This is a genomic window from Lysinibacter sp. HNR, assembly GCF_029760935.1.
GTDB lineage: Bacteria > Actinomycetota > Actinomycetes > Actinomycetales > Microbacteriaceae > HNR.
Map to the genome: position 1 here is coordinate 2,189,724 of NZ_CP121684.1, position 56,421 is coordinate 2,246,144.

Below are 56,421 nucleotides of genomic sequence, written 5' to 3' on the forward strand. Positions count from 1 at the left end.
CGCAAGGCTGTGGCCATCCCCGTCTCCGCAGTTGGTCTCATCACCGAGGCATCACAGGCAGAAAAGATACTTCAACAGCAGCAGGCGGACATCATCCTGATGGGCAGGGAATTGCTACGCAACCCCTATTTTCCGTTAAAGGCAGCGGCAAAACTTGGCGAAACTCTTCCCTACTATCCACCACAGTATCGACGTGCACCCTATCCAAAAGGCGCCATCTAAAAGACCCCAGCGCTTGCCAGAACCGCGCGAAGAAGCGCACCGCGGCCCCCCTCCATGTCTGCGATTGTGCTATCAAGAGTCGCCTCTTGCGGGCTGAGCCAGCTTACCTCGAGAGCATCCTGACGCGGGTCACACGTTCCCGTCACAGGAACAATAAACACTAGGGAAACAGCGTGCTGCCTCTCATCAACAAAAGGACTAATGCCCGGAAGGGGAAAATATTCTGCAACCTGTGCGGGCACCGGGTTCGCTGGAAGCAGAGGAAAAGCCATCGGGCCAAGATCTTTTTCGATATGTCGAAAGAGAGCCTCACGAATTGTCTCGCCATACATCACGCGTCCGGTCACAAGCATCCTTGCCATCGCGCCCCCGGGAGTCGCACGAAGCAAAAGCCCAACCTCGGTGATTCGCCCTAGGCCGTCTACCCTCACCGGGATCGCCTCAACGCACACTATCGGTAGTCTCCGTCTAGCCTGCGCCAGCTCCTCCTCGCTCAGCCATCCGAGATTGGGGTCGGGAGTGTTCATGTCCATAACCTATATTCTGCACTACCCGGTGCTGTCCGTGTTGCAAGTCAGACACCCGGCACGTACCGGTCGTTAGCAAGAAAGAACAATACTTAATAAAAACTTTGAGAATAGATAGAGAAACACAGCATAGAGTAGAACTATGACCGATTTAATCATTGATGATGCTCTCGTGCGCTGGTCTGTCCCCCAAGACGAGCGTGCGGAGGCGCTGCGCACCCGACCACTACTGGTAATGATGCACGGCTACGGCTCTTTCGAGGGCGACCTCATTAATCTTCAGAATTTTCTGCCCAAACACTTTGTCTTGGCTTCACCGCGCGCACCCCTTATCGCCCCACCGCCCGTGGTTGATGGCTTTGCCTGGTTCCAGATGGAAGACCCGGGAAACCCCTCCCCCGAGGACGGCGAAAGGGCGGTAACAGCGCTTCTTGGATGGCTTGATCGTGTAGCTGGAACTGTTGAGGGCGGACTCAGCCGCGTCAGCCTCCTGGGATTTTCTCAGGGTGGCGCCATGGCCACGCACGCCCTGCGCACACAACCGGAACGCTTCATCTCAGTCGTCAACTGCTCCGGATTTATCATTGACTGCGATATGCCGGGAGATAAAACCCTCAAGACGACACGCCCGCCCGTGTTTTGGGGACGTGACGTTGATGACCCGATTATCACCCCCAACGCTATTTCCCGAACCGAGGATTGGATTCCCGGCCACTCAACCCCAACAATCCAGCTCTATCCCGGCGTTGGCCACTCAATCTCTGAGCAAGAGTTGCGAGACATCAATCACTTTCTCAACCGGCTGTGCCCCGACTAATAGACAGAAAGCGCTCAAACTCATTCAAATGATACTCAAGAACGATGCTTTTCACAGAACAGGCGAGTACAGTCACAACTATGGATACCGAAGACCCCTTTGATATGCAGAACTTAGACACCAGCCCAGAAAAAGACTCCCAGCTCTCTCTCAAGGGTCCGTTTATGGGAACCCGCACCCCGGGCGATCTTACTCTTTCCGAAGAGGAGTTCGACAGCGTGAAAATGTTACGCACAGAGTTCACTCGGTTTATGATGCCCTATAAGTTTGCGATTGACGAAGTCACCACAAAGATATCTATCCTGCAAGAAGAGTTCAGTCTGGTGCACGACTACAATCCCATTGAGCATCTGTCTTCCCGCCTCAAATCACCGGAAAGCATTGTCGAAAAAATCACCCGCACGGGGTGTGAGCCCTCGTTCGAGAGTATCCGTCACACGCTTCACGATATTGCCGGGGTGAGGATAACATGCAGTTTTGTCTCCGACACTTACAAGGTCTTTGACATGCTCACCCGGCAGAAAGACATCGTGGTGCTTGAAGTCAAAGACTACATTAAGCACCCCAAACCAAACGGATACAAAAGCCTGCACGCCATACTGGAAATTCCAGTTTTTATGTCAACCGGCCCAGAAACGGTTAAGGTTGAAGCTCAGTTCCGAACCATTGCCATGGACTTCTGGGCCAGCCTCGAACATAAGATCTACTACAAATACAATAGGGATGTGCCTTCTCGCCTACTTGACGAGCTCAGGGTCGCCGCCACAACCGCAAGCCAGTTGGACAGCACCATGGAGCGACTACACGATGAGGTCAAGATGCTCGACTCCGCAAGCATCACCGTGTCTTCCCCTCACACCCGAGAGCAGCCTCGCCTAAGCGATGCCCTGCTCAAAAACCTGAACGATGCTCGAGTCAGATTTTTTAGTCAGGCTGCGGAACACAACACTAACTGAGCGACAACACAGTAACACGGGTTCCGTCTCACGGCTCTGAACGCCCTGACTCATTCCTGGTGGCTAGCGGAGAGCTCCGTTTTTTCCCCCCAGCACACGACCCGTGTAGGAGAATAATGAGATGGTAACGCTAAAAGAGGTCGCGGCCGCGGCCGGGGTAGCCGTCTCAACAGCTTCACGAGCGTTACACCAACAGGATCGCGTCAACGCTTCCACCGAGGCCAGAATTCGCAAAATCGCCCAGGAGCTCGGTTATTCGGTCAACCACGTTGGTCGCGCGTTAGCCACCGGACGGGTCGGATTGATTGGAGTGGTCGTCCCTAAACTCACCAACCCCTTTTTTGCAGCGGTTGTGGAAGGAATACAGCTCGAGCTAGAGCAGCAGGGAAGCAACGTTGTCTTGGTTGAGGGCCGGGCAGATCCCGAGCGTGAGCGGGCAGTGATGGGGAGCCTCGCACAACACGTTGATGCTCTCATCGTTGTCACCCCGTCAAGTTCTGAAGCTGACCTCCAGGGCTATCTGCCGGATGTTCGGGTGGTCACCGTTGATCGCCTCGTTTCGGACAGATCCGGGGTCATCATTGATACCGCCATTGGAATCGTTGGGCTCGTCACGTATCTCAAGGATCGGGGTGCCACAAAAATCGCGTACGTGGGGGGCCCTCCCGGTTCGCACCGTGATGAACATCGACGTGTCACCTTTGAACAGGCGGCACACGAAACCTCAATAGCCGCCCTGACCCTAGGGCCGGTAGAGCCATCCGTCGAAAACGGTGTGGAGATCGCCACGCAAATCCTTGAGGCGGGGGTTGACGGGGTCGTGGTGTTCAGCAGCCACGTTGCTCTGGGGCTGTACTTTACGCTTGGAGAGTCGGCGGGCGTTGAGGTCACCGCCGTGGACGATCTCTCTCTCGCGCACGCGGGTGCACCGCTGCTCACCGCCCTAAATTTGCCACTGGTACAGGTTGGCCAGATGGCCGCTTCTCTGCTTACGAGTGAAGAGATTCGTCACGAGCGCTTCACACCCACGCTCATGCTGCGTTCCTAAAACGGGAGACCCACCTGTGCGATAAGCACACGGTTGCGCTCAACTACCGCCGGAAGCTGCGTTCATATTATTTCCAACCCTTATCACCACAGGCTTCATCAATTAGCCAGACAGCAGGCAAAGAGAATACGCAATAAGCAACAGTTTTCAAACTATAGAAAGTTTCTACATTAACCTAGTGAATTTTAAAATTTATCGATATATTGACGTTTATAACGACGCAAAAGGGCGTCACATCGTAAAAGAGGAGAACACCGTGTGCACGAGAGTTGTTTATCTGGGAGATGGAAGCCGAATACTCACCGCAAGATCAATGGACTGGTTTGAGGATATCGGCTCAAACCTTTGGGCTTTTCCACGCGGCATGCACCGCGATGGGGCAGCCGGCCCAAACTCTATTACCTGGACTTCTCGCTACGGCAGCATCGTCACCAGCGCATACGATATAGCCACGGCAGACGGCATCAACGAGGCCGGCCTGGTTGTCAACGCACTGTGGCTCGCAGAGTCAGAATACCCGGAGCCGAGTGACCCTCGCCCGGGGCTCTCTGTGGGAGCCTGGGCACAGTATGTGATAGACAATTTTGCAACCGTGGAGGAGGCTGTGAACGAGATTTCCAAACAAGAATTTGCGGTACTCACACTTGACATCCCAGGTAAATCCATGCGGGCAACGGTTCACCTAGCCATCTCCGATGCAAGTGGCGACAGCGCCATCTTCGAGTATATTAATGGTGAGCTCACTATTCATCATGGTCGCGCCTACCAGGTTATGACAAACTCTCCCCCTTACGATCAACAGCTTGCCATCAACGCGTATTGGAGCACCGTGGGCGGAACCGTCATGCTTCCCGGTACCAACCGAGCATCTGACCGGTACGCGCGTGCCAGCTTCTACATAAACACGATTCCCCAGGTGGGCGACCTCACCGTCGCAACCGCCGCGGTTTTTGGTGTCATCAGAAACGCCTCCGTCCCCTACGGGGTAACCACCCCGGATCAACCCAATATCGCCACGACCCTCTGGCGCACCCTGGCCGATCACAAGGAGGGGAGATATTACTTTGACTCTGCTCTGTCCCCCAGCCTGAGCTGGGTAAACGTTAACGAGGTGGACCTCAGCGAGTCCGGGCGCCCTCAGCAACTGCAACTCACACAGCACCGAGCCGAGACGCTGGCAGGAAACGTCAGCGACCTCTTCGAGCCTACTGAACCATTCCCTTTTGGTCCGGTAAATCGCCTGGCTGAGGCATAAGCTCTGGGGCAGTTCGCTTTCAAGACCCGGAACGGGTGAGGGCCTGCATTGCACCGTCTGCTTCTTCGACGATGGCTCGCATCGCTGCCTCGGCGCGCTGCCCCTCCCCGGAGCGCACGGAGACGGCCACCTCTTCGTGCAGACGGATAGCCTCAGGATTAGCCGTTCCGGGCATTAAAGCGTTCACGGTTCGTCCGGCTAGGGCCTCCGCAACCGCATCACTCAGGGCGGCAAAGGCCGGATTGCCGGACGCCTCGAGTAGGATACGATGAAAATCTTTGTCGTGAGTAAGGTATTCTTCGTGATCGGCGGAGCGCTGAGTAGCGGCCATGCCGACGATTGCAGCCGTGAGGGCCCCGCACTGTTCCGGAGTGGCACGCTCACTGGCTAGCCTGGCCGCAACGGGCTCAATACCTAAGCGCAATTCGCTGAGCGAGCGCAGTTGCCTCAGCCGGTCGGGGCCGGCTAAGCGCCAAGCAATGATCTTGGGATTAAGAACGTCCCACACAGCTTCCGGTTGCACAACGGTTCCGCGCTTGCGGCGGGCATGAACCAGCCCCAAAGTTTCGAGGACTCGCACACACTCCCGAAGCGCGGAGCGGGATAGGCCAAGTTCTTCGGCGATAAGAACCGTTCCCTCGGGTATCTCTCCCGAAACAATACGACTACCGAGCCTCTCAATCACCTGTTCGTGGAGGGAAGCAAAAGGAGCCGAGACCATTCCCCCATGTTAACCCCTGCACGCAAAAACAGCGGAAGTAATACGAGCCTTTTGTTTATAAGTAGTATTTATTACAGTAAATTTCTAATTTATCCTACTTAATCATAGGATGTGGGGTGGACAATTTCTCTCACGCAAGGAGGCACCGATGCCCTTCCCCCCACTCCGGCCACTGACGGAATCCGCGGACCCCGTGATCACCGCACCGGAACCACAGCTCATTGTTGCGGCACTCGTGGGAATAGCGGTGATCGTGCTGCTCATCACCTGGCTCAAGCTGCACCCCTTCCTCTCGCTACTCCTCGGCTCTCTCACCGCCGGCCTTCTTGCCGCGATGACACCGACGGAAGCGATAGCAAGTTTCACCAGCGGTTTTGGAGCAACCATGGGCGGGGTGGGCGTTCTTATCGGTCTCGGTGCCATGTACGGCAAAATGCTCGCCGATTCCGGAGGCGCCGACCGCATCGTCGACACTCTCATCGCTCGCACCAGCCACAAGATGCTACCGTGGACAATGGGATTGGTGGGAGCCCTTATCGGGCTACCCATGTTTTTCGAGGTTGGCCTTGTGCTGCTTATGCCGGTGATCGTCCTCGTTACCCGGCGTTCGGGGCTCCCCCTGATGCGCATCGCCCTCCCCGCCATCGCGGGTCTCTCGGCCATGCACGGTCTAGTTCCCCCGCACCCCGGCCCCCTGGTGGCAATCGACACCCTCGGCGCAAACCTGGGTCTTACCCTCGCTTTTGGTGTGCTCGTGGCAATCCCCACCATTGTTGTGGCCGGGCCGCTCTTCAGCCGCTTTGCAGCACAGTGGGCTCCCGTTCCAACCCCGGAGCTCTTTCAGGCGGACGAGAAGGAAGGAAAGCCCAAACGACCCTCCTTTCCCGCAGCCCTGATGAGCATCCTATTCCCCGTGATCCTCATGCTTGGAAAATCGCTTGCAGCAATCTTTGCACAGGACTCCTCCGCAGCGTGGAAGATAACACTTGATTTTCTCGGCACGCCTGTTATAGCGCTCACGATGGCGGTCCTCGCCGGGTTTTTCCTCCTCGGTGTTGGCGGTGGGATGGATCGTCGTGCGCTCCAGTCGAGCCTCACCTCTTCGCTACCACCGATCGCCGGAATCCTCCTGATTGTCGGTGCCGGTGGCGGGTTCAAGCAGGTGCTCGTTGACACGGGCATCGGCGAGGTTATCGCGGCTTTTGCAACGGGAAGTGGGGCTTCCGTCTTGTTGGTCGCCTGGGTTGTTGCAGCCCTCATCCGAATTGCTACCGGATCAGCCACCGTTGCCACCGTGACAGCTTCTGGGCTGCTCATGCCCCTTGCCGAACAACTTTCCAGCCCGATGGTTGCGCTGATGGTACTTGCAATCGGAGCGGGCTCCGTATTCCTCTCGCACGTCAACGACGCGGGGTTCTGGATGGTCAAAGAATATCTTGGACTCAGCGTTACACAAACGTTCAAAACCTGGACCGTGCTTGAGTGTCTCGTATCGGTCACCGGCTTGGCTGGTGTGCTTATACTCAGCGTCTTTGTGGGAGGCTAGAATGTTCAAGAATCCGCGCGCTCTAATTGTCATGGGAGTATCCGGAAGCGGAAAAACAACGGTTGGAGCCCTTCTCGCCAGACAGCTCGGGTGGGAGTTTCTTGAGGGTGACAGCCTACACTCCACAGAAAACGTTGAGCGGATGCGTTCGGGAACTCCCCTGGGCGATGCACAGCGTGCACCGTGGCTCTCCTCCATCGCGGAGTGGATGACCGCACGTTTTACCGACAAAAAGAACGTGGTTGTTACCTGTTCCGCGCTCGCAAAACGCTACCGGGACGTGCTGCGTGGGGAGGGCGTTGTATTTGTTCACCTGAACGGTACACGCGAGGTCATCGAAGAGCGGCTCACCGCACGACAGGGGCACTTTATGGGTCCGGGACTTCTCGACTCTCAGCTCGCCACGCTTGAGCCGCTCGAGGCGGACGAGTCTCAACTCATTGTCGATATGACATTAAATCCTGAAGCAGCCGCGGAACGAGTGATCACCGCACTGCGTCTCTGAATCGGACCGCTACATGTCGAAGAGCTCCCCTAACCAACTCTCGCGCTTCTTCTTGCGATAACCGCCCTGCTGACCGTTTTGCTCGGGGCTTCCATATCCTCCATCACCCCGCCGGTAGTCACTCTTTCTATGACTATCGTATTGATCCTCGAAGCGCTGCTGGGGTGATTTTTGATATACCGGCTCAGCGGTCTGCGCGGTGGGAGCCGAACGCTCAATGATCTTGTCGATCTCTCCCCGGTCAAGCCAAACACCCCGGCATTGGGGGCAGTAGTCAATTTCAATTCCGTTGCGCTCGCTCATCAGGAGCATGCTTTTATCTACTGGGCATTCCATGCTCCGACAGTAGGGGGTGATGCTATGGAAAAGCTGAGACCATATATTGTGAAAAACACCTACACATAAGGCGTTACCCGTCATCCGGATTTCAGCGGATTTTAAAAAAAGCATATTCCCCACAATCAATTGAGGAATATAAATCGATTCCCTCCTGTTGTCAGTGGTTGTACACCAACTCACCTGAGTGGCCTAAAAGCCACGGGGGGGTTATATTAACAATCACTTAGGGAGATTCGTTATGAGTCTTAAGAAAACAAAACTTATGCTGATAGCGGCCGGAGCGGCCACTGTCTTAGCGGTTCTAGCAGGTTGCGCACCCGCAACCACCACATCCACACCCTCTCCAACATCATCCTCGGCTCAGCAGGTAGCAAGCCCTGACATTGAGTTTATGGAGCAGGTCCCAGGCGGACCCGCAGGGTTTGGTTATAGCCAGGTTGTTAGCGGAGAAGGACGTTACGTCTTTACCGCGGGACAGACCGCGCTGAACGAGAATGGCGAGATTGTTGGAGTGGGAGATTTTGCTGCTCAGACCCGCCAGGCTTTTGAGAATATCCGCGTATCCTTGGCCGCAGAAGGAGCTTCTCTCGACGATCTGGTGCGCCTCAACTACTTTGTGACCGACATCAATGACCTTCAAGTCATGCGTGATGTCCGTGACGAGATTCTAGGCGTAGGAGACCAGCCCGCCTCGAGCGCGGTTCAGGTTGTAGCCCTGGCAAGCCCCGATTTCCTCATCGAGATTGAGGCCGTAGCCCTGGTGCCGTTCGAAAGCGGAAACGCCCCCATCAGCTTTACCGAACGCGCAGCCGGCGGACCGGAAGGTTTCGGCTACAGCCAGGTAGTGAGCGGCCAGGGTCGGGTCATTCGTACGGCCGGTCAGACAGCGTTTAACGCCAACGGTGACTTCATCGGCGAGGGCGACTTTGCCGCTCAGACCCGCCAGGTGTTTGAGAACATCCGCGTGAGCCTGGAGGCTCAGGGAGCATCGCTAGACGACCTCGTCAAGCTGAACTACTTTGTGACCGACATCAATGACCTTCAACTAATGCGTGATGTCCGTGACGAGATCCTGGGCGTGGGCAACCAGCCCGCCTCAAGCGCTGTTCAGGTTGCAGCGCTGGCACTTCCCGAGTTCAAAATCGAGATCGAAGCAACGGCGATTATTCCTTCTGACAGTGATGCCGAGACAATTACCTTTATTGAGCAGGTACCCGGCGGACCGGCAGGTTTCGGCTACAGCCAGGTAGTGGGCAGTGAGGGACGTATTGTTATCACGGCCGGTCAGACAGCGTTTAACGCCAACGGTGACTTCATCGGCGAGGGCGACTTTGCCGCTCAGACCCGCCAGGTGTTTGAGAACATCCGCGTGAGCCTGGAGGCTCAGGGAGCATCGCTAGACGACCTCGTCAAGCTGAACTACTTTGTGACCGACATCAATGACCTTCAACTAATGCGTGATGTCCGTGACGAGATCCTGGGCGTGGGCAACCAGCCCGCCTCAAGCGCGGTTCAGGTTGCAGCGCTGGCACTTCCCGAGTTCAAAATCGAGATCGAAGCAACAGCCGTAATTCCCTCACGAAACAAATAAGGTTTTTTCTCCGCGAAGAAAAACCCAAGAGCGAGTGAATCACACCCTGCGGGCGCACCACACAAACGGTGCGCCCGCAGCCGTTTAAGCCGGTTAATTCTCCAATGTATTAAGCCCTGAATGAGGTCGTGCGGAGGGTCGACGCGTCGCAGCCTGAGACGCAAGTTCCTCCGAGAGCATCGACACTCTCGAAAATAGCAACAAGCTGGCACGATCAGACTTGACCCTGACCTCGGGGACAGGGTTTATGGTGAGGTCATGAGACCACACGATGCTGATCCAATACCTTGCGTCAACCACAAAGTTCTCGGTCTGAGCCATATCACCTTCATCGTGCAGAACCTCGACCGTATGGAAGAAATACTCACAACAGTGTTGGGGGCTCGGCGTTTCTACGACAGCGACACGCAGACTTTTTCCCTGTCGCCCGAACGGTTTTTCATGATCGGTGGAAGCGACGGTCAGGCGCCAATCTGGGTCGCAACCATGCGGGGAGACACGATCTTACCCAGAAGTTACAACCACACTGCATTCCGCATTAGAGATGTTCACTATCAACACTACAAAGACAGAGTAGAACATCTTGGGCTTGTCGTACGAGAAGGGCGTCAACGGAATGCGGCCGAGGGTAGATCACTCTATTTCTATGATGACGATAACCATCTGTTCGAGCTGCATACCGGGTCACTCAGCGAACGAATGCGGTTGTATCTTGGAGACTATGATCCCACCATCATATCCAGCGCCGATCATAGCCGGGGGAGTACTACGCCCTGATGGCGGATTTCTGAGACGGTCCGTTGCACTTGACTCGCGTGGTCTCATTGGCTGCGTCTAGCTCGTCGATGCTTTGTTGCGTATTGACGAGCTTCTCTGCTTGTCAGAGCAAGCATCAACAAGATATCCAGAGAGAAGCCTACGAGGTTTGTTTCTAGATGGATCTCCATGCCGCCGCTGAGGGTCGCGGAGATCTGCACAATAATCGCTAGAGTGCTGAGTATCATTGCGATAAGACGCGATTTATTACCCCCGCGAAAGATAAAAAACGCTAACAGCAGCTCTACTGTGGCAAAGAGAAAAACAATAATCGCTATTACGGTAAGAACAACACCCGGCAGGTCTGCCACAGTGGGCTCATCGATAAGGTCTGCAAAAATTGCCCCCTGGGGGTTTGAAATAACCAGGCTGAGTGCGAGAAAAAGAGCCGCAATACCACGCAACGCCACAACGGTGGCACCAAAAGTCGTACTGGCCGGACGTCGGTTTTTGCGCTGATCAAGGCTGGGTAGGGTGCTTTCCTGAGGAACGACCTCACGCAGATCCACGATAGGGAGATCCCCGTCTGTCACAACGTTGTCTCCCCCACCGTTTCTTGAGTGGTATCCGGTTGAGAAATCTCTAATGGTATCCACCGTTATCGCAGGCAACGCCCGAGTGAGTCCTTCCAGCATAAAATCCCGCTCAGCATCAATATCGGGGGAGATTTTGTGGGTTATTTGTAACGTAAAGAGAGAGAGTCCCACGGCGCGGTCGTAGGACCCGGCAGCCAGCCAATCGACGCCCGTGCCACCGGGTAGTAACCATCCCGGGGGGCACTGCCAAAAACGGATGTGGTGGCGTTTACCGGGGCTACCGTTAACCTCTTGCTCAAAAGAAAAGTCCTGTTTTCGACCGAAAAGAAAGAGCGGACTCACGGGAGCCTGATCATAGCTTCTGCGGAAAAGGGTTGCGGCTGCGATACGAATACTTGATCTCCAGGTGAGATCGTCGGCGAGTGTCCACCCGGCGCTCTGCATCGCCGAAAGAACCTGTTTTTCTGAACCACGGAGAGCCACATTAACCGGATCACCAACAAGTCCATCACTGGTACGAGCCCGGCCAAAAAAATAATTTGGGAGATAGATTTTTGTGAGAATTTTGTGGATTCTCGGCAGCACAAAATAGGCCAAGATAACCCAAAAAATAATAAGAAACCAGATGCGACTCCAGTTGAGGCTTTCTTGAAAAAGCACAACGGCTAACCAGATGGACGCGGCCCCGCTAAAGATAAAGAATCCGCTATCGATCGCGGTCTCCTGATCGACGCCCGGCAAAAAGGAATCACGCGACAGCGGTTTCTTGGCCATGATGAAACCCTATAGCACTCGAACTCTCCCGTGTGCTAGCCGAGCAAAACTCTATGGGAGCAGGGGAAAGTTCGATGGGAGCAGCGCAACCCAACAACTGCCCCGCGCTGAAGAGTTAGGTTCCAGTGGTCATTGCAACACCTGACGCATATCTGGAGAGGCAATGGGCCAACGGGCAGGCCCCGATACACTGCGGACCAGAAGGCTGAGTTCTTCGCACTGTTTGAAGAACGTCAAGACAACTCTGAAACGGCTAGACGGCTAGAACTTAACAAGAACGCAACATACCGGTGGTTACGGCAAGACTCGCCACTTCCAGAACCGCCGCTACTTCGCGGACTACTGCAGGATCGTACACTGCACCGCTGGTATAACTACCTACGCACTGACCAGACGGTCACGGTTGGTTGCCCCAAATATGAAAAGCTCCAACAAACCCTTCACCCGTAGCGGCGCGTCGGAAAACAACGAGGCTCAGGCCACGCCCAAATCCCACAAGAAAATCGAAATTTGCGGCCCCTTTGCCCTCTTATGTACAAGAGAAATTTTCTGGCCCTGGTCGCCGGAGCAGATCAGCCTTACGCTACGGGTGGACTATCGTACAGGTCCAGGGATGCGCAACGATCTACCAGACACTCTATGTTCAAGGGCGAGGCCAGTCACACCGTGAGGCAGTATTTCCCGAAACGCACGGACTTCTCTACTCACAGCCCTGAAGAACTTGCCCGAGTTGCCCAGTAACTCGGGCACCGGGCCTCGTAAAACACTGGGTTGGGACGCCTCGCTCCAAAAGGCTCGACGCACTCACCCATGTAGCATCCAAGAACTTTGTCGTGAGCATTCTGTGCCAGAATGTCGTCATGCGTTACCTACTCATAGAGGATCACGAAATCCCCACCAGAGCACCGTTGAAGATTCAGCCCGGTGAAGAAGTCTCGATTGGTAAACGCGACACCGAATGGCCAGCTTTCGTATTCGTCACTACCCCTACTGGAACTGGTTGGGTGCCTGCACGGCATATCGACACGCATGGGTCTCTGGGAACCGTGCTAGTTGCATACGACACCACTGAGCTTCCTGCTTCCGCTGGAGAAACGGTCGAGGTGCTTTCAGACGATCCCGAGAGTGGGTGGGCCTGGTGTCGGAATCGATCAGGTCTTGAAGGATGGGTGCCTCACCGTGTCCTGCGAGCCATCTAGTCAAAAAGAAGCGGCCCCGTTCACCGCATTGGTGAGCGGGGCCGCTTCTGTCATGCTCGGAGTTCTACGGCTTTGCGACAATCACTGGAACCTACCAGGAGCTATCTTTTGTGCGGGGCTAATTGTTATGGATACGGGTGGGCGTTAAATAACCGCGCCCTAGTCTAGGCGACGGGAACCACCGTTGACTCCGGTACTTTGCGAGCGCTACGGGTGAGCACCAGGTAGAGAGCAGCGGTGAAAAGGAACCCGACCAGCCAGGCGATATCAATGTTTTGAAGCGGTGCGGCAAGCGGGCCCGTGTAAAGTGGGGTGACCATAAAGGGTGCCTGAGCAACAAGCCCAATACCGTAGCTGGTGAGACCAACCTTGTTCCACCTGCCGTAGCGTCCACCGTCACGTGCAAAAAGATCGGCAATCACATACTCCCCCTTCTGCACGATAAAGTAGTCGACCAGGTTGATCGCGGACCATGGGATAAGAACGTACAGCAGCAGGGTGAGAAAACTCTCGAACACCGTCATGAAATCGCCCTGACCCATGATCGCGATAAACGTGGCAAGGGCACCGGCCAGGATGGTGGTCCACACACGGGTGGCAGAGGTGATCACCATTCGAAAGTTTGACTGCATAACCGTGAGCGCGTTCATCACGGCCGAGTAGAGTTCAACGCCATTGATGAGCGCGGAGCTGACCGCAAAGATAATGAGCACGAGTAGACCGAGCGGCCCGAGGAAATCTCCGAGCGCGGCCAGCGGGTTATCGGGATTTGCTGCGCCGAGGAGGACCCCGAGCGTCATCACAAAGACGGAACTCCCCACAAGACCGAGATAGGTTCCCCAGAATGCTGCTTTGGGGCCTGTGTCTTTGGGGAGGTAGCGAGTGTAGTCGGAGACGTAGGGAGCGTAGGCAAGCTGCCACACAATACCGATGGCAAGCATGGCAAAGAACCCCTCAAACGTAAACATGGCGTCGGCTCGCTGCGAGGTAACTTCGGGTTTAGTCCAGAAGATTATCATCGACACGGTTACCGCCAGAGCGATGATGATTGATAACCACGCCATTGTTCTACTGAGCAACTCATAACCAAAAACACACAGCGCCACTCCGACGAGCGAGAAGAGAAGGATGGCCAGGGTGCCGTTAAATTCGGGAAACACCGCGAGCAGCGCCTCTTTGGCGACAATAAGAATGCTGGCAAAAAATCCCATGAACATAATGAAGGCGATGAGCGCAAAAAGGCTAGCACCGAGATAACCAAATTGTGCACGAGCCTGTAGCATCTGTGGGATACCCAGGTGCGGTCCCTGCGAAGCGTGGAGCGCCGAACCAAACGCGCCGATGAGGTTTCCCGTGAGGATCGCGATAATACTCCAGGTGATGGGGAGACCGTAAGATCCGCTTGCCACGGCCCCCGTTACCACGGTGAGGGGCATCATATTGAGACTGACCCAGATGGCGGCAAGTGACCAGTTTGTGCCCGTCCGCTCGCTCTCCGGGATGGGCAGAATGTGTTGCTGCTCAAACTTTTTAAACGTCTGAGTAACGACGGGGGGTTCGTGTGTCATGTGTCTCTCCTTTGAGTGGTACCGCTGAAGAAAGCGGTTTCAGGACCGTGATCAGCGGTCTGCGGCAATATTAACCAAATTATGAGTAAAACTCGCGGAATAGCGAACAGTCTTTTTCTATTCTCTGGATCGTTTTAACCGAATGGAAGCTAACCCGAGTGAGAATTTTTATGGGAAGGTACTGAAATGGCCTTTATGCTACTTCAAGAGCCGCAAATCGCAACGGGAGCCCGCCAAAGGCCCTCCACCCGCGCACACGCTCGTAGGGGTCATCCTTGGGTGTGTCCTTTGTAACGAATTATTGTCGGTGTTACTCCCCCTGGAAGGAGCGCAGGAGCCGCCAGCTAGAAGGGCGTCCCACCCCACAAAATCACCTTCTACGAACCTATTCGCAAATAACGAGCCCGAAAAAATCTAGTGAATTTTTATTATTCTCCCTGCTAACCTTCAGCATAAATTGCAATACTTTATATCCTGTGGCATGGGGAGCCACAGTCGAAATCGGGTGTTATCACAGCGCCTCCGCTCGGGCCTGCTAAGAGACTGTGCTAGCACTTCTCAGCGCCCTGAGCACCGAGGTGCTTCATCGGGGTCGCTTCGTACATGCGATTTATACGCCTTCGAATAGTACGTACTGTGCTGCTTGAACGTAACGACCCGCGCCCGAGTCGAGCACAGAAATATTAGGGGATATACAATGCAAACAACAGTACAGGTTCGGGATAACGTGGATCAGATCACCCGGGCAAAAATGAGGGCGCTGGCACTTCAGAACTTTCCAAAGGGCGACACGCCGATTCCGGCTCGCTCAGCGGTGGGAATGGAGAGCATTCTTCCCAGCAAGGCCCCCCAACAGAGTCGATGGAAAAAGTTTCTTCGGTTTTAGGGAGAGTGGCAGGCAGAGCCTGGGCGGATACGTTTACGTGTCAATTTCTAGGACGTATCTCCTGTGTCTGTATATAGCAGAGATACACCCTAGCTCCAGCAGTCGAGAAGGTGACACACTACGGAACGCTGACGCTCAAACGTGCATAACCAATTCAGAAAGCCATGCAGCTTATCCCCTAAGCCAAAACCGAGGGTTCAGAAGAGTTAAGAACAGATTCAAGCAGAACCTGGGACAAAAGCCATCGTGTCTACGACGTGCCTGGTTCTCTGGAACTAAGAGTTATAAACACCAAAGCCACCCGAATCCCCTTTATCTATAAGGACTCGAGCGGCTTAGAGTCGGGGTGACAGGATTTGAACCTGCGACCTCGTCGTCCCGAACGACGCGCGCTACCAAGCTGCGCCACACCCCGCATAACCTTGCGGCCTTCACCAGCTTAGTGCATTCTTGAGCGGGCCAAGAAATTATCCCGAGCTTGAAGCAAAATAATAAGAGAGAGTCGAAGCGGCTCCGTGCTTCTCCAAAGAGTAATTACGTGCAATCATCGGAGTATGTCCCACACACAGTCGAAAAATCAGCACTACGCTCGGCTTCGTTTTGTTGCCATGCTGGTGGTGGGTATTACCGCGGGAGGAGTGCTCACTCTCTGTGGCCTCGGGCAGTATGCGGCCCTCGGCGGGTGGTGCGCGGCCTGTGGAGTATATCTGCTCTGGGTCTGGGTCGTCATTGGGGCAATTCCTCCCGAAAGAACCGCTGCTCACGCCACCAGGGAAGACCCGTCTCGTACAATGAGCGATTTTCTTCTCGTATGTGCGAGCCTGGCGAGCCTGGTGGTTGTGGGGGTTGTGCTCTCTCAGGCATCCTCACGAAGCGATTCAGAGGGAATCGTTTTGACGGTTCTCAGTGTCGCTAGCGTAATCTTTTCCTGGCTGCTTGTACACACCCTCTTCACACTGCGCTATGCAGTGCTGTACTTCTCTATTCCCAGAAACGCGATACCGTCCCCCGGGGCTATCGATTTTAATCAGGAGGAGCCTCCACGCTATACAGACTTTGCCTATCTGGCGTTCACTATCGGTATGACCTTTCAGGTCTCCGACACCAGTCTGCGCTCTCCTCGGATACGGGCCACCGCTCTTAAACACGCTCTCCTGTCGTATCTTTTTGGCGCGGTTATTCTTGCTACCATGGTCAATCTCATTGCCGGGCTCGTCTCCTAACAATCTCATTGAGCTAGAACCACGCCACTCGCGACAACAGCGATTGCCCAAGAAACGTAATTTTTCTATGGAATAATGGTTGAGATGTCCACCAAGCCTCGACTCATAGCCTTTGATCTCGACGATACCCTTGCTCAGTCCAAGTCGCCCGTCAGTCCCATTATTGCTGACCTCCTCAGGCAGCTCCTGCGCAATCACGAGGTGTGTGTTATCTCCGGGGGCAACTATCCCCAATTTGAGTCGCAACTGCTCGGAAGCCTCGATAATCTGGATGATGAACTTCTGAGCAAGCTTCATCTGATGCCCACCTGTGGCACACAGTATTACCGTTACACCGGTGGTGAGTGGTCACAAATATATGAGGAAAGACTCAGCCCGGAAGAGGCCTCAGCCGCAACCAGAGCTTTGGAGGTCTCTGCTCGTGAACTAGGCTTTTGGGAAGCGCGCACCTGGGGAACCGTGATTGAGGACCGGGGATCGCAGATCACGTTCTCCGCTCTCGGTCAGCAGGCGCCGATTGAGGCTAAAAAGCTGTGGGACGCTGACGGACGCAAAAAGGCACGGCTCCGTGATCGGGTGGCCGAGGCTCTTCCCGAGCTTGAGGTACGCTCCGGCGGATCAACCTCCATTGATATCACCCGCAAGGGGATTGACAAGGCCTACGGTATCCGTCGCCTTGTTGAGCACAGCGGAATCGGCCTGGAGGATATTCTTTTTGTAGGGGATCGTCTCGATGAAGGTGGCAATGACTATCCCGTTCTTGCCCTGGGCGTGTTGTGCCACGCTGTCGAGGGTTGGGAAGACACCGCTCAGTTTTTGAGTGACTACCTTGCCAACGATCTCGTGCCCGAACGCGTGGGTCCAAGCGCACCTGACCTCGTATAGCACGGTCAGTCTAAACCGAAAGCTTCCCTCCGCTCTCCTGTAAGTAACACGCCGCACAGAGAGACTCGTAGCTCACTTGCACCCCGTCGATAGCCACCTGGTCACCGTCGAAAACAAAGCGATCCCCGATTCGCCGACCGTTAAACACAGCTTTGCGTCCGCAGCGACAAATCGTTTTTAGCTCTTCCAGGGAGTGCGCGATCTCAAGTAGGCGCCGACTGCCCGGGAAAGCGACCGTTTGAAAGTCGGTTCGGATTCCGTAGGTCATCACGGGAACGTCATCAAGTATCGCGATTCGTAAAAGGTCGTCAACCTGCTCGTTTGTGAGAAACTGTGCCTCGTCAATCAACAGGCAACTCACGTCTCTGCCGAATGCCCGCCGGGATACCTCTCTGTGCTCCTGAAATACCTCACGCACGCCGAAGTCTGCGTCCAGAAGAAAGTCGACCCGTCTCTCAACTCCCAGACGTGAAACAATATTTTCTTCGGCTTTGGTGTCGATCAAGGGTTTTGCGAGCAGAACACGATGTCCCCGCTCCTCGTAGTTAAAGGCCGCCTGCAGAAGCGCGGTGCTCTTACCGGAATTCATCGCTCCATAACGAAAATAAAGTTTAGCCACGGGTTTTCCTTACTACTCGTTGATCCCGAGCACCGCGGCGGTTCGGGCAAGAGACTCAGCGGTTTTATCGGGGCTATCAGAAAGCTTGGTACCAAAACTCGGAATCATTCGTGTGAGCTGCGGACGCCACCCCTCAAATTGCTGGGGGAAGCAGCGCTCTAATACCTCAAGCATGATTGGTGCAGCGGTAGAGGCTCCGGGTGATGCCCCGAGCAGTCCGGCAATGCTACCGTCGGCAGAAGTGACCACCTCGGTGCCCATCTGGAGGACCCCTCCATGTTTGGGGTCTTTCTTCATGACCTGGACACGCTGGCCCGCCGTAATGAGATACCAATCCCTGTCACGGGCGGTGGGCATAAATTCGCGCAGAGCCCGCATTTTTTTGCGGCGTCCCGCGAGAACCTCACTTATCAGGTAGCGGACAAGACTGAAGTTGTCTCGCGCAACCGCCAGCATGGGCCACAGGTTGTGTATACGAACGGAGCGGGGAAGGTCAAACCACGATCCCTTTTTGAGAAATTTAGGGCTGAACCCCGCGTAGGGACCAAAAAGCAGGCTAGTGTTACCATCAACGACCCTGGTATCCAGGTGGGGAACCGACATGGGCGGGGCACCAACCGCCGCCTTACCATATACCTTAGCCTGGTGTTGGGCAACAATCTCGGGATTATCGCAGCGCATGAACTGACCGCTGATGGGAAATCCGCCAAAACCCCTGATCTCGGGAATACCCGACGATTGCAGAAGAGGCAGGGCCCCTCCCCCTGCACCGACAAAAACAAACTTGGCGTTGACGATGCTCTTGGTGCGCCCCACCTCGCTCAACAGGTGCACATCCCAGGTTCCATCGCTTCTGCGCCTGAGCTTTCGCACGGTGTGCTCGGTTTCCACCGAGGCACCGGTCCGGGTCATTGACTCAAACATCTGGTGAGTGAGCGCACCAAAGTCCACATCCGTTCCAGCCGGTATGCGGGTGGCTGCAATCGGGGTTCCTTTTTTACGCTGATCAATGAGCAACGGTGCCCATTCCGCAATAACCCAGGGGTCCTCTGAGTATTCAATTCCAGCAAAAAGCGGTAGGTTTTTGAGGGCTTCAAAGCGTGTCTTGAGATAGGACACGTTGGCTTCTCCCTGCACAAAAGTCATGTGGGGAACGGGGTTAATAAAAGTATCGGGCTCGCTCACGATGCCCTCTTCGACGAGTGATGCCCACAGCTGACGGCTGACCTGAAACTGCTCGTTAATACTCACCGCTTTAGCCGGATCGACACTACCATCTGCCCCTTCGGGCATGTAGTTCAACTCACACAAAGCGGCATGACCGGTTCCCGCGTTGTTCCAAGCGTTGGAGCTTTCCCGCGCCACATCAGCAAGTTTTTCATAGACACGGATCGTCCACTCCGGCTGAAGTCGCTGTAGCAGTGTACCGAGGGTGGCGCTCATGATTCCGGCACCGATGAGGACAACGTCAACCGTCTTTGTATTACTCACCCGTCCAGCTTAGTAGGGTGTTGCAGCACTCAGCATAACCGAGCGCGACAAAGCACCCACTATGCAGGGGTGCCCGCTCGGAACGCCTCTCGTTGAGCATCAGCAAGGCTGCCCAGTTGTGCATCAATCACGGTGCTGAAACCGAGGCGCTGAGCCTCATTTTTTCGCTGTTGCGCGGCGGTAACCTCTCGAACCTCCCCGGCAAGGCTAATCTCGCCAAAAGCCGCCAGACTGTGATCAATTGGAGTGTCCCGTGCCGCCGAAGCAATTGCGAGCGCTATAGCCAGGTCGGCGGAGGGTTCAGTGAGCCTCACCCCGCCCACGGTGGAGACATAAACGTCTTTAGAGCCGAGCGACACTCCGGCGCGGCGCTCGAGAACCGCGAGGATCATGGCTACCCGCGCCGAGTCGACCCCGCTTGTAACCCGGCGCGGATTGGGCGCGGATGCCTCTACCACCAGCGCTTGAACCTCGACAGGAAGGGCACGACGACCCTCCAGAGCCACCGTGACACAGGTGCCACTCACGGAGGTTTCGGAGCGACTCAGAAAAAGCCCGCTGGGATCCGACACCTCTGCGATACCCCCACCCGTCATCTCAAAACACCCCACCTCGTCTGTGGGGCCAAAACGATTTTTAATAGCACGAATAAAGCGCAGGGAGCTGCGACGATCACCCTCAAAATGGCACACCACGTCTACCAGGTGCTCAAGCAGGCGGGGGCCAGCTATGCTGCCGTCTTTGGTAACATGGCCCACAAGAATAACAGGGAGATCTTGCCTTTTGGCCAGGCGAATCAGGGTACCCGCCACCTCTCTGACCTGGCTGGGTCCTCCGGCAATGCCCTCGACCGAGTCGCTGGCTATTGTCTGCACGGAATCTACGATAAGAAGTTGCGGCTGAACCGCATCACACTGACCGAGAACCCTGGAGAGAGCAGTCTCAGCAGCTAAAAAGAGGTTGTCCGTCAGGGCCCGGGTGCGTTCGGCACGGACCCTCACCTGGGCCACGGACTCCTCTGCACTGACGTATAAAACCCGGTTACCACCCCGAGCAATTGTTGCGGCAACCTCAAGGAGCAGCGTGGATTTACCCACCCCGGGTTCGCCCGAAAGCAGCACTGCCGCACCCGGGACAAGACCACCCCCGAGCACACGGTCGAACTCCGCAATACCGCTTGTGGAGCGATCTGTAGCAACGGTGGATGTTTGGGTGATGGGCCGAGCGATCTCGTCTGCGCTAAGAGCAGCAACCGCACGAGGTCCGAGAGAACCCGGCTCTTCTAGGGAGTCGACAACCGTTCCCCACTGCTGACACTCTCCGCAGCGCCCCACCCATTTGGGAGCCTGCCAGCCACACTCGGTACAGCGAAATAATGAAGAAGCCTTTGCCATGTCAGTAAGACTACCGACCACGTCTGACACCCGCAGATCTGACGGGGTAATCCGTGACGAGGATGCCGGTTAGTAACCGGAGGCTACGAATCGCAGTATAACGGTCGATATGGCAAAAACTCTACCGAGGGTTCCACCCCAGTTCTGGGGCTATCTCCTCTGCGACAGTGCGCAAGACCCGTCGATGCGCTTCAATTCCACCCGGTGCGGGCAGGGTGATAATAAGGGTATCCGCCTCGGCGATTGTAGTATCCGCGGCAAGCGAATCGACGATAGCGTCAGATGACCCCGTATGAAGCCTACTAAAGCGCATGTTCAGGGAGGGGTCGTGTGGTCTCCCATCGGGGCGCATCCGCTCCTTATAGCTCTTGATGTATCCCGCGTGTGCATCGCTGTCTTCCTGATTCGCCGTGGGAAGCACTATTCGGCCGACAGCAACCCGCCCCCTGCGTCTGTTTCCCGCCTCCGAAGCTGCAAACGCCTCACGGTAGGCACGCACATGTTCAGTCTGACGAACCTCCAGAACATCCTCGCCACCCTCCGTTATTAGAGTGGAAACGTGCAGGTCAAATCCCTGCTCTCCGGAGCGTATTGAGCTGCCTAGAGAACCTGCACCGTACCAAAGGCGTTCGGCCAGGTCCGGGTTTTCCGGGGTCACATGAAGATCCGTCTCTGGTGGAACGCTCATAAACCCTTGACCGCTATGAGCCACGGGGTACCCTTCAAGGGCCCTACGCAGACGTTCGATGCGATACTGGGACTCTTCGCTCAAACTTCGATCGCTCTCCCCAAAAACCGGGTCAAGGATCGATGCGAGGCCACCGATACCCGTGCTCAGTCCAAGTTCTAGACGTCCTCCAATAAGCAGATCAACGGTTGCGGCGTCCTCAGCCAGCCGGATGGGATCCTCATAGCGCGCGGGAATCACCCCCGTCCCCAGGGCAATGCTGTGAGTACGCTGCCCGACGGCAGAAAGAAAAGTCATCGGACTTGATAGATAGGGTTCAAAATGACGAACACGCACCCATCCCGATTGATAGCCCAGCTCCTCGGCAAACTGAAAAAGCTCCACTCCCTCTCGGAGCGCCCGTCCGGCCCCAAGAGGCCCATAATCATTGGGGACAAAAGAAAGAAAACCTAATTTTAGGCGCTGCACGGTCATAACTATGACGCTAGCGAATTCACCAACAGAAGATGCCAATACGTCAGAATATTTCATGTAGCATTTTATGACGCGCGCCCCTCGATTGGCATTCATCGCTCATATCGCATAAAATCGTTCGCGGTGACGTGTCCGAGCGGCCGAAGGTGCAACACTCGAAATGTTGTGTAGGTTCAAAGCCTACCGTGGGTTCAAATCCCACCGTCACCGCCACATAGAGGGCCCCGAGATTTCTAAAAATCTGGGGATGCGGGGCCTTCTGCATAGTTCCGGCGTTACCCGGCCAACCCGTATCAATCGGGGTGATCCCACTCGGATTATCCCGCATAACAAGTTCACCGGGTGAGCGTTATCCCCACGGTATACGAAGCAAAGACCCCGTATACTGTGGGGCAGTATGAACAACAGCGCCCCTCCCCCTCCGAGCCTCACCAATCTGACGGGTGGCTCGGTTCAGTTTACGGCTTTCTATCGCTATGTGGAGCTCTTAGGCGAGGAGGCTCCCGAATATGAAGCACCACAGTTAGAGCCACAAAATAGCAATTACCAATCCGGTGTCGTTCGTCTCAACGGTGAATTGTGGCGGATACGTACAGCGCGTGTAACACCGACAAAACCTGGCGCGTTTGTAGCGGTATGGAAACGTAACGAACGAGGAAAAACCCAACCGTTCGATACTGACGACCCGGCCACGGGCCTGCTAGTCTTTGTTGAAGAGAGAGATAGGTTCGGGGTCTTCCGTTTCCAGGCTTGCCAGCTCGAAATAATGGGCATCACAGCTTCCGTATCGCAGCCGGGAAAACGAGGGTTTCGCCTATACCCAAGCTGGTGCCGGGCGCTAAATACGCAAGCCGCTCACACTCAGCATGAACAAGCTTTAGCTTTTAATACCCTGCGTTAGCTTTCTCTCCGTTGGGCAAGAGCTCCCGAGCTCTTATGTGCAAGACACTCTGACACTGAGAAATCGTAGCTCACACCTGCCTAAAGCCCCGGTCGATAAGGCAAAGTTTTTACCATTCAGTCCCTGGGCAACCCTCAAGATATCTTGTGAGCAGATCTTATGAAATATTTTTTAATTCTAAATTCTCTTTCTGTAAAGAAATACATTTATGTAATAGATTTTCAAAAAAGAAGTCAAGAGCCGTAACAGCCTTGAAATCTCGGGGAAATTTATATTCTTGCATTAAATTGTGATTCTTTATTTTAGTGAATTAATTTCAAGATAGATTAAAAAGAGATTATCTGTTATGTTTCTCTCAAATAACTTAGATAATTTAGTTTATTTAAAAAATATCTATAATTTTTTAATCCATAGATATTTGATAAGACGCATCCAGAAAGCACTGGATTAAAGTTGGTTCGAAATAAATTAACTGAGTCAACATATAATCTACAGGTGCTCCTTCCCCAGGTAAGACAACACAGATTGTAGCGAACACTCATGCATTCAGTAGACACCACTCCAGAACCCAATACCCCTCAGAGAAAAGGGCGCAAGAGAGCAGTCATCGCTCTCGGTAGCCTAGTCGGAGTCGCAATTCTTATTACCAGCGCCGTCTTTACAGACTTTGCTAATCTCAACCTAGGAACTAACGGTATCGGCTCCGACGCCTTTAACTTCCAAGTGGTTAACACAGATCCCGTTACGGGTCAAATGATCCCTGGCGAGTGGCAAGAGGCCAATACCCCCGAGGGTGCACCCATCGCTATTACCGGCGCAAACAGCATATTTCCAGGAGGCCCTTCAATCTCCGTGCAGATCCCCGTCCGTAATGCCTCAACCTCTCTGAACTCCGCAGTTACCCTGGGACTCACACAGATTCCAGACACTGGAACAAACGTTACCTCTCCCAGGTATCTATCAAGCCTCCGATTTTCAGTCACCCAACCAGCAACAAACCTTGACAGCACCTCCGTTACTTTCGGACCGGTAACCTATGACGACTTCAACACTCTCACCCTTAACAGGCTTGAAGGAGGAGAAGAATCATCCGTCACCATCACCATCGTTCTACTCACCCAGGCGGACTCGGAAGCTACTTTTCCAGACAATGACCTCAACGGACTCAAGGCTTTCATACAGGCCAACTTCAACGCCACCTCAATCGCCTAAATCCACCGATAAAAGCTCATCGAGGGGGAGAGGCAGAGGACAGTGAAAACACCAATACGTTTCTTATTGACCGGTGGGATCTTCCTCTGCCTCGCCACCCTCCTCACCTCCGCAATTATTACTCAGTGGCAAAGCAGCAGCATTCTTCTTCAGGGCGAACAAAACACCCTGAGAATCGCAGCCATCGGAAGCCCCCAACCAAGTTGGACACCCACATCAGAGGCCTGGAGCAGGCACACCGGTCGCTCCTACACAATAGAGCTTGTTGAGAGTTCCGTCGCCCCCGGACAGCCGCTCGATGTGAGGATGGCGGTCCGAAATGAAAGCCCCATCACCGCAACACACCTTACGCTTTCCCTCTACCCGGTTCCGGTTCCAGGCGAAGACCCAGCCGACTCAGACTACCTCTTTAGTCAGCTGGCCATTACCGTCCGACAGGGACAAACCCTTATCGTGCAGAATCGTCTCGCACCCGAGTTCGAAAACATTGCCCTGCCAAACGGACTTGCCGCAGACGAATACACAATATTTGACGTCCAAATCAGCCTCATTCCACAGACTGATCAGGACTGGATGGACAAGAAGACCGGACTGGAATTCCAATTCGTTGGAACGAGCGCATAATGAGGAAGTTCACCACTCGACGGCGCAGAAGCCAATCGCACAAATATCATTACCCACGCCGCGCACAACTCGCTCAACGCTCCACAAAAATCTGCGCGACGATACTCGCTATCGGCATATTCCTCCCAGCCACCGTCTCAACCACACTGGCTGCCTTCACCAATATCTCTTCCCTGAGTCTTGGCACAAACGGTACCGTGGGAGGGCTATACGATATCGCTCTCCTCGATAGAAACGGGAATATTCACCAGGGGAACCCCGTCTCCTACACAATAGATACATCCAGTGCGGGAATCATTAACATCATTGGCTCCCCACAAACCGCAACTTTCGATATCTCCGTCGTCACGCTTACGGAGGCCTCGGGACCGGTAACGCTGCAATTGTTCAATGCTTTCCAGGGAACTCGCCCACCGGACCCCGGATTTCCCACGGGCGCCGAACCCTACAACGTTGCGCTTTTCACCATCTCAGTTGACGGAATAACGCTCAGGACCGCCACCACTGCGGCAGCGATTAACAGCCAACCAATTATCCTCACTGATTGGGTGCAAAATGTTCCTCGAGTGGTCACCATATCAATTAACATGCCAGCCGCTCTCGGGAACCCCTATTTTTATAATCGAATCCTTGTATTGGGAGTTCAGTTCAACGGATCAACCTCATGAGAAAACACGCCCTTTCCCGTTTAGGACTCGCCCCTCTGCTCTGCGGAATAATTCTCGCGCTCGGATTCAACACAGCACCATCCTCAGCGATTGCAACAGATAACCCGATACTCGACGTTAGTCCAGAATCTATAACCGTTGCGATGCCGTTTCCGGGGCACTCTTCATCATGGATTTTAAACGCCACCAACCCCAGCAGTAACCCCACCAAGATTTTCCTCACCGTCACTCAAGATCCAGACCCGCTCTCCCTCGCGTGTGAACAGTTGGACTCCATTGACCGGCTTATCCTGCTCACAGTCACGATCAATAACGAGCAGAGCGTGAACACAACGCTGTGTGACATACACAACCAGAGCGTGCCGCTCGGTTCTCTCCCTCCCCAAGAAACAATCGTCTTGAACTCAACGGTCTCTCTTTCGAGCACAGCCGGAAACCAATTCCAAGGGATATCCCAAGCGCTAACGTTCACCATCACGGCCACAGTCGACGCTCTTCCCCCTCCACCTTTTGCTCCCGAGACGCCTCCGTTCACGCGCGATGCTCCACACGATGAGGGGCTTGCTCTCACCGGAAGCGACGATACATCGCTCATTCTCTGGATCTTACTGAGCACGGCAGGGGTCGGAACCTACCTCACAACCGCCTCATTCCTACAACAGAGAAGGAATACAAAACGTGACTCATCGTAAATCACTCCTCCGCTCTGGTTTTTACGCCCTCATTGTCATCGCGCTTATTGTGCCGTCTTACACACCGCTGTGGGTCCTCCAGACCTCTTCCGCCTATACTGATCAGGCCACCGCCGTGACCCCCAGCACGGGTCCCAACGTTCTACGCACAGCGGGAGCAGGCTTCGCTATCACCAGCACCTACATTGCTAATACCGGAACGATGGTTCAGGCAGACGGAAGCCTGTGGGTGTGGGGATTCCGCCAAAATGGACTCGCAGGTACAGGAGCGGCAACTGTCGCTGGTCCTCAGCCTCCCTCCCGCGTTGTTCTTCCCAACGACGGCTATACCGGGCCAGGTGGGCAGCGCAGGGCGATCAAGGCTGCCGGTACCAGCTACGATAACTTTCATATTACAAACTTTAACCGAACCGGCATCGCGGCTCTCTCCGACGACGGACTTGTCTACACCTGGGGTGGTAACCAGGTGCATAACATCATGGGACGCACCGGAAACTTCAGCGTTCCCGGACTGGTAAGCATTCCTGCTTTTGACGGACCCGTGGTTGATCTGATCTCTTCTGCCGGAGTCTTTATGGCCCTCACCAGAAACGGAGCTGTCTACACGTGGGGTTGGCCTCAAGGGAGGGGAATCACCGGTCAGGGAACACCGGTTGCCTCGAGTCCCACCCCCCAACGTATACTCCAGGGCGCACACTCTATCGGATCGGGAACCTGGAACGGATGGGCGGTTATGGGCAACAGCAATGTCGTGTGGTGGGGGTGGGCAAACGGCGGCTTAGGTTTTGCTGGTTCTCCCTCCGGCGATGACTTTATCGGCATTATGTCTTCTCCTCAGCGCTCCAACACTCTTTCAAATTTTGCGACGGGGGGATGTAATACTCCGGGAGTTATAGCAGGTTCCCCTCAGGATACGTGCGCCATTCAAACTCTTACCGGCCACTATTTTGGTAATCAGATGCTTCTCAACACTGGGCAACTCATCACCTGGGGAAATGGAGCCATCCAGGGAACAGGTCGCGCCAACAGCACCGCGATTATCAACAACACTCCCGCAGCTCTCTCACTCCCCGGCAATGTTTCTGTCCGAAAAGTTGCCGTTACTCAGGACTATGTCATGCTCCTCGGAACAAACAGTTCAGTCTTTATTTACGGACGCTACAGCTTTGGACGAGGCCCCGATCCCTGGACAGGAAGCATGTCGCTCACAAATCTCCAAACACCAGCACAGGTCTTCGCCCTCGGATCAAACGTGACGGATATAGGCGGCTTTGGTTACACTGGCATGTCCCTCGCTACGGACGGGAACATGCGCATCTGGGGTGGGACAACGGCAGGAAATAATGCCAACCTGCACTCTTCCGTTCGTGACAACTGGGGGGTCAGCACGACACCCACCACCCCCGCACAACCCATCACGCTGTTCAGACTACCCGGAGGGAACTGACCGATGAAACGCAACCCTCTGCGGCAACACTCCCGCCACAGGCACAAGCGACAGACACCTCACTACACCCTCAAACACAAACGGACTCCACCCAGAACCCACAAATGGGCCTGGCTCCTCACCGGATTCCTCTTCCTATTTGGCGTCGGAAGCACGAGTGCCGACTTAGTCGACTTTGCAATCCTTCGACTCGGAGGAGAGGCCGGGATCGGATCGCCGCCCTTCAGTATCGCCGTTGTTCTCCCCGGCGGCATTGTAGCCTACGCCCACCCCGACGAGGGCATCACCCTCCCTATCCCCGGTGAAAACGCCCTCGTCCCCGGGCGCACCCTCACCTTCGAAACCACGGTCTTCAATAACTCAGAGACACTCCCCGCAGACACCGAGGTCGCCGTTGTCCCCGTGGGAACAGGACTCGTCGGAAACGCCCCAAACATCATGCCCTTCCTCCGCATCACAATCTTTGACTCACTCACAAACGAACTTCTTGTGGGCGGCTCTATTTCTAACCCACAGCTAGGAGTTACCCTCGGAGACGCGTCAGGACACTTAGGAGTCCTCAGCCCCCTCGGCTCACCCCCCTTCCCCGATAGGGAGCCCCTCCTCATCCCCCTACCTCCAGAGTGCACCACCACTGTAACAGTCATGATCCACTACCTCAACGACCCAGCAACCTCAGCGCTCAACGGCGGCCTCGCCGCCCTCGCTGTGCAGTTTACGGGAACCTCCACCACACTGTAAAAAAGAAGCCTTTAAGGAAACCATGCGCGCACTCAGTTTTTTTCGCTCTTTTTTCCTCACCCTGATGGCAATCATCGGCGGTTTCTGCCTCCTCTTCTTCCTCGTAGCCCTCATCCTCAACATCAGACCGGCAATCGTAGCAACCGGATCCATGGCGCCCGCAATCCCTACAGGTTCCCTTATCCTCACCCAAAAGACCGCCGCAAACGACATCAATGTGGGTGACATAGTTACCACCCCAAGGCTCGACCACAGCGGCCTTGTCACACACCGCGTAGTTGAAACCAGCACAGCCGCCGGCGAAACAACACTTATCCTCAGGGGAGACGCAAACGACATAAACGACCCACGCCCCTACACCGTCACAGAGGTGTGGAGAACTATACTCGTGATTCCCTATCTCGGCAGCCTCACCGCACTACTCCAAACCCCCCTCGGACTGATTACCAGTGCCCTACTCATAGGCTTAGTACTTCTCCTCTTCTTTCTCCCCCAGCACAATCGAACGAGAGCTCAGCACACAGAAGAAACACCGCGGGTCAGTGTCCTCACCAACAAGGACTTTTCCCCCCAATAGATCTGGCAGAAATTCCGGATTACCATTCAGCGCTATACCGGCTCACGAAATCACAGACATACATAAAGTATGCAATTTATTGGGCTGTCGAAACGAGCAGACCCTAATTCTGTATTTTCTATCAACTTGAATAGTGTAATATTAAAGTGCCTGGTCATATCAAAATTATCTCTGAACAGCAGTTGTCGTTGCGCCGCGTCCCGATAACTGCCATCCGGCAACACGTATTTCTCGCGCAAAAGGAATTCCATGGCACTGGCAAAACTCAATATAATCATCCTCAGCCTGCTCTCAGCGGGCAATCGCACCGGCTACGATGTGCACAAGTGGCTTGAACGATATGGTTCCCTGGTGGGATACACCACACAGCCCTCGCAGATCTATCGCCAGCTATCGCAGATAGAGGATACCGGCTGGGCCCTCTCTGCCGTCGAAAAACGAGACTCTGGGCCGGACGCAAAAGTTTTTAGCATTACCGATGAGGGCATCCGAGTCCTGGAGGAATGGGTTGACACCCCCTACACCCCGTCAGACCATCCCCTCGACACAGACTTTCAAATCCGGCTAATATTCAGCGCACGCCGAGGCCCCGCAAAAACACTCGAACTCGTCCGCACCGAGCTCTCCTATCAACGAGAAAAAGAAAAGTACCGCAAAGAGCTCGATATCGATCTGGTTCCCGCGGATGCCACGCCCAAACTACGCGATTGGCTACGAGAGTCCGCTCTGCTACAGAACGAACGTGGGCACTATATAGATCACACCCTGATTGCCTGGCTCGAATCCACCGAAATGCGCCTCAGCCTACTCGTCGATGACACAGACTAGAGGCGTCTCCTCAAGCATAATTTTTGGACAAATCCTTGTCACCCCCAGCCAGCTAGAGACGCTAGCTCAGTATAAATTGCGCGGTCTCGGTGGATTCAATTCCTCCGAGAGACACCGAGAGATGGTAAGAAGCCCCACCCGCCGGAACGGCAGGCCGATCGCCCTCACAGGTATCAGAGGCGCTGCGCACCCTCTCCCAGGCAAAAGGCTCTGAGGGTGCGGATACCCCCGGCTCAAGGATCACAAAATTATCGACGGCCCCCACCTGACAATCCGTGGATGTCCAGTAGGTTTCATCTCCGCTTTTGATGGTAAACACCATTGCCGCGGTACCCGCATTAATTGTGCAGGGCGTTGAGCCGTTGTTTATAACGTTGAGGGAAATTTGTGGCAGGGCGCCGACCCCATAGGTTGTACTGTCGGTTTGCGGAGTGACAACAACGTTTCCTGCTGCACAGTCCACGGGTTCTGACGCAGCGGGAGTTTCTGGTGCGGCACTCCCCTGAACCGCAGGCTTTTCCTCACTACCGGAGCCCGGGCGAACAACAATCAAAATAATAACGACGATGAGCGCAATCAAACCCAAAAGCGCCACTAATCTGCGGCGCGCATATACCCGCCGCGAGTGGGGTCCGACCGGATTTTTGATCGCCGACATGCACACACAGTACCGGAATAAGCTTCTAAAATGCTGGTGCCACGTCGAGAACCATCACCTTACTTCCTCAATGTATATTCACGCCCTCAAAAAAGACGCTTCAGCATTCGTGTGTTCCCCAGCGTGTTGGGTTTCACTCGCGCAAGCTCAAGAAACTCGGCGATACCCTCGTCCGGCGAGCGCACCAGTTCCGAGTAAAGGTCACTATCTACTACCGGATCACCATCCGAATCACGCAGCGCCAAAAAACCGTTCCGTTCAAAAAACGACACCTCAAAGGTCAGGCAAAATAGGCGACTCAGCCCAAGCTCTATCGCGTCACGCTCCAGCGTTTGCAAGATCTGTCCCCCAACACCGCGCCCAAGTATCTCTCTATCAACCGCAAGAGTACGAACCTCCCCCAGATCTTCCCACATGACGTGCAGCGCTCCACAGCCGATAATCGTGCCGTCAGCGTCCTCCGCTATACGGAACTCCTGAACAGACTCGTAGAGAATAACCTTCTCTTTACCCAGCAGAATACGTTCCTCTACCAGGGGGGATATCAGTCGTTCAATATGGGGGATATCGGAGGTTCGAGCCCGGCGAACCTCCACCGGTGTCTTTTCGGTCATCCTGCCACCCTATACCCTGTGAAGCATACGTGATCTTCTGGCCCGCTCATAAACCCCAAGCGCTCCCGAGAAAAGCCACGATCGGTGACGATTCCCGGGAGCGCTTGTCATTCAGACGTCCACAGGGTGTGAACCTCTACGCTGGCAACTCTCCCGTGGTGGGCGCGGTTGAGGCGGCTGCCGCGGCCGACGAAGCGATCGTTGACCCGGCGGTGGAGGCCTCTCGGGATATCGTCTCAAAGGTGAATTCCTTCTCAACGTAGTCCACCTTGATGTGGTCGCCGGCGTTCAACTGGCCGTTAAGAATCCTCTCGCTCAGGCGATCTTCGATCTCACTCTGCACCGCACGGCGTAGCGGACGAGCGCCCAGGGTGGGATCAAACCCGATCTCAATCAGGCGCTTCTTGGCGGTATCCGACACCTCAATTGACATGTCTCGATCAAGCAGGCGGTCACGCAGGCGCGCCACAAAGAGATCCACGATCTGTAGCAGTTCTGCGGGACTGAGCTGCGGGAAGACAATGACATCGTCAACCCGGTTGAGGAACTCAGGCTTGAAGTGCTTCTTCAGCTCCTCGTTCACCTTGCCCTTCATCTGTGCGTAGCCGACCTCGGTGTTGCCCTCGATCTGGAAACCAACCGGCCCGCCGGCAATATCGCGGGCACCCAGGTTGGTGGTCATGATGATCACGGTGTTCTTGAAGTCGACCACACGACCCTGACCGTCGGTGAGGCGTCCCTCCTCCAAGATCTGAAGGAGCGAGTTGAAGATATCGGGGTGCGCCTTCTCAATCTCGTCAAAGAGCACCACACTAAACGGCTTGCGGCGCACCTTCTCGGTGAGCTGTCCGCCATCTTCAAAGCCGACAAATCCCGGAGGGGCACCGAAGAGACGCGATACCGTGTGCTTCTCGCCGTACTCCGACATGTCGAGCGAAATCATGGCATCTTCATCGTCAAAGAGGAACTCCGCCAGGGCCTTGGCCAGCTCGGTTTTACCCACACCGGTTGGTCCGGCAAAGATGAAGGAGCCGCTGGGGCGCTTGGGATCTTTAAGCCCGGCGCGCTGACGGCGGATGGTGCGGGCAAGAGCCGAAATAGCCTCGTCCTGCCCGATAACACGCTGGTGGAGAGCCTTCTCCATGAAGACGAGTCGCGACGACTCTTCTTCGGTGAGCTTGAACACGGGAATACCCGTGGCCTGAGCCAAAACCTCGGCGATCAAGCCCTCGTCAACCTGCGCGGTGGTCTGGACATCTCCGGCGCGCCACTTTTTCTCGAGGCGCAGTCGCTCCGCAAGAAGGTTTTTCTCCTCGTCACGAAGCGAGGCGGCCTTCTCAAAGTCTTGATCCTCAATAGCGGCTTCCTTAGCGGTGCGCACACCAGCGATCTTTTCATCAAACTCGCGCAGTTCGGGCGGAGACGAAAGAATCGACAACCGCAACCGGGCACCCGCCTCGTCAATCAGGTCGATTGCCTTGTCCGGCAGGAAACGATCGCTGATGTAACGGTCGGACAGGTTTGCCGCCGCAACAATGGCACCGTCTGTGATCGATACCTTGTGGAAGGCCTCATACTTATCGCGCAGACCTTTAAGAATATTGATGGTGTGCGGGAGGCTCGGTTCAGCAACCTGAATGGATTGGAATCGACGCTCCAGGGCTGCGTCCTTCTCGAAATGCTTGCGGTATTCGTCGAGCGTGGTCGCACCGATGGTCTGCAGTTCACCCCGGGCCAGCATGGGCTTCAGGATGCTTGCGGCATCGATGGCCCCCTCGGCGGCACCCGCACCAACCAGCGTGTGAATCTCATCGATAAAGACGATGATGTCACCGCGCGTACGAATCTCCTTAGTGACCTTTTTGAGACGCTCCTCAAAATCACCGCGATAGCGGCTACCCGCGATAAGCGACCCTAGATCGAGCGAGTAGAGCTGCTTGTCCTTGAGGGTCTCCGGGACGTCACCCTTCACGATTGCCTGGGCGAGTCCCTCAACAACGGCGGTTTTACCCACACCCGGTTCGCCGATAAGCACAGGGTTGTTCTTGGAGCGGCGCGAAAGAATCTGCATCACGCGCTCAACCTCTTTTTCACGACCGATCACGGGGTCGAGTTTTCCGTCACGCGCGGCGTGGGTGAGGTTCACGCCAAATTGATCAAGGATCTGCGATCCTTTATCGTTTGCGGCCGTCTCCTGGGCTCCCACGGCAACGGATTCCTTGCCGCTCTGGTAACCACTGAGAAGCTGAATAACGGTCTGCCGGACACGGTTGAGGTCGGCACCAAGCTTCACCAGAACCTGCGCTGCAACCCCCTCACCCTCACGAATAAGACCGAGCAGAATGTGCTCGGTACCAATGTAGTTGTGCCCCAATTGCAAAGCCTCGCGAAGACTCAGCTCGAGCACCTTTTTTGCGCGCGGAGTAAAGGGAATGTGCCCGGTGGGCTGCTGCTGCCCGGTACCGATAATGTCGGTTACCTGCTCGCGCACGGCGTCCAGGGAAATTCCTAGCGACTCTAGCGCTTTGGCGGCTACTCCCTCACCCTCGTGGATGAGACCGAGCAGAATGTGCTCGGTACCAATGTAGTTGTGGTTGAGCATCTTGGCTTCTTCCTGAGCCAAAACGACCACTCGACGCGCCCGGTCGGTAAATCTCTCGAACATTGGTCACTCCTCACAGTCAAGACGTTAGTTGCCTTGATATAGAGAGTAACGACCAAATCTCGAAAATATGCCGATGTTCGCCGTAGGCGTGACAAACGCCCATTTTGCAGCCCTATTGCAGGGCAGAGGTGAGCCTGGCCAGGTTATCCAAAATCGTAGAGCGGAGCGGCTGCTTGTTCCACTCTTCCAGGGTAAGCTCACGCGAATTCTCGCGGTAGCCATCCTCAATAAGCCGCAGGGCCTCCACAAAAGATCGGCCGTGCACCATCATCGATACCTCCATGTTGAGGCTGAAAGAGCGCATGTCCATATTGCTCGATCCCACAACGGCCACCTGATCGTCAATCGAGAAGTGCTTGGAGTGGAGGATATACGGCGGACGATACATAAAGATGCGCACCCCGGCGGTGAGAAGGTCCTCATAGTAGGACCGCTGAGCGTGATACACAATCGCCTGGTCGCCCACCTCCGATACAAAAAGTTCGACCTGAACGCCCCGGGCGGTGGCCGCTTTAATCGCGTACATAATCGACTCGTCCGGCACAAAATACGGGCTCGTAATGCTGATGCGCTCGGTCGCGTCGTAGAGCAGGGCGACAAACATCTGCAGGTTATTTTCCCCCTCAAACCCGGGTCCGCTCGGAACCGCCTGACAATCGAGGGAACCCGGATGATGGGCATGCTGCACATCGTGCACCCAGTTCACAAGAACCTCGTTGGTCTCGCTAAACCAGTCCCCCAGGAAAATCGCGTTGAGTCCCGATACGATGGGGCCTTCCAGGCGCACCATGAGATCTTTCCACGATAGTCCCCTGCGACGATTTGACAGCTTGTTGTAGCTCGAATCAATAAGGTTCTGCGAACCCATGTATCCGAGGGTGCCGTCAACCACAAGAATCTTGCGATGGTTACGCAGATCGGGCCGTTGATACTCCCCCCGCCAAGGACGAACGGGAAGCATCAGTGCAAACTCAACCCCAATCTCCTCCAGCTTGCGTTTGGTGCGCAGATAGCCCGGAGAACGGATCGAGGCGATGTGGTCAAGAAGCACACGCACGGCAACCCCCCGGCGCACGGCCGCCTCCATCGCCTCAAAGAAAACCCGCGTGGTGGGGTCGTAAGCAAGAATATAAAACTGCACGTGAACGTAACGATCGGCGGAGTCTACCGCGTCCGCCATGTCCTTGATCGTGGCCTCGTAGTCGTCTAGGAGAACGGCGCTATTACCCCCGGTGAGAGGCAGAGCGCCCATGTTGCGACCTAGCGCGGCAATGCCGGTGAGCCACGGGGGTGCGTCTTTCTGATCACTCAGCTGGTCGACTCCCACGGTAGCCTCGGTGATCAAGCGATTGATTTCATCCTGTTTACGTCGTCGGGCCCGCGGTAGCCTGCGGCTGCCGATAATGAGAAAAAGGATAAACCCGATCGAGGGCATAAAAAAGATCGCAAGAAGCCAGGCCATACCCGAGGTAGGGCGACGGTTGCGCGGCACTATGACTATCGCAACGATGCGGATGATGTAGTCAAGCACCACAAGAACCGCGGTAAACCATACCGACGCTAAGGGTGACGCGGAGGTCAGTAGGTTGATAATGTCCATGTTATGACGGCGTGCCGTGCGAGGTGGGCTTCTCTCCCGACGGTGCGCCGGTAGGGGGCAAACCTCGTTTTGCCCGTTCTTCTGCCTCGATCTTCTTGTAAACCTTGCGCTCGTTACGATCCGAACGAATGATCACGCGCATCACAAACCAAAAGAACAGCCCAAGAAGAACAGTGGGAGTCAGAGCCCAGATGGAGGCGAGAAGGATATCAGGCATAGTTCTTCTAGGGTACCTCAGCATAACGCAATCCCAGCAACCGTGATCGTGGGATTTGTTTAATATTGCGCAAGGATCCTATTTAACCAACGGGAAAAGGATCGTCTCACGAATCCCCAGGCCGGTGATTGCCATCAGTAATCGATCGATTCCCATGCCCATGCCCCCGCTGGGTGGCATCGCGTGCTCGAGTGCCCTCAAAAACTCCTCGTCAACACTCATTGCCTCGTCGTCACCCGCGGCGGCCTGCCTGGCCTGCGCGACAAAACGCTCCCGCTGCACAACGGGGTCAACAAGCTCGGAGTACCCCGTGGCCAACTCAAACCCGCGAATGTAGAGATCCCACTTTTCTACAACCCCGGGAGTGCTGCGGTGTGAACGGGTCAGAGGACTCGTCTCCACGGGAAAGTCCATCACAAAGGTTGGCCGGGTGAGGCCGTCCTTCACGAAGTGCTCCCACAGCTCCTCCACCAGCTTTCCGTGGTTGGGCAGGTTGACCTCCACTCCCTCACGATTGGCCAGCTCAAGCAAATCGGATACCGGCGTTTCGGGAGTGATCTTCACGCGGGCCGCTTCGGAAAGGCTCTCGTACATGCCAATCCGATCCCAGTTGCCACCCAGGTCGTACTCGGCACCGTCAGCCAGGGTGACGGTGTGTCCACCGGCAACCGCCAGGGTTGCGCGCTGGATCAGTTCCTGCGTGAGATCGGCTATGGAGTTGTAGTCACCGTAGGCCTCGTAGGCCTCCAGCATCGCAAACTCGGGGCTGTGGGTAGAGTCGGCACCCTCGTTACGAAAGTTGCGATTAATCTCAAAAACGCGGTCGATACCCCCCACAACGGCACGTTTCAGAAAAAGTTCCGGGGCAATGCGGAGGTACAACTCGGTGTCAAAAGCGTTGGAGTGGGTGGTGAACGGGCGCGCCGATGCTCCCCCGTGCAGGGTTTGCAACATGGGCGTCTCGACCTCAATAAAGCTGTGGTCGCTGAACGTCTGCCGCAGGCTGGTCATGACTGTGGAGCGCGCCAGGATAGTGTTGCGGGCCTGTTCCCTCACGATCAGATCGAGGTACCTCTGCCTCACCCGGGTCTCTTCGTTCAGCTCATTGTGGAGGTTGGGAAGAGGCAAGAGCGCCTTAGACGCCATTGCCCACTCTGTGACCAGCACGGAAAGTTCACCACGACGGCTCGAGATCACCTCACCCCGCACAAAAACATGATCTCCCAGGTCAACAAGCTCTTTCCAGCGCTGCAGGCTGTCCTCGCCAGCCTCGGCCAGGCTAATCATCGCCTGCACACGAGAACCGTCGCCCGCCTGGAGGCTCGCAAAACACAGCTTTCCGGTGTTGCGCGCGAACACAACCCGTCCGGCAATCGCCACGGTATCCCCCGAGGCGGTGTCGGTCTCCAGGTGATCATACTCCCTGCGAATCTGCGGGATGGTGTGGGTCACGGGCAGGCTCACGGGATAGGCGCCACCACCCAGGTCGCTGGATTCCGCGATGAGGCGTTCGCGCTTGGCCAGACGCACGGCTTTCTGCTCAAAGATCTCGTCGGCTGTCAGCTCGCTGTCAGGGGTGGCATTCTTGCTCATGCTGGACTATTACTCCTGGGTTGGTGAACGGTTATCAGTCTATCGCTGATCAGGGAGCACCCATTGCGTTCGGATCGCTGCGAACCGCCCGATCCACGGCCGCGTGCAGAGCGGTTCCCAAAAGATTTCCCGGATGCTGAATACCGATAGCGGAAAGCTCCTCGAGGGATTTACGAACAACAGTGGTTGCCATCGCGGTTGCCGAGTCCAGGGCACTCGCATACGCGGGCCGATCACCCTCGGCGACAACAATGGGTTCCGCACCCATCTCTACCGCCAGTGCCTGAGCAATGGGCAGCACGGGTGCGGGGGCGGTGACCACGCAGTATCCCTCGGCCAGTCGCGCCAGGTCAAGCGTGGTTCCCGTAAACGAGATCGCGGGGTGTAGGGCGAGCGGGATAACGCCGCGCGCCAGGGCTGCCGAGAAAACCCCCGTGCCAAACTCGGGCGCGGTATGCATCACCAATTGTCCCGGTTGCCACGCACCCAAGGTGGTGAGGCCTCCCACGAGCGATTCAATTTCGGAGGATGGAATCGCAAGAATCACCAGCTCGCTGCGCTCGACAATCTCCCCCACCGAGAGCAGAGGAACCCCCGGCAGGATTGCTTCGGCACGCTCCCTGCCCTCCTCAGAAATTGCCGAAATACCGATGATGGCGTGTCCGGCATGTGCCAGCGCGGCCCCGAGTACGGGGCCGACCCTGCCCGCCCCAATAATTCCGATGCCTAGACGTCCGCTCTTTTCGCCCCGCATATTTGCACTACTCATCACGCCGCCCCGCAGCCACCGCGGCCTTCGAGATCTCTTCAAAAGCTTTCTGAGCCTGAGTCGCATCCATGCCACGCTGCCAAGCTTTTATATATCCCCGAACCGTCTGCACTGAGAATCGTGCCAGACGGACGCGCCGCCCCAGCCACCCCTGAGAAAAGCGCGTGCTCTGAATGCGGGCCAGAGGGACGAGCACCATACTACGCCACAGGAATCCCTGACGCAGAATAAGCTCGTTCTCTCCCAGGCGATAGGCCTGCCTTCGCTGCGCAAGCCCCAGCACGAACCAGGCCCTTCGAGGGGCGATGATAAAGCCCCGACCCTCACCGGTTCCAGTCAGCGCGCTAGCAACTACACCGTCCTCCGCCCGCTTCTCCTGTGCGATGAGAGCTAACACTCGTAAGACGTCCTCTTGCGTACCCACCGGGAGGAGTGTACTTGCCCCGCCGCTTTCGCTTTGCTTCGATAGCGAATCACCAGCGCGGTTAAAAACGACGGTCCACCACCCAAACGGACGCCAGAGCGGTGATTGATACACCTGGATAGCGTGGATGCGTCCGGGTGGAATAGTCTCATTAACGGTGGAGAGCAAGCCGTGTCCGATTCGCAGCCCGTCACGGGTAAGCCCAATCGTGAATTGCAAAAGCTTGAGTATCCGGGACACCACGATACCCAGCATCGCAATTGTTACCGGTACCAGTGTAAAGAGCAGCCATTTCTCTTTCTGCAGCGCGATAACAATGATTCCAACAAAAAGTGCAATAAAGATTAGCGTCCCCACACCAATTACTCTCGAAAGGATAAGGCGTCCCGGGGGGATTTTAACCACGGATGAGGGGTCAACAAGCGCAGAGGGATCAAGCTCGGGAGAGAGCAAGTCGTTCAGTCGCTGCCCCACAACGCCGCGGACGCCGCTGGTGCCAGTCCCCACGGACACAGCATCAGTAACCGGCACCGGGATGTCCCTGGCATCGCTGGGATTCTCTACCGTTCGCCTGCGTCCCGCCAAGAGCAGAATATCCTGCCTCACCCGGTTTGCAACCGAGTTTCGCAGGTATTTGAGCTCGATATTGGAGTCTTGACCCGCGGTAGAAACATCCAATTGTGCGGCACCAAAGAGACGCGCGATCAGCGTGCGATTGACGTTGACTCCCTGCACCCGGTCAAGGCGCGCCTGCCTATTGGTGCGAAAAACAATCCCGCGCCGAACCTCAATAAAATCCTGTGTGATGCGGTAGCGATGCTGTCGCCAACTGAGGTACGAAAAGCTCACCATAATCAACAGAGCAAGCCCAATAAAAACCGTAACTACAGCCCAGACTCCAAAAATACCGATCAGATCGTTAATAATACCCGATAGCCCCTCGTCACCTTGACTACCGGATTCATCACTGGGGAAGGGGCGAGGACCAGTGTCCATCCCCAAAAAAGCCTGAATGATGGTGTCGCGTGCATTCGCTAAGAAAGCACCGATAATCGCGAGAAAAACAATTCCCCCGCGCAAGAATGGGGTTGCCGGATGAAGACGATGCCACTTTTCATCGGCCCCTCCCTCCACACTGATCGGAGCGGATACGCCGACGGGTGTCTCTTCGGACTGCGGGGGCTGCGCGTAAATCGGGCCGCGTTCATCGGGAGAGCCCACCTCGTGACGGCCTGTTTCTGTCACAGACCCGACCTCCGGGTTTCGGCAAGCGCGATTAGGCGATCTCGCAGGTTCGTTGCATCCTCTATGGTAAGGCCGGGCAATGTTACCCCAGTTGCCGCAGCAGCCGTGACAAATTTGAGCTGCGCGAGTCCGAGGGCACGTGTCAGGGGTCCACGGTTAATATCGACCAGTTGCATACGTCCGTAGGGAACCGCCACAATTCGTTGAAAAAAGACCCCATAGCGAAACAAAAAGTCGTCCTGTCGCATCTGATACCCGATTGCACGAACACGCCGCGGAGTAAGCGCACCGATAATAATGGTGAACGCAGCAGCACCACCAAGAAGGGTATAGGCCCAGACGCTGTCCATCCATCCCAGGAAAAGGGCAAGAAGAGCAAAAACTATGAGGACCGCTCCAACAGCAGCCTCGGTCATCAGACTCACCCACACATAACGGGACGACACGCGCCTCCACGAGCCCCCGTCGTCAGAAGCACTGGGGGTCATATGCGGTGCGGCAGAGTCTTCGGAAAGCGGTGTCTCGAGGGTGCCCTCGCGTGGAGTAGACTCCTGAGAGGGTGAAAATCGGTCGGTCATAGTCTCTCATATTCTTGTGGTTGCCCGCGCAACAATTCACTACGCGGGTTGTTTATCGGCGCCCTCTGTGCCGTCGTCGGTCGGCGGCAGAACACACATGTACTCAACAACAAGTCCTGCAACGAGAAGCACCACGCCACCAATAATCGTAGCAATTGTCAATAGCCAGGCCTCTAACGGTGGTCCCACAGTGCGGGTGAGGATATGCCCCAGTATCCCCGTGCCAAAACCCGTAAACAGGCTTCCCACCAGGGCCGAAGCCTTTGCCGCCGCTACAACCCGAACAGCGGTGAAGGGGTTGATCGGTCTCTGTGATTTACCGACCAGGGAGCGTCGGATAGGGATCGCAAATGCAACCAGGATGCCCGCCAAAAGAATAAGCGTGAGGGGCCAGGCAAGCGGAGGCACCAGCATTGGCCTGCCCAGGGCGGAGAGCGCTACCTCTCCTAAGAACCCCAGGATAAGACCGCTGAGAACAGCGATCGTGAGCGCGGTAACAGACATTCGCTTGTTCATGATGCTGTCTTGTCTAGGTCGTTAAGTAATTGTGAGACCCGCCCACGCCCCGGCAGCACAGCACCGGGGTCGAGATCGAGCCAGGGACGCAGCACAAAGTCACGCTCAAACGCACGGGGGTGAGGCACCGTCAGGCGCTCCGTGTGGATCACTCGGCCGCCGTAGGTAATGATGTCAATGTCGAGGGTTCTGCTCCCCCATCGTTCCGCACGCACGCGACCGTAGTGTGACTCAATGCCGTTGATAAAGTCGAGAAGCGCTTCGGGCTCGAGAGCGGTTGATATGGTTGCCACTCCGTTCAAGTATGCCGGGGTCTCTGGGCTGGGTCCGCTCTCGGTGAGAGCCACCGACTCATAGAGCGACGAGGCCTCAAACGAAAAAATCTCAGGATGCTCTGCGAGCATCCTGTGGGAACCCAGGATGGTGGCCTCCCGGTCTCCCAAGTTACTGCCAAAGGCAAGAACGGCTGCGACAACCTGTTTCATTATGGTCGCACCACGGTCACCGAAACATCCGCAAAGCTCACCGAGATGGGGGCATCCGGTTTGTGCAGCACGACGCGCACCGCCCGTACCCCGGAGTAGGATAGGACGATCTCGGCAACCCTCTCGGCAACCGTCTCAATAAGGTCCACCGGATTACTCTCCACCGCAGCAACTACTGCGGGGGCCAGGTCGGCGTAGTTAACAGTCTGGGACAGGTCATCTGAGCGTGCCGAAGCGCGAAGATCAACGTCCATCTCCACATCCACCACAAAACGCTGTCCCGTTTCACGTTCCCCCTCAAACACACCGTGGTAGGCAAAGCATTCCAGCCCGGTAAGAGTAATAACATCGCCCTTAAAAAATTGGTTCATGAAACACCTTCCTATTCGGTCGTGGTGCCATCTCTGACACCGTTCAGCGCGTGCTCCCACTCGGCCCACGTGTCGAGAGCCGTTCTGGTCGCAGCTACATTGTGTACACGAACCGCCCACGCATTCAACTGTGCAGACAGCACAGTAATAATTGCCGTGGGCAGGTCACGGTCAGTAAACGGTGCTCTCGGAGGCATAAGTTCCCCGAGAAAACGCTTTCGAGAGGCACCCACCATCACGGGATAGCCTAGATCACTCAAAATCTTTTGTCCCGCAAGCAACTGCCAGTTATGGGTCGCTTTTTTAGAGAATCCCAGTCCGGGGTCAAGAACGATGCGGTCGGGAAACACTCCCGCAGCCCGCGCATTGCTTACCTGAAGATGGAGTTCGTCTCGGGTCTTGGTAACGATATCCTCGTGGGCACGATGAACATTCGCGTGTGAGGGACCGCCACGCCAGTGCCCCATGATGTACAGCCGTTGTGTTGCTGCGACAACCTCAAACATAGCCGGGTCCGCGAGACCACCGGACACGTCGTTCACGATGTGTGCACCCGCTTCTACCGCGGCGCGTGCGGTCTCCGAGTTAAGCGTGTCTACGCTCACCCTGATGCCCGCGGCGCTCAGGGCGGTAACCACCGGGAGTATCCGCTGCTGCTCCTCGGCGACCTCGACTCGTACAGCCCCTGGGCGAGTGGATTCTCCCCCCACATCGATGATGTCTGCACCCTGGGCGTGAAGTTTTAGACCGTGCTCGACAGCTCTTTTCTCGGATATGAACTCTCCACCATCGCTGAAAGAGTCGGGGGTAACGTTGAGCACCCCCATGATGAGGGTCATTCTGCGGCCCTAATCACATCAATGATTTCGGTGCGCTCGGCAGCGCGACTCAGATTGCCCCTGCTCGCCATACTCACGGTGGTGCTGGCGGTCTGATGGGGCCCCCTCATGGTGACACACCCCTGGGACGCATCAATCATGACAAAAACGCCGTGCGGGTTCAGAGCCGCCTGAATACTCGACGCGATCTGCTCGGTGAGCCGCTCCTGAATCTGGGGACGCGAAGCGTGAACACTCAGCAACCGCGGGAACGCACCCAAACCCACAACGTGATCGCGGGGTTGGTAAGCGATGTGGGCAACCCCCACAAATGGAAGCAGGTGATGCTCGCACATCGAACGGAACTCAAGTCCGCGCACAAGCACAAGCTCCCCGGTTTCTTCACCCACGGGGAGAACACTAGCGGCCAGATCCTCGTCTGGGTCCTGCCCCACACCAGAGAAAAACTCGGCGTATGTGTCGGCAACACGGCCCGGAGTCTTTTCTAGCCCGGGCCGTGCAGGGTCTTCACCAATCGCGGCCAGTATCTCCAACACGGCAGCCTCTATGCGAGCCCTGTCCAGATGAGACTCGTTCACGAGAAACCTACCCGTCTGTATCTTTATCTTTTGCGGAGTCTGTGCCCTCTGTACCGCCCGCACCCTGCGGGGATTCTTCTGTATCGCGAACTTTATCTGATCGCGGCGTCTCTTCGGAGTCTTTATCGGAGGACGAGTGATTATCGCTGCCCTCGCCAGAGACCTTCTCAACAGGATCATCTGTGCGAGAGATCTCGGGCATCTCCACCGGAGGAAGATCCGAGACCGGGCGGCCCTCACTGGAGAGCCACTGGGGGCGCGGAGGAAGCCTCTTCACGTCTTTGAAGATGTCTGCGAGCTGATTGTGATCAAGCGTTTCTTTCTCAAGCAACTCGAGCGCAAGACGATCCAGAATATCGCGGTTATCGTTAAGAACTTTCCAGGCTTCGTTGTGAGCGTCCTCGATGATGGCGCGAATTGCCGCGTCCACCTTCTCCGCTAGGCCCTCGGAATAGTCGCGAGACTGTCCAAAGTCGCCCAGGTAGGCGCCGCCCGTGGGACTTCCGAGAAGCACCGGACCCAATTCGGAGGTCATGCCGTACTCGGTGACCATCTTGCGTGCCGTTGCGGTGGCCTTCTCGATATCGTTTGAAGCCCCCGTGGTGGGATCGTGGAACACAATCTCCTCGGCCACTCGTCCACCCATAGCGTAGGCGATCTGATCGAGCAATTCGTTACGAGAGACGGAGTATTTATCTTCCAACGGAATCACCATCGTGTAACCGAGGGCACGGCCGCGGGGCAGGATAGTGACCTTGGTGACGGGGTCGGTGTTGTTCATCGACGCCGCAACAAGCGCGTGTCCACCCTCGTGGTAGGCGGTGACAAGCTTTTCTTTGTCTTTCATCAGACGGGTGCGTCGCTGAGGACCCGCGATCACACGGTCAATAGCCTCGTCCAGCGCCCGGTTATCGATCAGTTGGGCGTTAGATCGGGCCGTCAGTAGAGCGGCCTCGTTAAGCACGTTCGCCAGATCGGCACCCGTGAACCCGGGAGTCTTGCGGGCCACAACATCAAGATCAACGTTCTCGGCGAGGGGCTTGCCCTTGGAGTGAACCTCAAGAATCTTCCTGCGACCCTTCATGTCTGGAGCGTCCACACCGATCTGACGGTCAAAACGACCGGGCCGGAGGAGGGCGGGATCAAGCATATCGGGCCGGTTGGTGGCGGCTATGAGAATGACGTTTGTCTTGACATCAAAACCATCCATTTCAACCAGAAGTTGGTTGAGGGTTTGCTCACGCTCGTCGTGACCGCCGCCCATTCCCTGACCACGGCGCTGACCCACCGCGTCAATCTCGTCAACAAAGATGATGGCGGGTGAGTTCTGTTTGGCCTGATCAAAAAGATCACGCACACGGCTCGCACCCACACCAACAAACATCTCAACAAAATCTGAACCCGAGATGGAGTAGAAGGGTACCCCAGCCTCACCCGCAACGGCACGAGCAAGCAACGTCTTACCGGTTCCGGGAGGGCCGTAGAGAAGAACACCCTTGGGGATACGCGCGCCCACAGCGAGGAACCGTGAGGAATCCTGTAGGAACTCCTTAATCTCGCCCAGCTCTTCGATTGCTTCATCTGCCCCGGCAACATCGTCAAAAGTCACCTTCGGGGTCTCTTTGGATACCAGCTTGGCCTTCGACTTACCAAACTGCATCACCCGGTTTCCGCCGCCCTGCATACTCGAGAGCATCCACCAGAAGAAAAGTCCGATGAGGAGCAGTGGAAGCAGGAAGGTGAGCAGGGATAACCAACCGTTAGGCTGCGGTACCTGATCGTTAAATCCATCCTTGGGGTCAGCATCGTTGACGGCCTGGACCACTGCATCACCACGCGGGCTCACGTAGTAAAAGTAAACCTCTTTGCCATACTCTTTGTCTGCCTTGGTGAGCGTCATGTTAACACGCTGGTCACGGTCGATTATCTCAACAGAAGAAACTTTCTTTTCCGAAAGAAACTCCAGACCGGTCTCAGTTTTGATCTCGCGCGCGCCACCCCCCGCGATCAGGGTCCAACCCAAGATAATGACAATGGGGGCAAGAATAATGTAGATAAGAGGGCCGCGAAAAAGTTTTTTTGAGCGGGTTGTCTTCTCAGCCAATCGAAGCACCTTTCTGAATGTGCTGGGCGCGCCGACCCTGCAAGCGTTTCATAGCCTCAAGATTAGCGAAAGTTTTCTGTGGAACGTCCGTGTTTCTGCCACAGGCGTAATCAGACCGATTTAACAATAACCTGACTCCTTATTTATTACTCGATCCAGAACCTGTGAAGAACATAAAGCCTGTGCTTTTACTCATAAATATGACGGGCAAGAACCGCTACATCCCGCAGATTACGATATTTTTCAGCGTAGTCTAGACCATACCCCACTACAAAATCATTGGGAATATCAAAACCAATATATTTTGCCTCAACATCAACCTTTGCCGCCGCCGGTTTGCGCAGCATCGTGCAGATCTCAACAGATGCTGCACCTCTCGTCTGCAGATTTTCGCGTAGCCAGGACAGGGTGAGACCCGAATCAATAACATCTTCAACGATCAATACGTGACGCCCGTGGAGGTCGCTATCCAGATCTTTAAGGATACGGACAACACCGCTTGATTTGGTGCTCGTGCCGTAGGAACTCACCGCCATCCAGTCCATCTCTATGTGCATACGAAGCTCCCGCGCGAGATCGGCCATCACCATCACGGCGCCGCGTAGCACGCCCACAAGAAGCAGCGACTTACCCTCGTAATCGCGTTCAATGAGACGAGCGAGTTCGGCAGTTTTTTCTGTGAGCTGCGCCTCGGTAACCAAGACCCTTTCGATGTCTGCGCCGGTATCGATTGCATCCATGTCTTCCTCTTTTCTGTATAACCCTGATATTTCCACTCACTACCCACAGTGCGGTTAGTGTGAGGAAAACACCAGAAGGCCTGATTCTCTTGCGACCCGCACTCCGGGGAGATTAAGCGCTTTTTGGCCGTGCCAATCGGTGACCAATGCGGCCGCAGCAAGCGTGTGTTGGCGACTCAACGCTACGCCAAACTCCGAGTGAACGACGTACCTGATGATGCGCTGACGTAGGGCCGCGGGGTTCGCCTCCAGAGCGACAATAGACACCGCAATCCCCGCCTCCGCCGGCTCAACTATCTCCTCGATAAACTCGTCTATCATCTCTTGAAAAGCCGCGGCATCCTCACGCATCTGATCGGCGGTGCGCGCAAGCGCCTCCGCAATACCCGGACCCAGCTCTTGTTCAAGCAGCGGCAACACGGTTTTCCGCACCCGCACCCTTGTATACGCGGGATCATCATTGTGCGGATCGGACCAAAAATCGAGGGAGCTATCCTCACAAAACTCCACCGTCCGGGCACGACGAATGCCCAGGAGCGGTCGAATAAAAATATCCGTCTGCACGCTCATACCCGAAAGACTTCCCGAGCCTGAGCCTCGCGCAAGACCCAGCAGCACCGTTTCTGCCTGATCGTCAAGAGTGTGACCCAACAAGACCGCGCGCGCACCCGTGCGTGTGGCCGCCCGCTGAAGAGCCTGATAGCGGGCTTCACGCGCGGCAGATTCCGGACCTCCCTTCGATCCCACACGAACCCGTTCGATCAGAACGGGAGAGAGCCCTAGCGAGGCGGCCTGTTGTGCGGCTCTCTCAGCCTGCCTTTCGGAACCCTCCTGCAGCCCGTGATCCACGATGACTGCCCCCACACGGAGACCCAATCGATGCGCTTCAAATCCGGTTGCAGCGGCAAGGGCAAGCGAGTCTGGTCCTCCGCTCAGGGCTACCAGAGCATCCGCACTATCGTGAGAGTCTTCTGCTCGAGAGGTCCCCAGGTGCAACAGCTCCCCTCGAACCGCGTGCCGGACCGCCGCCACGGTGGGCGTCAGCCGAGCCGGACGCGGCGGGGGCACGGGCTGGCGTGAGAGAGACATAGGGTCAAGATTACACCGGGACTTCAGTTATTCTCTCAAAGCGTTCAAACGGCGGCGGGTCAAATCTACTACTGTGGAAATCGGACGATAAACGGCAAGCGTCACGCCCAACCTGATAAAGATTAACGTCCACCAAAGAAATCGAAACACGTACGAGGAGATACCGCCCATGAGCGCATACGATGCCGTCATTGAGATCCCCAAGGGGAGCCGCAACAAATACGAGATTGATCACGAGACAGGACGGGTCTTCCTCGACCGGGTACTTTTTACCTCGTTTGTTTACCCCACCGATTACGGATACTTTGAGAACACCCTGGGCCTCGACGGGGATCCGGTTGATGTGCTTGTGCTGCTTGAGTACCCCGTTTTCCCCGGAGTAGGAGTCAAGGTTCGTCCGGTGGCCGTACTCAATATGAGCGACGAGGCGGGGAACGACGCCAAAGTTATCGCGGTTCCCCACAAAGATCCCCGCTGGAGCCACATCGAGGATATCAACGATATTCCAGAGCAGACCCGCAAGGAGATCGAGCACTTCTTCACCCGCTACAAAGACCTCGAGCCGGGCAAATTTGTCAAGATCGAGGGGTGGGGTAACGCTTCCGAGGCAACCCAGATCGTGGAGGACGGTTTTGTGCGACTAAAGGAACAGGGGCACTAGAAACTCTCACAACTTAGATACAAAATACGAGGGGCTGGTTTCTTACAGTTTTTGTAAGAAACCAGCCCCTCGCGTTTAAACATTTTTATCGAAAGGTGATTCCACGAGCTCTCATAGGGGGTTCTGGATCAATGGGTGACCCATTCTGGTAAAACTCAAAGTGCAGGTGAGGGCCTGTGGATAGTCCGGTGCTCCCCACACCCGCGATAACCTCTCCCGCAGAAACATTCTGACCGGTCCTGACATAGATACCACCATCCATTATGTGGCCATAGCGGGTCTTTATACCGCCACCGTGGTCAATCTCAATCATGTTTCCATAGCTGTAAAATGAACCCGCAAGCGAGACCTTTCCTGCGGAGGCTGCGTATATGCGGCTTCCTTGAGCGCCCGCAAGATCAACACCCGTGTGGGCTGCGCCACCTGTGCAGATACCATTACCACACACCTGTCCGCGTCCCCCAAATCCTGAGGTAAAGCGCCCGTCGCTGGGCCGTACCCAGTCGCCGATGATCGAACCGGGCGCGCCGCCACCGCCGACACTACCGCCACCGCCTCCTCCGCCACCGCTCGGAGGTTGTGGCCGCTGTTGCTGTGCCGCGAGGCGAGCTTGGCGCTCAGCCTCGAGAGCGGCAGCACGTGCCGCGGCTTCCTCGGCAAGTCGCTGCTGGTAACCGGCAACCGTTGTCTGGGTGGTGTCTTTGAGCGCCGCTAATTGGGCACGAAGGGTTTCTTCTTGAGATTCCTGCGTGACAAGCTGTTCCTGCGCGTTCTGCGCGGCCTGTGCCGCAACTTTCAGGGCTTCCTCCGCCTCAGCACGCAGTTCCTCCCGCTCTACCTTGGCTGTTTCGGCCTGATCTCCCAACGATTTTGCATTATTTGTTGCAACCTGGGCCTCGTTATAGATCGTGTTGTTACGATCAGTGGCCTGGGTCATCATGCTGAGCTTGGAGAGCAGAGCATCCACGCCCGCAGCATCCTGATCCAGAAATAACTGCAGGGTCTGATCCCCACCGCTTGAACGGTACATTTGAGAGGCAATCGAAGAGGCCTGGGACGCGGCGGAGGAAGCACGCTCTTGGCTCTCAGCGGCCTGTTCAATAAGAGAGTTGTATCTCGCATCAGCATCCTGAAACTTTGCTTCTGCCTCCTCAAGAATAAGCGCGGTACGCTCTGCTTCTGCCTTTGTAGCGGCAACTTCGCCCTGAAGGGTGCGGATAAGACCCTCTATCTCGGTCACCTTCGCAGCAGCAGAAGCTTCGTTCGCCTTAGCGCTCTGCACATCGTTCCAGGTGGGGAGTTCTGCAGCCGAAGCCGAACCAACACCGCCCACCGTGAGAGTAGCACCCACAAGCCCCCCTACAAGCAGAGTGGTGACACTACCCCGCACAAGCTTTCGCTTGGTTAACGTCTTTTTGATCGTACGTTTCATTGTTCCCTAATCCACTTGTTTTAAGAAAATAAGCCAAATAAAAACGAGTGTTTATTTAGTCGTTTAAACACAAAACTTGAACTCCACACTAACAAAGGATTCATCAGAATACGTCATAAAACACAACTTTTCACACCGCTGAGCGAAATGAGCCTATATGAGAATTATAAAATAATCGATGTAACAGGCGGATAAAGTGATTAAAAACCTATTCAAGCTGAGTCGACAGAGTTCCTCACCTGAACTACCGTAATTTTGCTACGCCCGTGAGTGTATAGAGATAACCGGGGCATACACGGGGGTGAGACCTGATGGCTCACGGGCCCCTCTAGCGTCACTCACACTTAAATACTTAATGACTAAGCATATGGTGAGCAGACTGCATTACTTTTCAAGACGGATCACCCGCACGATACTGTTCCAATAGGGCACAGGGTAAAGCATGGAAAGATAAAGCACCGAGAGATCTGTTAATCTGACTCTTTTCGGGAAACCAGGAACATCTTTATCGCAATGTAACACCGCGTGCGCGCATAAACGACTTCGGATCAATGTCAGTTCCATTCACCCGCACCTCAAAGTGCAGGTGAATACCCGTAGACGTCCCCGTACTGCCGGTACGCGCGATAACTACTCCGGCAGAAACCTGCTAACCCAACACAACGTCAATCCTCAGGACGTGAGAATGACGGGCAACAACCCCTCCGCCATGATCAATATCAACCGCTGCTGCGCAGCAGGGTCTGATCCCCACCACTTGAACGGTACATTTGAGAGGCGCATCGAAGAGGCCCGGGACGATGCACTAGAGGCACGCCCCTCACTCTCCGGCGCCTGTTCTACAAGAGAGGCGTATCGGGTATCGGCATCTTGCAGCTTTGCTTCGGCCTCGTTGAGAATCAGGGCGGTACGCTCCCCTTCTGATTTTGTATGGCAACCTCCCCCTTCAAAGTTTGAACAAGGCTCTCGATCTCGGCTACTTTTGCAGCCGCAGAAGCCTCGCTTGCCTTGGCTTTCTGCACGTCGTTCCAGGTGGGGAGCGCTACGGCCGACGCCAAACCAACACCGCCTACGATGAAAGTGATACCTACAAGCCCTGCAACAAACAGGGCAATAATGCTGTTTCTCGCAAGCTTTCTCTTCACCGACTTTTCCCTCGTAATACGTCTCACTTTACCCAAACTCAATACGCCTAATTACACGCACGGCAAAATTTTATAACGTCTTATAATTACCGCTCTGAGCCAACAGGGGCAAAACCTCAAGGAAATATCCAACAAAAGCACAACTTTAAACGTGACCCGACACGGCAATTCCGCATCACAACACCCACCCAAGAGGGTTGCCAATAAAGACACGAAGAAGATCCAAAAGGAGAACACTTTCAAAAAAAATTGTCGCAGATCAGACAGTAAATTTAACAGGTATCCGGGAAACTCTCTCCCCATTCAATTTGATTATTACCAAAGTTTCATCGTAAGCTTACTTCTCGGTAGTCATAAGCGTCTAAAAGCGCCGCGGCCCCATCGTTTAGCGGCCTAGGACACCGCCCTTTCACGGCGGCAGCACGGGTTCGAATCCCGTTGGGGTCACAATAGTGGCTACCGAGTATAATTACACAATATGGCCCTGTAGCGCAGTTGGTTAGCGCGCCGCCCTGTCACGGCGGAGGTCGCGGGTTCAAGTCCCGTCAGGGTCGCCAAGAGCGAGAAACCCTTCCCTAGGAAGGGTTTCTCGCCTTGCAGAGTGTTTTTACACACTCTGGGCTCTGTAGCTCAGTTGGTAGAGCGTTCGACTGAAAATCGAAAGGTCACGGGATCGATGCCCGTCGGAGCCACTGGACCCTCACGTAGCTTCTACATCGTGGGGGTTCTTTTGATTTCCGCCCCAAAAAGGGCTCGGGCTTACCACCCCAAAAGGCCGCTGACCCACGTTTGATTGCTTGACGGGTTTGTTGCGAAGTAGCGAAACCTCATCAAGGGCCATCCTCAAAAAGACCTGCATACCTGCTTCGGGTCATGGCAGACTTCATGCCAATCAACCACTCTCAGATTTCGGCCCTCTCGCCCATACCTCGCCATCGACAAAAACCATATCACCGGGCTTGCGTCCAGCACTCTGCTTGCGCAGCAGGCCGACAAGATAGGTAGGAAACGGCACGCTCCGGTACTCATAATTCTCAGAGGCGCCCCTAGAAACGTCACTACCACCCATCTGAGCCTTTCTTCTCAACACCGAAACGACAGCGCTCAAGATCAACGTACGCGCGCGGAGTCCAACCAGCTCCCCTAACGCATGGCGGCTCAGGGCAGTATACAGCGGATGAGCGTGGCTTTCAAAACCGTGCCGAGCGTGTGAGACCGGAGACAGTTCTTCACCCTAGAGGCGATGAGTAATTTATGGGTCTTCCTGCATAAATTCTTGCTGCGCCTCAAAATTCTCGATGCGAAGAGCGGCTTCTGCTGTCCAAGCAGAACCACCGCTGGCCTCGGTCTCCACATTAGCGGCGCGGGCAAGAGGCACAACATTACTCCCCCTTGCCGCATGAATGCCTGCCAAAAACGACCCCGGGTCAATTTCCAGAACGACACAAATTCTATCTATATCGGTAAGCGTGAAGGCAGCTTCTTTACGAAGCCTTATACCCATGTAGTTATTGGATCTCTTTATACGCCTCGCCAGCTCTCTCGCGGACATCTCTCGGGAATCAATGAGGTTCTGAATTCCGTCCGCCACGGCAGACGCAAACTCGCTAACGGGCGGTTCGGGTTCTCTCGGGGCCATACCCCAAGTGTACCTATTAGAGTCCAAATCTGTCCACCCCTGCATACTTTTACTCTTGAGGTGAAGGAAAATAGACTTGACATTGAACCTAAATAGGTTCAATATGGAAATATGGAGATGAACTTGAGGCAGCGGGTCGCGGCCGAGCTTCGCGCCGAGATGGGGTTCCAAAAATTGTCAATCAATGACCTGGGAACCCACCTTGGGGTGGGGTATAAGGCTGCAAAACGTCGTTACGACGGAAACCAAGAGCTTTCCCTGGATGAACTTGAGTCCGCTTCTACCTGGCTTGACTGCTCTATAGCGCAGCTCACCACAGGGAACCGCGATCGCGACGCATCGCCAATTGTCTCGAAACCAATGAAAAGGCTCGGCACTAACGCATCGGGCCAGACACGCCCCTTGAAAGAAGGCTAATCATGTCCGCTGCTACTTTACCTATATCTCGCCCCTCTGATCCAGGGACGAGCAACCAGGCTCCGTCCGAGCCTGTCATAACAGAGCTCCAAGGGAAGGTGATGCAGCTCTTTATAACACGCTCCTTTGGCATGACTGATTCAGAACTGGGACAGCTTTTTGTAAAAACACATCCCGAGTGCCGCATCCACCCAGACACCCCGCGGAAGCGCCGAAGCGAGCTTACAAACCTCGGATTGCTCCGCGATTCAGGCGCTCGCCGCAAAAATCAGTATGGAAAAAACGAGACTGTTTGGGGGGTCGTAACATGAACCCCCGCTACTTGCGAAAGCTCGATTGGAAACCCTTGGGAAGACCTCTGCCCTTCTATTGCCCAGACATGATGAAACATCTGCTCCCTCAGGAGCTTCAATCTCGCCTCTCACGGTGGTGGTATTCGTGGAGTTAAATGCACTAGGGGTTAGCTACAGCGCTGTCTAAAACAAGTCGCTAGGTGAAGATAAGCAAATGGGTGAAGACACTTAAGCCAAGAGGCCCCATTCATATCCCCGAATCGACAGGGGCGACCACATCTGCGCAGAGACAAAGGCCCTATGGCACCCCTTTGACACTTTCCCTCCTCAACCAACTCCATCGAGCTCTTATTAGGGCGAAATGCTTACACAGGTTGCAATGGTGTGCCGTTTCCCAACGGGGTCAGTAAATTCTCAGCTCGTGGTGCGCTCACAGATCGGCCACAGGCACAGGGCAAAAGCCCTTCTCATAAATACATACGTTTCGTGAGCCGTGAGGACGCACCTTGAGGGTGTGGCGGGCGGCACCCACTAGCTGGGTCAGGCAGAGGACATCCCCCAAGACCACGAAATGATTTAAATCTATGGCCCGGCATGTCCCGGTGACCATACACGCGATGAACGTACGGGTTTTCTGGGTTCGATACCCAGCGTCGCACAGCGATACAAGTGAGAGGCCTACCAATCGGCGGGACCTCATTAGAAAGGTACATAAAATGAACGCAAGGATAAGGCCCCAAGATGCCCGCACGGGTAAGGGCATTCCCACAGATGGGAAAGATCCTCGTGAGCTCCCTTTTCTGACGGAGTACACGGCGCGGCACAATCAAGACTCTCTGTCCGACTTACCGAGAGATTTTTCCCCGACAGAAGAAAGATGTCTTTCTCCTCGCTCGTTTTCGAGATACGGATGGGTGGCAATATGAGCACCTGCCGTTACTACGCCCCCACCCGTGGCGGCATGAGGAACATTAAAAACCTGCTACCCGCCTCGCTATCATCACCCCGCCTAAGACCCGCAAAAACGTAAACGGTGACTACTGACCGACGAGCGACGGAGAGAAATCATGGAACCAATTTTTAAGAATAAGGAGAAAAATATCAATGGCAAAAGACGACCGGCTCTATGGACGCTTTACCCTTGACTTTGCTGACAGTCCCAAAATTGCGCCGTTATCAGATGGTGCCTTTCGGGCGCTTGTAGAGATGGCACTTTATTCTCGGCGAATGCTGTCCGATGGTTTTATATCAGAGCGAGTAGCTGGCAAATTTTGGCAGGTGTCAGACGTTGACGAGCTGTGTAGTAACGACCCTGAACGCCCATCTTTACAACGAGTTTCCGGGGGTTTTATGATCCATGACTTTTCGGAACATCAAACAACTAAGGCAGACATTGAGGCAAAGCGGGAAGCGGGACGCAAAGGCGGGCTGGCAAAAGCTAGCAGGAATATAGCACTAGCTACAGATGTGCTCCAGCAAAAATCTAACGCTACCCTAGCTAAGACAGAGACAGAGACAATAACTACTTCTAACGAAGTAGTTAATAACCCTCCTACCCCCTTAGGTAAGGGAGGTCGAAAAACGTCATCCTCCCACGGAGAACGACTCTCCGAGACGTGGAAACCGAGCGACGATTCCATCGCCGCAATCACATCCGAGCACCCCGGGTTTGACTACCAGTCCGAACACAAAGTTTTTGCTGACTATTGGGCCAGCGTGCCGGGGCAAAAGGGTAAAAAACTCAGCTGGGACTCCACCTGGCGCAACTGGATGCGCCGTGCCGCGCGGCAATCATATTCTCCATCACGGGCACCCCTGCGGAGAATCACAAATGCCGAAACCGCCTTGCAGCAGCATCACAAGCTATTTGGAGGTGACAGTTATGACGAAGGAAGAGATTTCGCGGCTCCTCGTGCGAGCGTCGGCAATTGATAATCGCCAGGTCACACCCCTCGCGATTGAAGCGTGGTGGGAGGTTCTTGAACAAGTCGACTACGGCGACGCGGTGGAGGCACTGAGGCGCTTTCGACAGGCATCGGACGCATGGCTACAGCCCGCCCACATCATGGCTGGCGTTCGGGCCTTGTGGTCAGAGCACGCCAGGGCTAGGCGAATAGCAGCATCACGTGAACCGGCACCTCTCATACCGCTCTCGACAAAGCCGCCTAATTGGCGGGAAATGTACGAGGCGGCGAGACGCGGGGTTGATCCAAACGGATAACCTCGCATTATTTTTATCCGCTCACCCCAAGAACACGGGGGGTAATCTGCTCGGCAACCTCATCACAGCGCAGTCTGAACATTTTTGATACAGCAAGCACATCGCCGCACGATTATCGATCACAAGAACCGCTGCGCCGCCTCACACAAAACACTTACTCATCACAAATGGCCAATTCGCAACATTTTTAGAAATATTAGGAAGCTAGGCAAGCAATAAATGACAGGCAAAAATAAAGGCATCTCACTCATTACCGGGGACGCGGTATACACCCCACCTCCGCTCAGAGGGGACCCACACAACACAGACCATATCTGCGGTCGATGCCGAACCCCCTGGGGGCGTAGTGCCCTTACGTGCCCGGCGGAGGCCGAGGTAATAACCACCAAGATCGACCCGATCTTTCCCACACTGACCCGAGCCATGGCCGCGCACAAGAGGCACGCTGAGCATACAGAGGAGAGCGGAAATGAGTGACAGCGTTTTGTGTGCTCGTCACTGTGGCGGGTACGCGACGGAGGGTCTGCTCTGCCGCACATGTTGGGGCCGTATTCTCTGGCAACTAGACCATCTCCCCGCACTGACCGGACAGATCAGAGATCAGATCACACCGAGGATCACCAGTCGAGTGAATGAGCCGGTGAGCGGTACGAAAGAAAATCCTCTACCGTTCCGCCTACAGGCTATGGAGGACTCGTCCAGCCTCTTCTCTCAGCTCTGCGATTGGGCTGTTTATTGGGCTGGTGCTATGGGTATCCGCCCTGCCTGGCCTCTGGTAAAGCTCGCAGAACGACAGCAGGACGCTCAGGGCATCCCCACAGCATGGGACGGACAAAAAACTGCAGAGATCGCGGGCGAGATCGCGCGATGGCTCGTCGCTCACCATCCCAGTATTGTCTACCTGCCCGCCGCCGTCGCCTACCACGATGACCTGGTTGATTTAATGCGCCGCTACGGTAGGCGCTACCAGGGCACCAGACGATTACGGAAACGCATGTGCGTAATCTGCCTGAGCTACCGGGTGACAGCGGTTACCGCACCCGGCGGCAAGATTGCGGTGCAGTGCGAGAAATGCGGGGCGGATTACCCCATGGAGGAGGCGATAGGAGAACTCTATGACCAGATGGTTAACGCTACACCAGGCAGGACGCTTAGTGGGACGCAGCAAACGGACGATGCGTTACTGGGTGGCCTCGGGGATGCCCACCAAGCGCCGTGAAGACGGTGTACACCTGGTACGAGAGGACGTAGCACTAGCAACGCTACGCGCCAAGACGCTTGCTAATCCGGTGCATCAGTGGAGGCTCAGACAGGCTCTATACGAAAAAGAGGAGACGTATAAATAAAAGTTGAATGTGCTTAATATCGGCCCACCCGTCTACACTGAGGCAACCCTCCAGGGAGCCAAAAGACCTGCACGACACGCCCGAGAACGAAGCTACTTGACGAGGGAGTGTTTGCACCCCGTAACGTTATAAGTGGGCAAGTGTGAGGGACACCGCAGGATTACTCGTTTCTGAGAGCCATCCCGCGTCGCTCCAGTCATTGCATCAGGCGTCTAAGTCCTTGGAGGCTGCTTCCCCTGCATTGTCGCTACGATTCGGGCGGCTACTGCGGGCGGGGCTGCTTCGGGGACGGCCACCTTGTCGTCTGTAACAGATTCTCTCTGAGTGCACCACCCGGGCAGTCAGACCTTGTCCGTATACGACACCTCATCAATCAACCATCACACAGAAAGGGGCCGTCCTTATGGGAGCT

56 protein-coding genes, 5 tRNA genes and 1 pseudogene (2 of these 62 running past the window's edge) are annotated in these 56,421 nt (G+C 55.4%); 31 read left to right on the forward strand and 31 right to left on the reverse strand.

The genetic code is table 11. The features are described 5' to 3' along the window. On the forward strand, positions 1-222 hold the final stretch of the coding sequence (locus tag FrondiHNR_RS09940; protein WP_279352618.1) for an NADH:flavin oxidoreductase/NADH oxidase. It extends 870 nt beyond the left edge of the window; 222 of the gene's 1,092 nt are visible here — the last part of the coding sequence; its start codon lies off the left edge, out of view; the stop codon is at positions 220-222. Here FrondiHNR_RS09940 and FrondiHNR_RS09945 read toward each other — a convergent pair. Further along, positions 219-755: a DUF4916 domain-containing protein gene (locus FrondiHNR_RS09945; protein WP_279352619.1), complete on the reverse strand. Its 537-nt coding sequence runs from the start codon at positions 753-755 to the stop codon at positions 219-221. The two genes, FrondiHNR_RS09940 and FrondiHNR_RS09945, sit on opposite strands and share 4 nt — an antisense overlap. A 136-nt stretch (positions 756-891) precedes the next feature. Here FrondiHNR_RS09945 and FrondiHNR_RS09950 point away from each other — a divergent pair, with 136 nt between their 5' ends. The 4 genes from FrondiHNR_RS09950 (at position 892) to FrondiHNR_RS09965 (ending at position 4,825) form a co-directional block, all read left to right on the forward strand. Further along, positions 892-1,566 carry an alpha/beta hydrolase-fold protein gene (locus tag FrondiHNR_RS09950; protein ID WP_279352620.1) on the forward strand — a complete coding sequence of 225 codons (675 nt, stop codon included), beginning with the start codon at positions 892-894 and terminating at the stop codon, positions 1,564-1,566. A 224-nt stretch (positions 1,567-1,790) separates the two neighbouring features. Beyond that, complete coding sequence (locus FrondiHNR_RS09955; protein WP_279354530.1) at positions 1,791-2,522, forward strand: GTP pyrophosphokinase family protein; 732 nt, start codon at positions 1,791-1,793, stop codon at positions 2,520-2,522. Between the two features lie 121 nt (positions 2,523-2,643). Then, positions 2,644-3,570, forward strand: a complete 927-nt coding sequence (locus FrondiHNR_RS09960; protein ID WP_279352621.1) for a LacI family DNA-binding transcriptional regulator — start codon at positions 2,644-2,646, stop codon at positions 3,568-3,570. A gap of 256 nt (positions 3,571-3,826) precedes the next feature. Then, the gene (locus FrondiHNR_RS09965; protein ID WP_279352622.1) at positions 3,827-4,825 is read left to right on the forward strand and encodes a linear amide C-N hydrolase; all 999 of its coding nucleotides are present in this window, start codon (positions 3,827-3,829) and stop codon (positions 4,823-4,825) included. Between the two features lie 19 nt (positions 4,826-4,844). Here FrondiHNR_RS09965 and FrondiHNR_RS09970 read toward each other — a convergent pair whose 3' ends face one another. Then, positions 4,845-5,546, reverse strand: a complete 702-nt coding sequence (locus FrondiHNR_RS09970) for an FCD domain-containing protein (RefSeq protein WP_279352623.1) — start codon at positions 5,544-5,546, stop codon at positions 4,845-4,847. 148 nt (positions 5,547-5,694) lie between these two features. Here FrondiHNR_RS09970 and FrondiHNR_RS09975 point away from each other — a divergent pair, with 148 nt between their 5' ends. Together FrondiHNR_RS09975 and FrondiHNR_RS09980 are read left to right on the forward strand one after the other, a co-directional pair. Continuing rightward, positions 5,695-7,092 carry a gluconate:H+ symporter gene (locus FrondiHNR_RS09975; protein WP_279352624.1) on the forward strand — a complete coding sequence of 466 codons (1,398 nt, stop codon included), beginning with the start codon at positions 5,695-5,697 and terminating at the stop codon, positions 7,090-7,092. 1 nt (position 7,093) lies between these two features. Beyond that, entirely contained in the window at positions 7,094-7,597 is a 504-nt protein-coding gene (locus tag FrondiHNR_RS09980; protein WP_279352625.1) for a gluconokinase, read from the forward strand. A gap of 9 nt (positions 7,598-7,606) precedes the next feature. Here the strand turns inward: FrondiHNR_RS09980 and FrondiHNR_RS09985 are convergent, their stop codons facing one another. Then, positions 7,607-7,933 carry a zf-TFIIB domain-containing protein gene (locus FrondiHNR_RS09985; RefSeq protein ID WP_279352626.1) on the reverse strand — a complete coding sequence of 109 codons (327 nt, stop codon included), beginning with the start codon at positions 7,931-7,933 and terminating at the stop codon, positions 7,607-7,609. 241 nt (positions 7,934-8,174) lie between these two features. Here FrondiHNR_RS09985 and FrondiHNR_RS09990 point away from each other — a divergent pair, with 241 nt between their 5' ends. Further along, positions 8,175-9,527, forward strand: a complete 1,353-nt coding sequence (locus tag FrondiHNR_RS09990) for a RidA family protein (RefSeq protein WP_279352627.1) — start codon at positions 8,175-8,177, stop codon at positions 9,525-9,527. An 821-nt stretch (positions 9,528-10,348) separates the two neighbouring features. Here the strand turns inward: FrondiHNR_RS09990 and FrondiHNR_RS09995 are convergent. Then, the gene (locus tag FrondiHNR_RS09995) at positions 10,349-11,653 is read right to left on the reverse strand and encodes an LssY C-terminal domain-containing protein (RefSeq protein ID WP_279352628.1); all 1,305 of its coding nucleotides are present in this window, start codon (positions 11,651-11,653) and stop codon (positions 10,349-10,351) included. Positions 11,654-12,513: 860 nt separating this feature from the next. Between FrondiHNR_RS09995 and FrondiHNR_RS10000 the strand changes: the two genes are divergently transcribed. Then, positions 12,514-12,852 (forward strand): SH3 domain-containing protein, encoded by a 339-nt coding sequence (locus FrondiHNR_RS10000; RefSeq protein WP_279352629.1) that lies wholly within the window; start codon positions 12,514-12,516, stop codon positions 12,850-12,852. Between the two features lie 164 nt (positions 12,853-13,016). Here FrondiHNR_RS10000 and FrondiHNR_RS10005 read toward each other — a convergent pair whose 3' ends face one another. Next, a complete protein-coding gene (locus tag FrondiHNR_RS10005; protein ID WP_279352630.1) occupies positions 13,017-14,420 on the reverse strand; it encodes a cytosine permease in 1,404 nt (467 codons plus the stop codon). 697 nt (positions 14,421-15,117) lie between these two features. Here FrondiHNR_RS10005 and FrondiHNR_RS10010 point away from each other — a divergent pair. Continuing rightward, complete coding sequence (locus FrondiHNR_RS10010; protein ID WP_279352631.1) at positions 15,118-15,306, forward strand: hypothetical protein; 189 nt, start codon at positions 15,118-15,120, stop codon at positions 15,304-15,306. Positions 15,307-15,647: 341 nt separating this feature from the next. On the opposite strand, the gene FrondiHNR_RS10015 is transcribed toward FrondiHNR_RS10010, so the two are convergent. Then, positions 15,648-15,721, reverse strand: a tRNA-Pro gene (locus FrondiHNR_RS10015). 139 nt (positions 15,722-15,860) lie between these two features. Between FrondiHNR_RS10015 and FrondiHNR_RS10020 the strand changes: the two genes are divergently transcribed. Then, entirely contained in the window at positions 15,861-16,529 is a 669-nt protein-coding gene (locus tag FrondiHNR_RS10020; RefSeq protein WP_279352632.1) for a DUF1345 domain-containing protein, read from the forward strand. An 84-nt stretch (positions 16,530-16,613) separates the two neighbouring features. After that, complete coding sequence (locus tag FrondiHNR_RS10025; RefSeq protein WP_279354531.1) at positions 16,614-17,414, forward strand: HAD-IIB family hydrolase; 801 nt, start codon at positions 16,614-16,616, stop codon at positions 17,412-17,414. Positions 17,415-17,424: 10 nt separating this feature from the next. On the opposite strand, the gene FrondiHNR_RS10030 is transcribed toward FrondiHNR_RS10025, so the two are convergent. The 4 genes from FrondiHNR_RS10030 to FrondiHNR_RS10045 form a co-directional block, all read right to left on the reverse strand. Continuing rightward, a complete protein-coding gene (locus FrondiHNR_RS10030) occupies positions 17,425-18,033 on the reverse strand; it encodes a thymidine kinase (RefSeq protein WP_279352633.1) in 609 nt (202 codons plus the stop codon). 12 nt (positions 18,034-18,045) lie between these two features. Further along, the gene (locus tag FrondiHNR_RS10035; protein WP_279352634.1) at positions 18,046-19,524 is read right to left on the reverse strand and encodes a malate:quinone oxidoreductase; all 1,479 of its coding nucleotides are present in this window, start codon (positions 19,522-19,524) and stop codon (positions 18,046-18,048) included. Positions 19,525-19,583: 59 nt separating this feature from the next. Continuing rightward, entirely contained in the window at positions 19,584-20,918 is a 1,335-nt protein-coding gene (gene radA, locus FrondiHNR_RS10040; RefSeq protein WP_279352635.1) for a DNA repair protein RadA, read from the reverse strand. Between the two features lie 121 nt (positions 20,919-21,039). After that, positions 21,040-22,137: an LLM class flavin-dependent oxidoreductase gene (locus tag FrondiHNR_RS10045; protein WP_279352636.1), complete on the reverse strand. Its 1,098-nt coding sequence runs from the start codon at positions 22,135-22,137 to the stop codon at positions 21,040-21,042. A gap of 65 nt (positions 22,138-22,202) precedes the next feature. On the opposite strand from FrondiHNR_RS10045, the gene FrondiHNR_RS10050 reads away from it, so the two are divergent. From FrondiHNR_RS10050 to FrondiHNR_RS10095, 10 genes are all read left to right on the forward strand, one after another. After that, positions 22,203-22,293: transfer RNA gene (locus tag FrondiHNR_RS10050), tRNA-Ser, on the forward strand. A 184-nt stretch (positions 22,294-22,477) separates the two neighbouring features. Then, entirely contained in the window at positions 22,478-22,981 is a 504-nt protein-coding gene (locus FrondiHNR_RS10055) for a MepB family protein (protein ID WP_279352637.1), read from the forward strand. A 540-nt stretch (positions 22,982-23,521) separates the two neighbouring features. After that, positions 23,522-24,193: a hypothetical protein gene (locus FrondiHNR_RS10060; RefSeq protein ID WP_279352638.1), complete on the forward strand. Its 672-nt coding sequence runs from the start codon at positions 23,522-23,524 to the stop codon at positions 24,191-24,193. Positions 24,194-24,235: 42 nt separating this feature from the next. Beyond that, positions 24,236-24,817 carry a hypothetical protein gene (locus FrondiHNR_RS10065; protein WP_279352640.1) on the forward strand — a complete coding sequence of 194 codons (582 nt, stop codon included), beginning with the start codon at positions 24,236-24,238 and terminating at the stop codon, positions 24,815-24,817. Next, positions 24,817-25,485, forward strand: coding sequence for a hypothetical protein (locus FrondiHNR_RS10070; RefSeq protein ID WP_279352641.1), 669 nt, complete (start codon positions 24,817-24,819; stop codon positions 25,483-25,485). Before FrondiHNR_RS10065 ends, FrondiHNR_RS10070 begins: the two co-directional genes overlap by 1 nt. Beyond that, on the forward strand, positions 25,482-26,177 hold the full coding sequence (locus FrondiHNR_RS10075; RefSeq protein ID WP_279352642.1) for a hypothetical protein: 696 nt from the start codon (positions 25,482-25,484) through the stop codon (positions 26,175-26,177). Before FrondiHNR_RS10070 ends, FrondiHNR_RS10075 begins: the two co-directional genes overlap by 4 nt. Next, positions 26,164-27,624, forward strand: a complete 1,461-nt coding sequence (locus FrondiHNR_RS10080; protein ID WP_279352643.1) for a hypothetical protein — start codon at positions 26,164-26,166, stop codon at positions 27,622-27,624. The genes FrondiHNR_RS10075 and FrondiHNR_RS10080 overlap by 14 nt, the downstream gene beginning before the upstream one ends. Before the next feature lie 3 nt (positions 27,625-27,627). After that, positions 27,628-28,365 (forward strand): hypothetical protein, encoded by a 738-nt coding sequence (locus tag FrondiHNR_RS10085; protein ID WP_279352644.1) that lies wholly within the window; start codon positions 27,628-27,630, stop codon positions 28,363-28,365. A gap of 22 nt (positions 28,366-28,387) precedes the next feature. Then, positions 28,388-28,942, forward strand: a complete 555-nt coding sequence (locus tag FrondiHNR_RS10090) for a signal peptidase I (protein ID WP_279352645.1) — start codon at positions 28,388-28,390, stop codon at positions 28,940-28,942. Positions 28,943-29,191: 249 nt separating this feature from the next. After that, entirely contained in the window at positions 29,192-29,770 is a 579-nt protein-coding gene (locus FrondiHNR_RS10095; protein WP_279352646.1) for a PadR family transcriptional regulator, read from the forward strand. A 61-nt stretch (positions 29,771-29,831) separates the two neighbouring features. Here the strand turns inward: FrondiHNR_RS10095 and FrondiHNR_RS10100 are convergent, their stop codons facing one another. From FrondiHNR_RS10100 to tilS, 17 genes are all read right to left on the reverse strand, one after another. Next, the gene (locus FrondiHNR_RS10100) at positions 29,832-30,428 is read right to left on the reverse strand and encodes a hypothetical protein (RefSeq protein ID WP_279352647.1); all 597 of its coding nucleotides are present in this window, start codon (positions 30,426-30,428) and stop codon (positions 29,832-29,834) included. Positions 30,429-30,514: 86 nt separating this feature from the next. Continuing rightward, positions 30,515-31,042 carry an amino-acid N-acetyltransferase gene (locus FrondiHNR_RS10105; protein ID WP_279352648.1) on the reverse strand — a complete coding sequence of 176 codons (528 nt, stop codon included), beginning with the start codon at positions 31,040-31,042 and terminating at the stop codon, positions 30,515-30,517. A gap of 136 nt (positions 31,043-31,178) precedes the next feature. Further along, positions 31,179-33,707 carry an ATP-dependent Clp protease ATP-binding subunit gene (locus FrondiHNR_RS10110; protein ID WP_279352649.1) on the reverse strand — a complete coding sequence of 843 codons (2,529 nt, stop codon included), beginning with the start codon at positions 33,705-33,707 and terminating at the stop codon, positions 31,179-31,181. A 112-nt stretch (positions 33,708-33,819) separates the two neighbouring features. Then, complete coding sequence (cls, locus tag FrondiHNR_RS10115) at positions 33,820-35,307, reverse strand: cardiolipin synthase (RefSeq protein ID WP_279352650.1); 1,488 nt, start codon at positions 35,305-35,307, stop codon at positions 33,820-33,822. Position 35,308: 1 nt separating this feature from the next. Then, positions 35,309-35,524, reverse strand: a complete 216-nt coding sequence (locus tag FrondiHNR_RS10120; RefSeq protein ID WP_279352651.1) for a hypothetical protein — start codon at positions 35,522-35,524, stop codon at positions 35,309-35,311. Between the two features lie 78 nt (positions 35,525-35,602). Next, positions 35,603-37,117 carry a lysine--tRNA ligase gene (lysS, locus tag FrondiHNR_RS10125; protein ID WP_279352652.1) on the reverse strand — a complete coding sequence of 505 codons (1,515 nt, stop codon included), beginning with the start codon at positions 37,115-37,117 and terminating at the stop codon, positions 35,603-35,605. A 49-nt stretch (positions 37,118-37,166) separates the two neighbouring features. After that, positions 37,167-37,886 (reverse strand): DUF2520 domain-containing protein, encoded by a 720-nt coding sequence (locus FrondiHNR_RS10130; protein WP_279352653.1) that lies wholly within the window; start codon positions 37,884-37,886, stop codon positions 37,167-37,169. Beyond that, the gene (locus FrondiHNR_RS10135; RefSeq protein ID WP_279352654.1) at positions 37,879-39,555 is read right to left on the reverse strand and encodes a PH domain-containing protein; all 1,677 of its coding nucleotides are present in this window, start codon (positions 39,553-39,555) and stop codon (positions 37,879-37,881) included. Before FrondiHNR_RS10135 ends, FrondiHNR_RS10130 begins: the two co-directional genes overlap by 8 nt. Next, positions 39,552-40,133, reverse strand: coding sequence for a PH domain-containing protein (locus tag FrondiHNR_RS10140; RefSeq protein WP_347567099.1), 582 nt, complete (start codon positions 40,131-40,133; stop codon positions 39,552-39,554). Before FrondiHNR_RS10140 ends, FrondiHNR_RS10135 begins: the two co-directional genes overlap by 4 nt. 39 nt (positions 40,134-40,172) lie before the next feature. Continuing rightward, the gene (locus FrondiHNR_RS10145; RefSeq protein WP_279352655.1) at positions 40,173-40,649 is read right to left on the reverse strand and encodes a DUF3180 family protein; all 477 of its coding nucleotides are present in this window, start codon (positions 40,647-40,649) and stop codon (positions 40,173-40,175) included. Then, positions 40,646-41,134 carry a 2-amino-4-hydroxy-6-hydroxymethyldihydropteridine diphosphokinase gene (gene folK, locus FrondiHNR_RS10150; RefSeq protein ID WP_279352656.1) on the reverse strand — a complete coding sequence of 163 codons (489 nt, stop codon included), beginning with the start codon at positions 41,132-41,134 and terminating at the stop codon, positions 40,646-40,648. Before folK ends, FrondiHNR_RS10145 begins: the two co-directional genes overlap by 4 nt. Beyond that, on the reverse strand, positions 41,134-41,505 hold the full coding sequence (gene folB / locus FrondiHNR_RS10155; RefSeq protein WP_279352657.1) for a dihydroneopterin aldolase: 372 nt from the start codon (positions 41,503-41,505) through the stop codon (positions 41,134-41,136). Before folB ends, folK begins: the two co-directional genes overlap by 1 nt. A gap of 11 nt (positions 41,506-41,516) precedes the next feature. Then, a complete protein-coding gene (folP, locus tag FrondiHNR_RS10160; protein ID WP_279352658.1) occupies positions 41,517-42,344 on the reverse strand; it encodes a dihydropteroate synthase in 828 nt (275 codons plus the stop codon). Beyond that, positions 42,341-42,922 (reverse strand): GTP cyclohydrolase I, encoded by a 582-nt coding sequence (folE, locus tag FrondiHNR_RS10165; RefSeq protein WP_279352659.1) that lies wholly within the window; start codon positions 42,920-42,922, stop codon positions 42,341-42,343. Before folE ends, folP begins: the two co-directional genes overlap by 4 nt. 7 nt (positions 42,923-42,929) lie before the next feature. Next, positions 42,930-45,026 (reverse strand): ATP-dependent zinc metalloprotease FtsH, encoded by a 2,097-nt coding sequence (gene ftsH, locus FrondiHNR_RS10170; protein WP_279352660.1) that lies wholly within the window; start codon positions 45,024-45,026, stop codon positions 42,930-42,932. A 188-nt stretch (positions 45,027-45,214) separates the two neighbouring features. Continuing rightward, on the reverse strand, positions 45,215-45,766 hold the full coding sequence (hpt, locus tag FrondiHNR_RS10175) for a hypoxanthine phosphoribosyltransferase (RefSeq protein ID WP_279352661.1): 552 nt from the start codon (positions 45,764-45,766) through the stop codon (positions 45,215-45,217). Between the two features lie 54 nt (positions 45,767-45,820). After that, positions 45,821-46,855 (reverse strand): tRNA lysidine(34) synthetase TilS, encoded by a 1,035-nt coding sequence (gene tilS / locus FrondiHNR_RS10180; RefSeq protein WP_279352662.1) that lies wholly within the window; start codon positions 46,853-46,855, stop codon positions 45,821-45,823. A gap of 169 nt (positions 46,856-47,024) precedes the next feature. Here tilS and ppa point away from each other — a divergent pair, with 169 nt between their 5' ends. Then, entirely contained in the window at positions 47,025-47,516 is a 492-nt protein-coding gene (gene ppa / locus FrondiHNR_RS10185) for an inorganic diphosphatase (RefSeq protein WP_279352663.1), read from the forward strand. Positions 47,517-47,601: 85 nt separating this feature from the next. On the opposite strand, the gene FrondiHNR_RS10190 is transcribed toward ppa, so the two are convergent. The 3 genes and pseudogenes from FrondiHNR_RS10190 to FrondiHNR_RS10200 all read right to left on the reverse strand — a co-directional run bounded on the left by FrondiHNR_RS10190 (position 47,602) and on the right by FrondiHNR_RS10200 (position 50,093). Then, the gene (locus tag FrondiHNR_RS10190) at positions 47,602-48,948 is read right to left on the reverse strand and encodes a M23 family metallopeptidase (protein WP_279352664.1); all 1,347 of its coding nucleotides are present in this window, start codon (positions 48,946-48,948) and stop codon (positions 47,602-47,604) included. Between the two features lie 505 nt (positions 48,949-49,453). Further along, a pseudogene (locus tag FrondiHNR_RS10195) lies at positions 49,454-49,585 on the reverse strand (peptidoglycan DD-metalloendopeptidase family protein); the annotation flags it as partial. Positions 49,586-49,847: 262 nt separating this feature from the next. Then, entirely contained in the window at positions 49,848-50,093 is a 246-nt protein-coding gene (locus tag FrondiHNR_RS10200; RefSeq protein ID WP_279352665.1) for a hypothetical protein, read from the reverse strand. Between the two features lie 374 nt (positions 50,094-50,467). Here FrondiHNR_RS10200 and FrondiHNR_RS10205 point away from each other — a divergent pair. The 3 genes from FrondiHNR_RS10205 (at position 50,468) to FrondiHNR_RS10215 (ending at position 50,785) form a co-directional block, all read left to right on the forward strand. Beyond that, positions 50,468-50,540, forward strand: a tRNA-Glu gene (locus FrondiHNR_RS10205). 33 nt (positions 50,541-50,573) lie between these two features. After that, positions 50,574-50,650, forward strand: a tRNA-Asp gene (locus tag FrondiHNR_RS10210). 62 nt (positions 50,651-50,712) lie between these two features. Continuing rightward, positions 50,713-50,785, forward strand: a tRNA-Phe gene (locus tag FrondiHNR_RS10215). 560 nt (positions 50,786-51,345) lie between these two features. On the opposite strand, the gene FrondiHNR_RS10220 is transcribed toward FrondiHNR_RS10215, so the two are convergent. After that, positions 51,346-51,732, reverse strand: a complete 387-nt coding sequence (locus FrondiHNR_RS10220) for a helix-turn-helix transcriptional regulator (protein ID WP_279352666.1) — start codon at positions 51,730-51,732, stop codon at positions 51,346-51,348. Positions 51,733-51,849: 117 nt separating this feature from the next. On the opposite strand from FrondiHNR_RS10220, the gene FrondiHNR_RS10225 reads away from it, so the two are divergent. From FrondiHNR_RS10225 to FrondiHNR_RS10245, 5 genes are all read left to right on the forward strand, one after another. Beyond that, positions 51,850-52,149 carry a hypothetical protein gene (locus FrondiHNR_RS10225; protein ID WP_279352667.1) on the forward strand — a complete coding sequence of 100 codons (300 nt, stop codon included), beginning with the start codon at positions 51,850-51,852 and terminating at the stop codon, positions 52,147-52,149. 1,397 nt (positions 52,150-53,546) lie between these two features. After that, entirely contained in the window at positions 53,547-54,374 is an 828-nt protein-coding gene (locus tag FrondiHNR_RS10230) for a hypothetical protein (protein WP_279352668.1), read from the forward strand. Beyond that, positions 54,325-54,663, forward strand: a complete 339-nt coding sequence (locus tag FrondiHNR_RS10235) for a hypothetical protein (RefSeq protein WP_279352669.1) — start codon at positions 54,325-54,327, stop codon at positions 54,661-54,663. The genes FrondiHNR_RS10230 and FrondiHNR_RS10235 overlap by 50 nt, the downstream gene beginning before the upstream one ends. Before the next feature lie 469 nt (positions 54,664-55,132). Then, positions 55,133-55,882 carry a hypothetical protein gene (locus FrondiHNR_RS10240; protein WP_279352670.1) on the forward strand — a complete coding sequence of 250 codons (750 nt, stop codon included), beginning with the start codon at positions 55,133-55,135 and terminating at the stop codon, positions 55,880-55,882. A 530-nt stretch (positions 55,883-56,412) separates the two neighbouring features. Then, positions 56,413-56,421, forward strand: the 5' portion of a protein-coding gene (locus tag FrondiHNR_RS10245) for a phage tail protein (protein ID WP_279352671.1). Its footprint extends 573 nt past the window's final position; 9 of the gene's 582 nt are visible here — the first part of the coding sequence; its start codon is at positions 56,413-56,415; the stop codon falls past the right edge of the window.

What these genes read in the sequence shown, in the direction of transcription:
- FrondiHNR_RS09975 (WP_279352624.1), top strand. Translation starts at nt 5,695, where the DNA reads ATGCCCTTCCCCCCACTCCGGCCACTGACGGAATCCGCGGACCCCGTG.
- FrondiHNR_RS10130 (WP_279352653.1), bottom strand. Translation starts at nt 37,886, where the DNA reads ATGAGTAGTGCAAATATGCGGGGCGAAAAGAGCGGACGTCTAGGCATC.
- FrondiHNR_RS10045 (WP_279352636.1), bottom strand. Translation starts at nt 22,137, where the DNA reads ATGAAATATTCTGACGTATTGGCATCTTCTGTTGGTGAATTCGCTAGC.
- FrondiHNR_RS10240 (WP_279352670.1), top strand. Translation starts at nt 55,133, where the DNA reads ATGAGTGACAGCGTTTTGTGTGCTCGTCACTGTGGCGGGTACGCGACG.
- FrondiHNR_RS10090 (WP_279352645.1), top strand. Translation starts at nt 28,388, where the DNA reads ATGCGCGCACTCAGTTTTTTTCGCTCTTTTTTCCTCACCCTGATGGCA.
- cls (WP_279352650.1), bottom strand. Translation starts at nt 35,307, where the DNA reads ATGGACATTATCAACCTACTGACCTCCGCGTCACCCTTAGCGTCGGTA.
- FrondiHNR_RS10085 (WP_279352644.1), top strand. Translation starts at nt 27,628, where the DNA reads ATGAAACGCAACCCTCTGCGGCAACACTCCCGCCACAGGCACAAGCGA.
- FrondiHNR_RS10055 (WP_279352637.1), top strand. Translation starts at nt 22,478, where the DNA reads ATGAACAACAGCGCCCCTCCCCCTCCGAGCCTCACCAATCTGACGGGT.
- FrondiHNR_RS10120 (WP_279352651.1), bottom strand. Translation starts at nt 35,524, where the DNA reads ATGCCTGATATCCTTCTCGCCTCCATCTGGGCTCTGACTCCCACTGTT.
- hpt (WP_279352661.1), bottom strand. Translation starts at nt 45,766, where the DNA reads ATGGATGCAATCGATACCGGCGCAGACATCGAAAGGGTCTTGGTTACC.
- ppa (WP_279352663.1), top strand. Translation starts at nt 47,025, where the DNA reads ATGAGCGCATACGATGCCGTCATTGAGATCCCCAAGGGGAGCCGCAAC.
- FrondiHNR_RS10230 (WP_279352668.1), top strand. Translation starts at nt 53,547, where the DNA reads ATGGCAAAAGACGACCGGCTCTATGGACGCTTTACCCTTGACTTTGCT.
- FrondiHNR_RS09980 (WP_279352625.1), top strand. Translation starts at nt 7,094, where the DNA reads ATGTTCAAGAATCCGCGCGCTCTAATTGTCATGGGAGTATCCGGAAGC.
- folP (WP_279352658.1), bottom strand. Translation starts at nt 42,344, where the DNA reads ATGACCCTCATCATGGGGGTGCTCAACGTTACCCCCGACTCTTTCAGC.
- FrondiHNR_RS09985 (WP_279352626.1), bottom strand. Translation starts at nt 7,933, where the DNA reads ATGGAATGCCCAGTAGATAAAAGCATGCTCCTGATGAGCGAGCGCAAC.
- FrondiHNR_RS10190 (WP_279352664.1), bottom strand. Translation starts at nt 48,948, where the DNA reads ATGAAACGTACGATCAAAAAGACGTTAACCAAGCGAAAGCTTGTGCGG.
- FrondiHNR_RS10220 (WP_279352666.1), bottom strand. Translation starts at nt 51,732, where the DNA reads ATGGCCCCGAGAGAACCCGAACCGCCCGTTAGCGAGTTTGCGTCTGCC.
- FrondiHNR_RS09990 (WP_279352627.1), top strand. Translation starts at nt 8,175, where the DNA reads ATGAGTCTTAAGAAAACAAAACTTATGCTGATAGCGGCCGGAGCGGCC.
- FrondiHNR_RS09960 (WP_279352621.1), top strand. Translation starts at nt 2,644, where the DNA reads ATGGTAACGCTAAAAGAGGTCGCGGCCGCGGCCGGGGTAGCCGTCTCA.
- folK (WP_279352656.1), bottom strand. Translation starts at nt 41,134, where the DNA reads ATGAAACAGGTTGTCGCAGCCGTTCTTGCCTTTGGCAGTAACTTGGGA.
- FrondiHNR_RS10110 (WP_279352649.1), bottom strand. Translation starts at nt 33,707, where the DNA reads ATGTTCGAGAGATTTACCGACCGGGCGCGTCGAGTGGTCGTTTTGGCT.
- radA (WP_279352635.1), bottom strand. Translation starts at nt 20,918, where the DNA reads ATGGCAAAGGCTTCTTCATTATTTCGCTGTACCGAGTGTGGCTGGCAG.
- FrondiHNR_RS09945 (WP_279352619.1), bottom strand. Translation starts at nt 755, where the DNA reads ATGGACATGAACACTCCCGACCCCAATCTCGGATGGCTGAGCGAGGAG.
- FrondiHNR_RS10145 (WP_279352655.1), bottom strand. Translation starts at nt 40,649, where the DNA reads ATGAACAAGCGAATGTCTGTTACCGCGCTCACGATCGCTGTTCTCAGC.
- lysS (WP_279352652.1), bottom strand. Translation starts at nt 37,117, where the DNA reads ATGAGCAAGAATGCCACCCCTGACAGCGAGCTGACAGCCGACGAGATC.
- FrondiHNR_RS10005 (WP_279352630.1), bottom strand. Translation starts at nt 14,420, where the DNA reads ATGACACACGAACCCCCCGTCGTTACTCAGACGTTTAAAAAGTTTGAG.
- FrondiHNR_RS10100 (WP_279352647.1), bottom strand. Translation starts at nt 30,428, where the DNA reads ATGTCGGCGATCAAAAATCCGGTCGGACCCCACTCGCGGCGGGTATAT.
- FrondiHNR_RS09955 (WP_279354530.1), top strand. Translation starts at nt 1,791, where the DNA reads ATGTTACGCACAGAGTTCACTCGGTTTATGATGCCCTATAAGTTTGCG.
- FrondiHNR_RS10075 (WP_279352642.1), top strand. Translation starts at nt 25,482, where the DNA reads ATGAGAAAACACGCCCTTTCCCGTTTAGGACTCGCCCCTCTGCTCTGC.
- FrondiHNR_RS10000 (WP_279352629.1), top strand. Translation starts at nt 12,514, where the DNA reads ATGCGTTACCTACTCATAGAGGATCACGAAATCCCCACCAGAGCACCG.
- FrondiHNR_RS09950 (WP_279352620.1), top strand. Translation starts at nt 892, where the DNA reads ATGACCGATTTAATCATTGATGATGCTCTCGTGCGCTGGTCTGTCCCC.
- FrondiHNR_RS10025 (WP_279354531.1), top strand. Translation starts at nt 16,614, where the DNA reads ATGTCCACCAAGCCTCGACTCATAGCCTTTGATCTCGACGATACCCTT.
- FrondiHNR_RS10105 (WP_279352648.1), bottom strand. Translation starts at nt 31,042, where the DNA reads ATGACCGAAAAGACACCGGTGGAGGTTCGCCGGGCTCGAACCTCCGAT.
- FrondiHNR_RS10140 (WP_347567099.1), bottom strand. Translation starts at nt 40,133, where the DNA reads ATGACCGACCGATTTTCACCCTCTCAGGAGTCTACTCCACGCGAGGGC.
- FrondiHNR_RS09970 (WP_279352623.1), bottom strand. Translation starts at nt 5,546, where the DNA reads ATGGTCTCGGCTCCTTTTGCTTCCCTCCACGAACAGGTGATTGAGAGG.
- tilS (WP_279352662.1), bottom strand. Translation starts at nt 46,855, where the DNA reads ATGTCTCTCTCACGCCAGCCCGTGCCCCCGCCGCGTCCGGCTCGGCTG.
- FrondiHNR_RS10070 (WP_279352641.1), top strand. Translation starts at nt 24,817, where the DNA reads ATGAGGAAGTTCACCACTCGACGGCGCAGAAGCCAATCGCACAAATAT.
- FrondiHNR_RS10010 (WP_279352631.1), top strand. Translation starts at nt 15,118, where the DNA reads ATGCAAACAACAGTACAGGTTCGGGATAACGTGGATCAGATCACCCGG.
- FrondiHNR_RS10235 (WP_279352669.1), top strand. Translation starts at nt 54,325, where the DNA reads ATGACGAAGGAAGAGATTTCGCGGCTCCTCGTGCGAGCGTCGGCAATT.
- FrondiHNR_RS10020 (WP_279352632.1), top strand. Translation starts at nt 15,861, where the DNA reads ATGTCCCACACACAGTCGAAAAATCAGCACTACGCTCGGCTTCGTTTT.
- FrondiHNR_RS09995 (WP_279352628.1), bottom strand. Translation starts at nt 11,653, where the DNA reads ATGGCCAAGAAACCGCTGTCGCGTGATTCCTTTTTGCCGGGCGTCGAT.
- FrondiHNR_RS10225 (WP_279352667.1), top strand. Translation starts at nt 51,850, where the DNA reads ATGAACTTGAGGCAGCGGGTCGCGGCCGAGCTTCGCGCCGAGATGGGG.
- FrondiHNR_RS10095 (WP_279352646.1), top strand. Translation starts at nt 29,192, where the DNA reads ATGGCACTGGCAAAACTCAATATAATCATCCTCAGCCTGCTCTCAGCG.
- FrondiHNR_RS10060 (WP_279352638.1), top strand. Translation starts at nt 23,522, where the DNA reads ATGCATTCAGTAGACACCACTCCAGAACCCAATACCCCTCAGAGAAAA.
- folB (WP_279352657.1), bottom strand. Translation starts at nt 41,505, where the DNA reads ATGAACCAATTTTTTAAGGGCGATGTTATTACTCTTACCGGGCTGGAA.